A 57,671-nucleotide genomic window follows, 5' to 3' on the forward strand; every position below is an offset into this window, starting at 1 on the left:
ACGAGTTAATGGCATGGACCACGCCCGCTCTCAGCGGCAACGTGGAGCCCGGCGGGGCAGCAGCAGGAGCGCAAGCCATGTCGAATACGAACATTGTCACAATCGGTATCGATCTCGGGAAGAACACATTCCATGTCGTTGGCCTCGATGCCACAGGCGCAATCACGCTACGCAAAAAGCGGTCGAGAAATCAGCTTGACCAGTCGCTGGGCAATGTTCCGCGTTGCCTGATCGGAATGGAGGCGTGTGCAGGCGCACATCATCTGGGGCGCAAGCTCGAGAAATTAGGTCACCAAGTACGGCTCTTGCCGGCACAGTACGTCAAACCATACCTCAAGGGTCACAAGAATGATTTTCGGGATGCTGAAGCGATCGCCGAGGCCGCTCAGCGGCCGACAATGCGGTTCGTCCCACTGAAGTCGGCCGAACAACTTGATTTACAGGCACTCCACAGAGTTCGCAGTCGACTGGTGACGCAGAGAACGGCGGTCATCAATCAAATCCGGGGCTTTTTGCTTGAGCGAGGGCTACCAGTGCGGCAGGGAGCGGCAGCACTCCGATTGGCGCTCCCCCAAATCCTCTCGATGCCTTCGGAAAGCCTGTCGCCTCAGGTGGTTCGGCTCATCCAGGACTTGGCCGAGGACTGGCGCTATCTCGACCGTCGCGTCGCGTTAGTCACCAAGGAGATCAACAAGCTCGCGGAGCAAGATGCGCATTGTCGCCGCCTGATGAGTGCGCCAGGCATCGGGCCGATCATCTCAAGCGCGATGATCGCCGCGATCGGAACTGGTGATGCGTTCCAGAAGGGCCGCGACTTTGCGGCATGGCTTGGTCTGGTACCGAAACAAATCTCGACCGGTGATCGAACCATTCTCGGTCGCATATCAAGACGCGGCAACCGTTATCTACGAACATTGTTCATTCAGGGAGCCAGAGCCGTACTGCTGAGGCGCCAAACCTGGGCCAGGCACGGCTTCGGAGCCTGGCTGGAGGCAGCATCGAAGCGGCTCCACTCGAATGTACTGGTTGTCGCCCTGGCCGCAAAACTCGCGCGCATGGCCTGGAGCATGCTCGCAAAAGGCCGTGACTACGAAGCGAGTTTCCTGGGCCACACTGCATAGGACGCCCGACCCGGGAAGGAAGACTCACGATCCAATCGGAATAGCACACCATCCCGCCGAGGTTTGCGAGACGGAAAGGACGAATGGAGAAACGGTTCCACCGACACTTCTGAAGCCTGGTTCGACGCCATGGCCCTTCTTGAGGCCGGCGAGTTATTGAGGACAGAAGTGCGCGGATATCCATAATGGCTCGGGGCGACAGCCTCAAATCGAAGCCGGATAGATTGGCGCAAACCGCTTATCCTTTGTCGATTCCTCTTGCAACGCGGGCGTGGTCCATAGATCGGGGTCAAGGTCTCCGTTGCCACGACGCTATCGCACGCCAAAGGTGGCCAGTTCGTCACCCACGTAAAAGCGCTGCCCGGCAACCCCTATGACGGCCATACGCTCAAAACTGTGATTCCGGACATGGAGGCGCTCGTCGGCAACGTCATCGAGCGCATGCTGCTCGACAAAGGCTACCGCGGTCACAATGCCCCGCCCGAGTACAAGTTCAGGGTCTTCATCTCAGGCCAGAAGCGGCGGGTGACCCCCAAGATCAAACGCGAGTTGCGCCGGCGCTCGGCCGTCGAGCCCGTCATCGGCCACCTCAAATCCGAACATCGCATGGGCCGGAACTATCTCTGGCACCGCGAAGGCGACGCCGCCAATGCCGTCCTCGCCGCCGCCGGCTACAACTTCCGCCGCCTGATCCGGTGGCTCGCTCTCTTGCTGTCCCAAATCCTCGCCCCGCTCACGGTTCGACTTCAGCTCGTCACCGGCTGAAATCGGCGTTCTTCACGGACGACTCGTCCTCTGCTCGCATAGCGCCCCACCCGGGTGATGGCTCGCGCGACACGCGAGCCTATCCCTCCGTCGATATACATCGCCGCCTCGCGGCTGCCCTGTAAGGGCAAGCTGAGGCCGTCACACCGCGCGGTTCCATGGCATAAGCGCGTCGATTTCATTGCTCGGCCAACCGTTGGCGATACGCTGAAGTGTTAGGGCGAGCCAGGCGAACGGATCGAGGTTGTTCATTTTCGCTGTCTGCAGCAGTGTTGCGACGGTCGCCCAGGTTTGTCCGCCGCCGTCCGAGCCGGGGCCATAGTGCCGGGTTTCTGACATTCGAAGCCGTGATCACCTATCCGTTCCACCCGCTGGCTGGTCAGACGGTCCTGGTGACGGGTGACCATGAGCACGACGGTCTTCTTTACTTCCTGATTCGGCAACCGCATGGCGGCTCCTTCAAGGTGCCAGGCTGGATGTTTGATCCAGCGGCGAGTTCGATAGAGATCGTAACGGTTCCGTGCCTTCCCGTCAGCCAACTCCTTCAACTGCGTAGTCTGGTTGATCATCTCGTAGCCTGTCGTCCGGTGGAAGAAAGCCCCGGAGGATTCGACGATGAGAAGGCAGTGTCGTGCGCAAATGGATCTGTTCCTTTCCTTAACTCGGCCCGGCGATATGAGTGTGGCCGAACGCCAGAAGGCGGTGGCGCTTCTGCGAGCATTGCTGACGGAAGCGGCGGCGAAGCCGGCCAACGAGCCTCAGGCCAACGGCCAAAAGGGAGCGAGCAATGAGTAAGATCACGCCTGCGCACCTGGCCCGTGCCGCCTTCGTGTATATCCGCCAATCGACAGCGTATCAGGTCGTCAACAATCTCGAGAGCCAACGACGCCAGTATGGCTTGGTCGAGCGTGCGCGGCAGCTTGGCTGGGAAGACGTCCAGCTTGTCGATGATGATCTCGGCCGCTCCGGTGGCGGAACGGTCCGACCGGGCTTCGAGAAGCTACTGTCCGCAATTTGCGAAGAACGGGTTGGCGTCGTGGTATCGCTCGAGGCATCACGCCTTGCCCGGAACGGTCGAGATTGGCACACTTTGCTAGAGTTCTGCGGCCTAGTCGGCACGCTGATTGTTGACGAGGAAGCCATCTATGATCCACGCTCACCCAATGACCGGCTGTTGCTTGGCATGAAGGGCACCATGAGTGAGATGGAGTTGTCGCTCTTCCGGCAGCGGTCCGCCGAGGCCATGCGCCAAAAGGCACGGCGGGGTGAACTTCATTTGACCGTTGCCGTCGGCTACGTGAAGACGGATGACAGCCGTATCGAGAAGGATCCTGATCGGCGCGTCCAGGACGGCATCTTGCTCGTCTTCCGCAAATTCGCCGAGCTCCAGTCAGTCCGGCAGGTGCTGCTTTGGTTCAGGCAGGAGAACGTTCTCGTTCCAGCGATTGTGCAAGGTCGCGGTAAACGCCCAGTCGAATGGAAGGCACCCGTCTATCACACGCTACACCACATGCTGACGAATCCGGTGTACGCTGGCTCTTACGCCTATGGTCGGCGGGGGACACGGGTGACGATCAAGGACGGGCGCAAGCGGATCATGCGCGACACACTCCGGCGCAATTGGAGCGACTGGGAGGTTTTGATCCACGACCATCATGAAGGCTACATTGCCTGGACTGAGTTCGAGAGGAATCAGCACCTGATCGCCGACAACGCCAATGGGAAGAGCTATATGGGTCGCGGCTCGATAAGGCGCGGCGAGGCCTTGCTGCCGGGGTTGTTCCGTTGCGCGCGCTGTGGCCGACGCCTGCATATCCAGTACACTGGAAAGGGCGGGAATACACAGCGATATGCCTGCCGCGGCGCGTTCGGCACCAAAGCGGCCGACAACTGTATCGGCTTCGGCGGCATGCGGGTCGATCGCGCTGTCGCCCAAGAGGTGCTCGATCGACTACAGCCTCTTGGGGTTGAAGCGGCGCTAGCCGCAATGGAGGCCAAGAGCGTGCATCATTGCGACAAGCGTAAGCACATCGAGAATGCGATCCAGCAGGCTCAATACGAAGCCGTCCGGGCACGCCGGCAGTATGATGCCGTCGATCCCGATAACCGGCTGGTCGCCAGTGAGTTGGAACGGCGCTGGAACGAGAAGTTGGTTCAACTCCGCGACCTGGAGGTCCAGCTCGAGACCCTCAAACAGACGCAGCACACCCCAGCGCTTTCCGCCGCGGATCACGCGAGGCTGATGACTCTCGGCAAGGATTTGACCAAGGCGTGGAACAGTCCCGGCGCATCCGTCGAGACACGCAAGAAGATCATCAGGCTGCTTGTCAAAGAGATCATCGTCGATGTCGTTGACGATACATTGGCGCTCATCATTCACTGGCAAGGCGGCGACCACACCCAGTTGACGGTCAAAAAGAACAAGATCGGACAAACCCGCTGGACGGTCGAAGCCGATGTCCTCGATCTCGTTCGCGTATTGGCGAGGCAATTATCGGACACGGCAATCGCTGCGATCCTCAATCGGTCCGGCAAGCTAACTGCACATGGTGCGAGTTGGACACGATCCCACGTCTGCAGTCTCCGGAACATCAACGGCATTCCCGTCTACCGCGAAGGTGAACGAGCAGAGCGCGCTGAAGTGACGTTGGATGAAGCCGCCGACATTCTGAAGGTGAGCCGCACGACGGCCTATCGGATGGTCAGCTGTGGCACCCTTCCGGCCCGGCAGCTGTGCGGCGGAGCGCCCTGGATTATCCAGCTTGCCGACCTGCAGCGAGACGCTGTGTGCCGCGAAGCCGATGCCAGTTGATCACGTCGCCCGATATCTCGAGATCCGCAGCAAAATCTCCTTCCTTTATAAGGGCATCACCAGATGAGCAGTATGACGCGCCAACGTCGCTGCCCGCGAAGAGGCTATTCTTTCTCGTAATTGTTTGTGGCCTGATGGCGCGTTCGACGATGTTGGAGTCGAGCTCGATGCGACCATCGGTCAGGAAGCGATCGAAGATGGCACGGCGCGAGACGGCATAGCGGATCGCCTCGGCCAGTTTTGATTTTCCGGAGATCCGTCGCAAGGTCTGCTGCCAGAGGTCGAAGAGATCTGCGACGATCGCCGCGGAGGCTTTCTGGCGCGCAGCAACGCGCGCGTCGGGGCTTTGACCCCGCACGGTTTTTTCGACCTGCCAGAGCCTTGCCATCTGCTCGACCGTCGTCGTTGCCACTCTCGAGCTGCCTGCAACATGCAGCTCGTGGAACTTGCGTCTGCTGTGTGACCAGCAGCCAGCCAATGTGATGCCATCATTGCCGCGGTCGGATCGCGCGAGCTTGTTATAGGCGGCATAGCCATCCACTTGCAGGATGCGCGATAACCATTGAGATGCCGGACCGCGCATTCGCCGGAGCGGCTGTCTTCGAAGCGATAAGCCACCATCGGGGGACCGCTGCGGCCAAATGTTCGGTCATCCCTGGCATAGGCCCATAAGTAGGCCGTCTTCGTTGATCCGGAGCCGGGAGCAAGCGTCGGCAGGGTGGTTTCGTCGGCAAAGACCCGTTCGGCCTTTTTGACCTCGCTGAAGACGTAGTCGGCCACGATCTCGAGCTCGAAGCCGAGCTTGCCCATCCATTGCGCCATCAACTGGCGGTCGAGTTCAACCTTGTCGCGGGCGTAGATCGCCTCCTGCCGGTAGAGCGGCTGGCCATCGGCATATTTGGCGACGGCGATCTGGGCCAGAAGCGCTTCCCTCGGAATGCCTCCTTCAATGATATGGGCCGGTGCCGGCGCCTGGATGACGCCGTCCGCGTTCTTGAAGGCATACTTGGGACGGCGCGTGACGATCACCCGGAACTTCGCCGGCACCACATCCAGACGCTCCGACACGTCCTCGCCGATCAGCACCTTCTGCTTACCGGCATGCTCAGCCAGCTCTTCCGGCTCAATGACAGTTTCGATCCGTTCCAGATGGGGCGCAAAGCCCTTGCGCCGACGCGGTGCACGCTTGCCGTCCGCTTGCTCACGGCCCTTGCTGACCTGGGCTTTGATCGCAGCGATGCCGGTCTCGATTTCCTCGAAGACCAAGGCCTGCTGTTCATCGTCGCCGTTCGCAGAGCCGAGCTTTTCCGATCGTCGGCCGAACCGGGCGCGGTCGAAGGCCTTCAGGATCTGCGTCAGCCGCTCGATGCGCGCATCGGCATCGGCGTTGCGCGCCTTGAGATCGGCGACCTCGCTCTCCAGAGCATCGGCGCGGGCCGCCTTCTCGGCCATGGCAAGCACCATGGCCTTCAGCGTCTCTACGTCATTCGGGAGGCTGAGATCGGGCGGCGTCATTGACCCGACTAGAGCACATTTTGCTCCGCGTCTCTTGCCCTTTCAGGCCGCTGATTCACTTCGCCGCAGTGCTTTTACCCAACAATCTCCGGCGGCTTGACCGCCACGGTCCGGACCCGCTTCCAGTCCATCCCATCCACCAGCGCCATCAACTGCGTAGGATTCATCTGCACCCGATGATGCCCGATCCGCGGCCAGCAATAGAGGCACACCCCGGAGCCATCCCACCATACGATCTTTATTCTGTCGGCTCTTTTGGCCCGGAACACGTAGAGCGCACCGTCGAACGGATCTGAGCCGGCATCGCGCACAAGCGCAACAAGGCCATCGATACCCTTGCGGTTATGCGGTGCACCGCATAACCGGAATTGGACGAAGCCGCTCCGCGGCAGAACACTCGGCAAGAGTGGTCCATCGTCGGATGAAGGAATGCGGCTGAAGCAACTGTAACTGCTTTGGCGTGCCATGGTGAGACGTAATTTGCAGCGTTCATAGGCTTGGCTTCGAGCAAGATGGCGTTGCTGCCCTCGGGCAGTTTTCGTTTTTTTGCCAAGGAGGCTTCAATGACCCCGCTTCGGTTACGCATGATAAACGACATGCAGATCCGCAACTTGTCAAAGCATACGCAGGATACCTATCTGCTGCAGGTTTCGCAGTTCGCCCGCCATTTTGCGAAGTCGCCGGCTTTGCTTGGGCCGGAAGATGTCCGCGCCTACCAAGTCTATCTGACGAACGAGAAGAAGTTGGCGCCGAAGTCGATCCACGTGACCGTCTCAGCGCTCCGTTTCTTGTACCGCGTCACGCTCGGCTTCGAATGGGATTTCGACCTCATCATTCCGTGTCCAAAGGCGCCCAAGACACTCGCCGTCATCCTCAGCCCCGAAGAGGTGCTGCACTTCCTCGGCTGCGTGGAGAGCCTCAAGCATCAAGTGATCCTGACAACATGCTACGCCGCCGGTCTGCGCATTTCCGAAGCGGTACGCCTAAAGCCGGGGGCCATCGACCGGCAGCGGATGGTGCTACGCGTCGATCAAGGCAAGGGGAAGAAGGACCGTTACGTCATGCTCTCGGCACGGTTGCTGGAGACACTGACCGACTATTGGCGCGCCGTCCGGCCGAGGACGTGGATGTTTCCCGGCGGTATCCCCAACGAGCCGATATCGACCAACGCGGTGCAGGACGCCTGCAGCAAGGCGCATCGGTTAGCCGGCCTTGCCAAGCCCGTGACGCCGCATTCGCTGCGGCATGCCTTCGCCGTTCATCTACTCGAGGCAGGCACTGATCTTCGCACCATCCAGCTCTTGCTTGGCCATCGCAGCCTGTCCACAACCGCGCAATATCTCCGGATAGCCACGAACAAAGTCTGCGCGGCGACCAGCCCGCTGGAGCTGCTGCCGCGCCCAATCCCTAAGGCACCACCACCACCGCCGCCCGAACATTTCTGACGGCGGCCCCATGGGACGCTCAGGTCCGGAAGTGGCGGATATCTTCCGCCGCTATGGTGCTGCCTGGCGCGAGCAGCACTGGAGGTCTCTATCGACCGAACGGCGTGCAGCAATGACGGCGATCGAGCGCTGCCGAACGGCCGCGCTCGGTGGCCATGTCGAGGAGTGCGATCACTGCGGAGAGCGGCGGATCTCCTACAATAGCTGCCGCTCGCGCAACTACCCCAAGTGCCAATCGCTCGCGCGGGCAGAATGGATCGAGGCCCGACAAGCGGAGCTTCTCGATACGCAGTATTTTCACGTTGTTTTCACCATACCCGACCAAATCGCAGCGATCGCATTCCAGAATTCCGGCACCGTGTACGATATTATGTTCCGCACAGCTGCAGAGACTTTGCGGACTATCGCTGCCGACCCCAAGCACCTCGGTGCGGAGATCGGGTTCTTTTCTGTCCTTCATACTTGGGGCCAGAACCTCCTTCACCATCCCCACCTCCATTGCGACGTTCCTGGAGGAGGACTGTCCCCGGATGGCAGCCGCTGGATCGCGTGCCGGCCCGGCTTCTTTCTTCCCGTCGCCGTGCTTTCCCGTCTGTTCCGGCGCCTATTTCTCAGCACCTTGCAAAAGTCGTTCGATACCGGCGAGCTACAATTCTTCTCGTCGCTGGAACCGTTGCGTGATCCGGCTGCGTTTCAGCGTTATCTGAACGATGTCCGCAGAATCAATTGGGTTATCTACGCCAAGCCGCCATTTGGCAGCGCCGAACAGGTTGTGCACTATGTCGGCCGCTATACGCATCGGGTAGCGATCAGCAACAGCCGTGTCATCGATATCGAAGACGGCAAAGTACGCTTTCGATGGAAGGATTACCGCCACGGAAGCCAGCAGAAAGTAATGACGCTGGACGCCGGGGAGTTCATTCGGCGTTTCCTCATCCATGTCCTGCCCGAAGGCTTCAAACGTATTCGCTACTATGGTTTTCTGGGTAACCGCTACCGCAAGCAAAAGCTCGCTCGCTGCCGTGAACTGCTCGGAATGATATCCGCCGATGCTCATTCGGAGCCGGAAGAGCCATCCGATTGCCCCGAGAAGGCTGAGCACTGCAATGCCGCTTCCCTGCGTCAATGTCCATCCTGTCATCAAGGCCACATGGTGTGCGTCGAGGTCTTGCAGCCAGGTTCGTTCAGTGCCGCTCGCTCACCGGACACTTCTTGATGCGAGACCTCGATCAACCAAGAACCGCCACCTTCCATTTCGCAATTCTTCCGGCCGCCGTGGCAGCCGATAGATGCCCTGTTGTCGTTCTTCCGACGTCAAACCTCCGGCGCTTCGCATTTTTCGGCTACTTCGCTTCCCAGATGTCGCTTCCACCCAGTACTTTCGTGATAATGTCCGCTTTGGACTTGTCTCCAGTCCAGATCACGACGTTTCGCAAATAACGGCGCAGTGATTCAACACCCATAGCTGCAGCGGTGTGCCCGCGGCTTCGTCCAACACGTTTTTAGATTACCGGCGCCCCTCGCGAGTGCTCGTGTTGGGTACCGAACCACGCGCCGCCAATCTAAAAACGCTCTCTATTATGCGGAGTGAGACCAACAAAATGTCCGCGGCCGGCACCCTCTTGTCGCCGCGGACTCGGCATAACCGTGCGCTCCGCATAATTGCGGAAGTCGACTGGATGGCTGGCCAAGAACACCTTCACACCAGAGGGGATCATGCCGAACGGACCGCCCGGATCACTCGCTGCAAGTGCGCCTCGTCGACATCTATGCCGGCGCGCATGACGACCTCGCCAATGGCAATCTCGATCACTGCGCCTGCCGCAGACGCCACCACACCCTCGCAACTCGAGTGCCGCGAGCGATAACGCCGCTCGGCCCGAGCGTCACGGCGCCAGGCGAACAGCTGCGACGGGTGAATGCCGATACGGCGGGCGATCGCCGATACGCTCGCGCCAGGCTCCAGCACCTCCGTCACAACTTGCGCCTTGAACTCCTCAGACCAGCGTCGACGAAGCTGCCGCGGCGCTCCCTCAAGACGGTCGGCGACCGCTTCGATCATATGGAAGGTTCTAGTTCCAGAACTAGGCGCAGACATAGAAGCTCACATCGGCTCACAAACTCAGCAGCCGATAGCCGATCGCTCACCCACTCCGCCAGACGGGGTCTCTTTGCCGCTTACGCTGCCTGCGCGGAAGTAGTGGGGGGCGGGGTGGTTTTCCCGCTCAGCCGGAGCGTGGAACATCAAGCCGAGAAGAAAGCTCGGCGCGTTCTGCTGGCGAAGCCGGGCCCGACGATCAGGCTGCCAGAGGCTGGCAAGCGATTCCACCGCACGGGCAATCAGTGTCCGACCTGGGTACCAGACAACGAAAGCGGCGCATCGACGATGTTGCCGCGCAGAGCGTCCACAGCTCAGGCTCCGAGCAGCCTTTTAAAGGTTATCGTCGACTAAGTCGGCAGGAAAGCTCGTTGCGTTCCGGTCGAGAACCCTGGCGCGGCCCCCCTCTAACACTGTATCTGATCCGCCGTGATGACGCGCCTCGCGTAAGCATGCCAACTCCGTAACGCATTCGGCCTTTCGTGCCTATGTGTTGCCGCGCCCAATGGGAATTGTCGACACAGCGAACACCAATATGGTTGTCGCGCAAGCCACGTGCGTTGGTGCGATCGCGTTAGTCCGGCCGTCGTTTAGAAGCGGGTCGTAAACAGCTGAACTCTGTAGCGCTCGATCTGTAGCGCTCAATCTGTCCACAGCCGCGGCCGGGGGATCGGCTGGGGCACTTCGCCGATGAGTTGGATCGGGCTCTCGTCGAAGCAGACCACCGGCCGCTTTGGATTGGACACTCCGGCCGGTGGCGACGGGCCCGGAAGGCCGCCAAAAATGGCGAGCGTCTATCCAACGCCCGCAGCCAAGTCACGCCAGGTTCAACGAGACAAAACCTCTGTATCGAGGCACTAGTTGATCCGAGGGCCTAAATTGAGCCGATTGAAATACCAAGAAGGATCGTCCCCGGACGAATCTGACCCGATATATTCTTCGCACGAACCTTCGTCGGTACCTTCAATCGGATCCTCGCTCTCCGCTTGGAGATACAGTCGAGGCTTGTCTGCCCGCTGCCATTCATCCTGGTCGTTTTTCGTCCACTTATCCGGATGCCGTCTAGGGTCAAGCACGAACTGGTTTTCACCTACGTCAACAAAGCCCATCTGCTGCAGACGGGGCTTCGCTTCATCGTTAGAAGGACGCGACATCAGCAAAGGCCGCTCGCCGTCGAGCCGAAGCTGATGTTCGAGCAGAATATCGCCCGCGTTCTCAACCAGCGGATGAGTAACTCGGAGAGCCACGACAGATGAGATGTTTTTTCGGTCCGGAAAGTGTTCCTGCTGCCACTCTTCGCCTTTGATGCGGAATCCTGGATCCGTCCTCAGAAGCCCGACACTCCTATCGCCCAACTGGTAGCTGAAGTACTGCGAACCCGACTTGTCATTTTCCGTCGCGCCGACTCTAGCGACCATTGCGGTGCTGTCGGCTTTTGAGGACACGAAATCCGAGTACTCTTGTGGATTATCGGCTATGTGCTTGACATCGACACCATAGAAGTTCCTCAGCTCTTGCCTGAACGTATCGCTGTCAATCTCGTAGATAGGAGGCTCGGAGGTGAGGGAATACGGCCGCCTCGCCGACGATGAACCCGACGCGGCGCCTGCAAGCGATTCCCTGAACATCTGGGTATCTGGTGCCTGCCCTGATTCTTCGGCTTGGCCCCCGCTTGTAGATGGGCTGAACGATCCAGTGATTCTGCTATACACGCGCTTTTCTCTCCTATCGTCAAAGTTTGCGTCTGGTTCATTTCGGTAGACTCAACGCTTGCCGGTAATTAGGTGAGAGAGCTGACAACCAGCTGACGCACAGAATGGTTCGTGGCTGCAAGCGCTGGCACGTATTCGCGCTCGTCAAGTGGACCGGACCATGTCGGGACCCACTTGTTTTGCCCAGGTCTACGCTTGTTCGGATTGCGACTGAGCTGCCGCCTGAAGAAGGAAGTAGATGTTGGGTCGGGCTGACAACGTCGTGGTAGAGCACTTGCTTCACATTATTATTCACTCGCTGAAGAGTCGTATCGCACCGACTGAGGAACAGCTCGTGCAGCATTTTGAGTATAGCGGCCATGATTCTCCCGGATTCGCAGACGAATTCGTCGAGACTGGCTCAGTGGTCTCCGATCGACGGCCATCTTGCTTCATCCGCACCGCTCATCACGCTTCTCTTTGGCCTCGGAGCCTGAAAAGCGATGCTCTTCCTCCGCCCAGCTTGTCGGATGGCCCGAGCATGACGATGACCTTCCTTTTCTTAAGCTAGGTAACAGCTGCCCGTCAGCTCTTCGTCAGCTTGTCTGACTATGATTCGCAACCGGACCTAAGCAGCTCGAACTCTCGGCGAAGAGATGCGCCGAAGGAAGATGCGAATCGCCATGTATAATCGAATCAGTGACTCATCCGCACGCGTTAGCCAGGCTCACGAACCGAGTCAGTCCGTGGACAGCGGCAGCTTTACGGAAACACTTGCGGCTCTCGCGCTACAGACGAGCCCACCACCAGGTGAACTGCCCGACAAAATGGGGTGCTGCGTCAGCACGCCACAGGCCTACGATCCAAACAACCCCAGTACATCCTCTCCAGCGCGGCCGAGTACCTCCCTTTTCGAATACAGGACGGCCGAATTGACTGAGGCGAACGTAGGCGGAATCTGCGTTGGGCTAACTGCCGAGTGGCTCGGAAATCTCACGAGCAGTCCCTCAACCCGAATGAATGCGCTAACACCTGGATCGGACATGCACGACTCAGCGGCTGTGCGGCAGCAGCGGTATCAGAGCCTCAAACGTCAGTTGCTAAGCGAGGGAGTAGAAGCATCTCAGGCCGATTTCGAGGCACAAAACACCGTATTGCGCGAAGCAGGTTTGGCGCCAACCGGAAAAGAGAAGGCATACAGCTTCGGTGAGCCTTCGAGCATGTCGCGCATGCTGAAGAAAATAACCGACGACGGATCGAAGTATTTGCTCAGTTTGTATTTCGCCGAACGTACCTCACACACAATTGCAACGTCGGCGTTGGATGGAAGGACCACGCTCTTCGAGCCCAACTATGGAGAATTTACTGTTCGATCAGAGCAGATGTCCGGCTTGTTTGAAAGCCTCTCCAATCGTTATAGGAACCCCAACGGGCAGCATTTGTCGAGAATCACCACTCAAAAGATGCAGTGAGTCGGCACTGCAGTCGCCGTGATTAGCGCCTTTTGCGAAGGCGAGGATGCGTCCTCGCCACGACACTATTATCAAGCAAGAGGCAAGCATGTTCTCCAAAATACCAGACTTCAATCATTTCTCCTGGGAGTCGGACTGCGAGGCTCCGCCCGAGGCGGCTAAAGCGGCAAAGTCGTACCGGAATCGAATTCTGAAATCCTCACTACGACGCGCCCACAAATATTCGGCTCTCAGCGTTCGATCACTAACTGACCAATCTCTCTCATCTCACCAACGCAATATCCATCTCGCTGATCTGAGGCGGGCAAATTGGACCATTTTTGGCTAGAGTTTTTCGCATCGATTCCCCGGCTGGGAGGAGCGAAGAACGATGAAAGCCTCAAGATTTTCGGACGCCCAGAAGGCGTTCATTCTGAAGCAGGGCCAGGACGGGATTTCGGTGGCCGACATCTGCCGCAAGGCCGGAATCAGCCAGGCGACTTATTTCAACTGGAAGAAGAAGTATGACGGGCTGCTGCCGACCGAGATGCGACGGCTGAAGCAACTCGAGGACGAGAACGCCAAGCTGAAGAAGCTGGTCGCCGATCTCAGCCTCGACAAAGAGATGCTGCAGGACGTGATCCGCCGAAAGCTATGAAGCCTGGCCGGAAGCGCAAGCTGGTCGACGAGGTTTGCGGTGAGTGGCAGGTGTCGATTCGCAAGGCTTGTCAAGCCCTCGAGTTCGATCGATCGACCTACCACTACAAATCGCGTCGCTCCGGCCAGGCTGCCCTCGAACACCGGATCAAGGAGATCTGCCATGTCCGTGTCCGCTACGGCTATCGTCGTGTTCACGTCCTGCTGCGTCGTGAAGGTTGGCGCCATGGTCAGAACAGAACGCGCCGCATCTATCGCGAGTTGGGCCTACAATTGCGCAGCAAAACGCCGAAGCGCCGGGTCAAGGCCAAGCTGCGCGATGATCGCAGGCCTGCCACGCGGTCGAACGAGACCTGGGCGATGGACTTCATCCACGATCAGTTGGCGACGGGACATAAGCTGCGTGTGCTCACGATCGTCGATATCTTCTCCCGCTTCTCGCCGGCGCTGCAGCCACGGTTCACCTTCCGCGGCAGCGACGTCGTGGCGATACTGGAAAGGGCCTGCAGGGAAGTGGGATTCCCGGCGACGATCCGCGTCGATCAGGGCAGCGAGTTTGTGTCGCGCGATCTTGATCTGTGGGCCTACCAGCGCGGCGTCACGCTGGACTTCTCGCGGCCCGGCAAGCCGACTGATAATGCGTTCGTCGAGGCATTCAACGGTCGCTTCCGGGCCGAATGCCTCAACACCCACTGGTTCCTCAGCCTCGCGGACGCCCAGGAAAAAGTGGAGAATTGGCGTAGATACTACAATGAAGAACGCCCCCATGGAGCAATCGGCAACAGACCGCCGATTTTGCTGCAGAACCGCGCTGGTGCCACCAGCCCGCCAACGTGTTTAGAGACGTAAAACTCTAGTTTCGAGTGGTCCAAAGTTCGGTCTCGCTGCATCGCCCCCCGAGACTCTAACCGCCGCTGGATGAAAACTCAGTGGCAGGTCAAGGGCATCAATTCTCTTGCGGTAGATTCTCGATGGCTCGACGGAGCATGATTTCGATGCACCGAGCGCAGATGAGTTCGACGTTTCCAGCTGGTGGCGCAAGAACGCTCAGGTTGCGTTTCGTTGGCATCGATATGGCCTAATGTTCTCTTCAGCCGATCAACGATCGATTTTCAGCCTCAACTTGCTCGTCGTACATAGCTTGGCAGCAGGAGGGCATCTGATGGTTGAGCCCTGGATAACCACCTAGCTGTCGATGGAGTGTGCCTGAATTCAATTCGATTGAGGGCGCTCCCCGCAGTTCGGCCTCGCGCAAGAGCCTCTGGAGTTCCTTGCGAAACTGAAACTGCTCTTTCGTTGCCAAGGCGACTCTCCTAACGCAGCAGATCGTATCGAAGGTTGGAGTCTCCATCATTTCTCGTCTGCTGCTCACTATGCGACTGGGAGGCTGGTTAGATCGTCCTACCAATCTGAGCTACGTGATAGCTGTCAAATTCAAACAGCCTAGAATCCTGCAAAGCATGCCGAGCCAAGGGGCCCGTTGCGGTGTCGCCCTTACGCAACTGCTTGGATTTCGCAGAACTTTTCAGTCGGAGTGATTTGAATTTCTACCAAGAAGAACGGAAATTCGACCAGATTGCCTAGACGCGCGCAAAGTAGCTCTAAGCCTCGCCGATAGTAGTCGAGCGTTGCCGAGGTGGAACCGATTGACGGTGTGAACTTGAAATGGGCGAGTTGAGGACGCTTTCCGCAGGTGCGCGCGGCCTCGTGGGCCGACGCAGCCCGATGCAGCATTTGATACTCGCAATCGACAACATTCTCGGGAGCGATTGTGCCATTGGCGTCAGTAGTCCGATCCAGCCAGACAGTACCTTCCCTCGATTGCTTTCCTCAGCTGATTGTTTTTTAGGAGTGGACCTCTTGAGCCAGGCAGCAACGGTCTCGTAGGATGGCTCGGTCCATTTTGCTTCGACCGCAAGGCAATGTGAGGCAGAGAAGACCATGATGTCGGTGTGAGAAGGCTTGCCTCTACCGATCGGAGGTCTGACGGTAAATTCAAAATGCCAATTCGTCGGGCTCGCGACATGGCACTCCTCCAAGATGTCGCGAAGGGTTTCCTGCCCATGCTTCACGAGCAAGAGCAAGGGAATGGTTGACCGGCTGGGCGAGTTGAACTCTTTGGAAACGGTCTCCCAGGCGGCGATTTCGCGGCGCAGTCGCTTGGGGTCGTCGATCCTGCGATCGAGGCACTGTCCCTGTAAGACGCCGATCTCGATCTCGACCATGTTGAGCCAGCTTGCGTGCTTGGGGGTGTAGTGGAACTCAAGCCGGCGCAGAATCCGTCTGGCTTCGGCAGGCGGGAACGCCTGATACAGGGCGCCGGCGGAGTGGGTCGATAGATTGTCTTGGACAACCCGGATGGTCTCGGCGTCGGGATAATGGACGTCGACGAGTTCGCGCATGCATTGGGCGTAGTCTTCTGCCGCACGCCGCTCCGTGACTTTGACCTTGCGCCAGGGGCGATGCACGTCGAGCAGGACGAAGAGGTTGACGGTGCCATTGCGACGATACTCGTAATCGTAGCGTTCGAGCCGACCGGGCTCGGCGGGGATCGGCTGACGCGCCTCGCCGATGAGCTGCACCGGGCTTTCATCGAAGTACACCACCGGGTGCTCGGGGTCGGGCGCCTCGGCGTAAAGGTCGAGCACGTCTTCCATGCGGGCGACGTATTCGCCGTCGACCAGCGGAATACACCACATGTCTTTGCGCCAGGGTTTGAGACCATTTTCGGCCAGACGCCGCCGAACCGTCTCGCGAGACAGGCTCTTGTGCTCGGTTAGCTTGACCATCGCACCTGCCAGCAGCTTGAGCGTCCAGCGGGCGCGGCCCTTGGGCGGACCGGCACAGGCGGTCGCCACCAGTAGAGCTTCTTCCTTGCCCGTGAGTTTGCGCTCCGCTCCGGTGCGCGGCTCTTCGCTCAGCGCCCGCTCCAGATTGCCCTCCATGAAGCGTCGCTTGGTCCGGTACACCGTCGAGCCGCCCACACCAACGCTCCTGGCGAACTCCTCGTCGCTGGCCCCGGCATCGGCAGCCAGCAAAACCTGGGCCCGCTTGAGCTTGCGGGACGCATGCTTGCCGCCGCCCAGCAGCGTCTTGAGCTCGGTGCGCTCGACTTGGCTCAGTTCGACCCGATAGCGTACATTCATGCCGGCCTCCTTGATCGAGGCGAGCACGAACAACTGAATCGGATGGCCGGCGTGAATCCTTCGGCAAAAACCTTCACGCCCAAACAGGGGCAGTACCTTGCCTTCATCCACCTCTATACGCGGCTGCACCGCAGGCCCCCGGCGGAAACCGACATGCAGGAATATTTTCGCGTCAGCCCGCCCTCGGTTCACCAAATGGTGCTGACGCTGGAACGCGCCGGCCTCATCAGAAGACAGCCAAGGACGCCTCGCAGCATTGAGGTTCTCGTCGATCCCATAAACCTGCCGGAGCTAGTCTGACCGCCCCAGATCCAACCGGTCAAAATCACTGTGCAGAGCCACTAGATGGCCCGAATATGTCGCGTGGCTTGCTGATCGAGTTGCAAAATTCAAGAAAGCATTTGAGCCACAAATTAGAAAGCTGAACTTTCCGGTGGGCCAAGCCCCCGAACTGCAAGCCTAACAGCGGCGCATGCTTTATCCCGCCTCGATAGGCGCAGCGAGAGCCCGAAGTGTCATGCCTGTTGTTCAGGGCGTCAGTACTCTCTCGCCAAGCGCCAACGCGGCATATTTCCGCGCCGTCCAATCGCGCTCTTCTCGCCACTGCTCGAAATCGGCTTCCGCTCGCTTAGACAAGAACACCGTCCATTCCGCCAAGAGCGCGACACGCGCGCTCTCGAATGTCGCGGCTGTGCCGGAGGTGATTCGGCCCGGGATAGAAGCCGCATCGCCATTGCCATGGATCGCTCTCGGCCGGATTGCCCGCTGCGCAGGCCGATGCTCCCGACGTGGACATCGCCGTAGTAGATCATCGTCCGACTCACCGAATTGATGGTCGTGATGCTGGCGCAGCCCGATGCCGCCGGCGCAGATCTCAGAAAGCCCGTAACCGCCAGCGGCTGGCCGCTCACGCCCGCCGGCTGAGGCGGTGAATAAAGAAACGGGGGCTTCGGCCCCCGTTCACTTGTTGCGCCAGTCGCTCGTCCTTCTGGTGCTTTCAAGAAGTTTGGCTCGCTCGGCTGCTATGGTCCATTCAATCGGCTGGGCTCGCTCTCGCGTTATGGTGCTCTCAGGCTCGATGGCTGGCCTACATGTATTAGGCGCAATGCCAATTTCAATGACGGAGGGCGCGGGCTTCGGTCCCTCACCCTAGGCCGCCGCTTCACGCTGGCGGGCCTTGTAACTCGTAAAGCGATCCCGTCTGTTCCATGTATGACTTTGGTGCCCATTAAGATAATGGGCTCAAAAAGCACACTGGCGCGCGCCTACTCTTGAGAGTCCTCGGGGTCCACGATCTTGATGGCGATCCCCGGCCGATCCGGCGGAGCTTTGTTGTCAAGCTCCTTCAGCTTCCACTTGGCCAGTTTCATCTTGTTCTGAAACTCTCGACGCTGCGGCGATCCCTCCTCATGCGCGTGAACCGCGTCACTCCTGACGGCGCTCGATGCCATCGCTGGCAAGGTCATTAACAATGCCGTCAACGTCTCGATCCTCAGGATGATGCCGATCTTGCGGTTCGCGACGTCGAATACGATGAGCTTGACCGCAGTTCCGTCGGTCGCAGTCTCGAAATTGACCAGTCTTCTGAACCTCGATTTCGGTTGTCATATCGCGCCTCGTTCCTCCTTCGGCGCGTAGCGCATCGGCGCGGCGTCGGAACTCCGTTTCTTCGCCTCAAATTCCGGACGAGTTCGATTTGAGAGCAGAATTCGGAGTGACCACCGGCGGCGAAGGGTTCGAGCTGCCAATCTTGATCAGCAAGGGAGCCGAGGAGCGATGTCGCTGATTGATCTCAATGTGATTGCAGCCGTGCGTGGGGATGGCCCGGATCCGAAGCTGCGCGAGCTGCTCCAGCGGGCGGCTGTGTCGCCACATTACGAAGTGGTGGTGCGGTCCGATGGAATGCTCCAGGCTGGGCCAAGTCCGGGAACCGGGGAAGTGGAGATAGCGTCGGCGGTTGAGGTCGAGCTTCAGCAGCTCCTGGATGCTCAGGCGAGGTGACGGAGGCGCTGTTGTCGGCGGAAGCGTGCCCTATAAAGGCGCCGGGTCGACAGACGGCCTTCCGGGGTGGTCTCAGCCAGCGCCCGCTTTCTTCCGACGTGGCGGTCGAGCTTTTTACCTTGGCAGTAACCGTGGCTTTTTTGGGTCTCGGAAGGCCGAAATGCTTTATCTTTACGGAAACCGTAGCGTCTGAGCGTGGGGTCAAAGGACGGGTTTCGCGATGTAGAACGTGGCACGCAAAGCCCAACCGCGCGATGTCAAACGCAAAAAGTGACAAAGGCCCTTCATTAGATCGTAACCTGAGCTGAATGTCTGTATCGGTCGTTGCGCCTCCAGGATTTAAGCCTACTGGGAATCATCCAAGTCCGGCGATGATTGCGTGCAAACGGCGGCTTTTGACGAACTACAAAGGATCGCCGTCATGATTTAGGCTGCCCTTCGATAGGAAAACAGGGCTTCGGAAATAGTGGGTCCAGCGATGTAGCGGACCCCCGCTACCAATCGTACGATTTTGCACGCCAATCTACGATTTTGTACGATTTTCCTTCGCTGGATGGTCGCGCTTCGAACTCGATGCGCCCGTTAGCTCGCCTGCAGCATCTTTTCGATCTTGCGGATTTCGGCGCGGAGCAGGCGCGCGATTTTCTCGATGCGCTCCGGCGGAAGCCTGCTCTCGATGGCGGCGATGCTGATCGAACCCGCAAGCCCACCATCGGCATGGCGCACGGCCATGCCGACAGCAGCGATGCCAAGCGCGCGGTGCGGATTGACCGCGTATCCGCGGATGCGCGCGGCTGAAACAAGCTCTGCCAGCTGTGCCGGCGTGATGTCGCCGTAATCCTTCAGTCGCGGCGCGTTGGCGGCGAGGATGCTATCGGCTTCTTCTTCCGGCAAGGCGGCGATCATGGCGACGCCACCGCAGCCGACACCGAGCGGAATGCGGCTGCCGACATCGACGGTAAAAGCCTTGATGGGAAAACTGCCGGCCCTGCGCTCGACGCACAGTGCGTCGTTGCCGCCGCGTACGGCGAGGAAAACCGTATCGCCCGTCTGATCGGCAAGAAAGTCGATCGCCTGGCGCGCGAGTTCGCGCAAATGGAATCGCGGCTCTGCCAGCAAGCCAAGCTCGTAGATGAACGGGCCAAGATGATAGCGGCGCGTGGTCTCCTGCTGGCTCGCCATGCCTTCCGCGATCAGGCCTTGGAGGATGCGATGTGCGGTCGGACGCTCGAGTCCGGTCTCGCGCGCAATGTCGGCCATGCGGGCGCCGGATTGGCTGCGTCGCGCCAGCGCGCGAAGCACGGCGGCGGCGCGCCCAATGCTTTGAGTGCCGCTGGGTTTGCTGGTATCTGCCGTCGTCATCAGATTGAGTCCACTATATGGATCTAATAAGTGCGGTGGCCGCGCAAAATGAGGCCATTGACAAGCCGTATAGAGTGCTTCACAAGCCGCGCCTACAATCAGAATTGAAATATAGTCCATAATGTGGACATGTCAAGTCGCGGAGGAAGCTCGTGATGAGCAGGAATTGGTTGGGGGCGTTGGTCGCTTCGTTCGTGGTGTGGGGCATGTCGAGCCCGGCCGCTCAGGCGGACAGCTACCCGTCGAAGCCGATTCATCTCGTGGTCGGCTATGCGGCCGGCGGCTCGACTGACCTTGTTGCGCGCGTGGTGGGGCAGCGGTTGGCGGAGGCGCTGGGTCAGCCGGTGGTGATCGACAACCGGCCGGGTGCAGGCGGGACGATTGCATCAGACCAGGTGGCGCGGTCCGCCCCCGACGGCCACACCATCTTCATGAGCACCATAGCCAACACCATCAACACCAGCCTCTATCCGAAACTGCCGTTCGACTTCGCCGCCGACTTCGCGCCGATCAGCCTTGTCGCGACGGTACCCAATGTTCTCGTGGTCAATCCCGATCTGCCGGCGACCAATCTGAAGGAATTTATCGCGCTGGCGAAGAGCAAGCCGGGTCAACTCAATTTCGCCTCATCGGGCACCGGTTCATCGATTCATCTGAGCGGCGAATTGTTCAACATGGTGGCGCAGGTGCAGCTTGTGCACGTGCCCTACAAGGGCAGTGCGCCGGCGGTGGTCGATCTGATTAGCGGCCAGGTCCAGTCGATGTTCGACAATCTGTCCTCATCGCTGCCTTACATCAAGGCTGGCAAGTTGCGGGCGCTCGCGGTGACGAGTGCGCAACGTTCGGCGGCGGCGCCGGATATCCCGACGATGGCGGAGGCCGGTTTGCCGGGCTGCGAAGTGACCTCCTGGTTTGCGCTGGTGGCGCCGGCGAAAACGCCGAAGGCGATCATCGTACGCCTCAACGAGGAGGTGCGCAGGATCCTCGGAGAGCCCGCCGTCAAGACGCGTCTCTCCGAACTCGGCGCCGACGTCGCGCCAAGCACACCTGAAGAGCTTGCCGCGCTGATCGCGTCGGAGACGGCAAAGTGGGCCAGCGTCATCAAGGCCTCCGGCGCCAGCATTGAATGACATCCGGCGATCGCGCGCCGCGACACGTTTCCTGATTTTCCAATGGAGTGATTGAGACCATGAACCAGCATGTTGACATCAAGGCCGAGTCCGACGTCGGCCTCCTGGAGATCTCTGGCGGCGAGGCGATCGCCCGCATGATCCAGGCCTTCGATGGTGGCGCGATGTTCGGCATGGGCGGATTTCAGCTTTTGCCGTTCTACGATGCGGCGCGCCGCTTCGGAATGCGCCATTATCTTGTCAATGACGAGCGTACCGGGATCTTCGCCGCCGATGCCTATGCCAAGGTGTCGGGGCAAGTCGGTCTCGCCGACGCGACCCTTGGACCGGGCGCAACGAACCTCGTGACCGGACTGATGGAGGCTTTCAATTCGGGCACGCCGCTCGTGGTCCTAGTCGGCAACACCCACCGGGATCACTCCTGGAAGAACATGACCCAGGAATGCCGGCAGACCGACGTGCTGCGTCCGGTGTGCAAGGACGTGATCCGTATCGAGCAGGTCGCTCGCATCCCCGAGTTGATGCGCCGCGCGTTCGCCGTGGCGACGTCGGGTCGGCCGGGGCCGGTGGTGGTGGACATTCCCGAGGACGTCTCGCATGCCGTTCATCCGTTCAACGCAGCTGATTTTTATGGCGACGCGATCTATCGCGGCGCGCCGGCATTGCGCGCCCGTCCGGACGGAGCGAGTGTTGCCCGTGCTGCCGAGCTGATCGCCGCCGCCAAGGCGCCGATCATTCTCGCCGGCGGTGGCGTTCATCTGTCCGGCGCCAACGAGCAACTCACCGAGTTCGCCCGCGCCTACAATTTGCCGGTGGCGCACACGCTGACGGGCAAGGGCGCGATTGCCTGTAGCGATCCGCTCAACGCCGGCCTGTTCGGCCGCTATGACCGCTTCGCCAATCAGCTCATCGAGGAGGCCGATCTCCTGCTGGTGGTCGGCTGCAAGCTCGGCGAGATTGCGACGAAGCGCTACACGGTGCCCGCGCCGGGGAAGCGGCTGATCCATCTCGACTGTGTCGCCGAGGAATTCGATCGCACCATGCCGGCGAGCCTGCGGCTGTGGGGCGATGTGCGGCTCGGCCTTGCCGATCTCGCGGCGGCGCTCGCGCCGGAACAGCAGCGGCTGCGCGCGCTCTGGGCGGGCCGGCCGGCGGACACTGCCGAGCGGATGGCCAACTGGCGCCGCAAGGTCGGCGCGCGTCTCAACTCCGAGGAATGCCCGGTCGACATTGCCCGCCTGATGACGGAAATCAACGCGGCGCTGCCCGCCGACGGTTATCTCGTTGCCGATGGCGGCTTTGCCGCGCATTGGGGTGGGCTGTTGTTGGACACCAAGCAGCCTGGCCGCGCCTTCGTTCCGGATCGCGGATCGGCCTCGATCGGCTACGGCCTGCCGGGCGCGATCGGCGCGGCGCTGGCGGCGGCCGGGCGTCCCGTCTTCGCGCTCACCGGCGACGGCGGCTTCAACATGATGATCGGCGAATTGGAGACGGCGCGCCGCCTCGCGCTCGATTTCACGATCATCGTCGTCAACAATGCTGCTTCGGGCTACATCAAGGCGTTGCAGCACCTGATGTACGGCGCCGGCGCCTATCACGCCTCGGACCTGAGCGAGACCAACTACGCCGACGTCGCTACGGCGATGGGCTGTCATGGTATCCGCGTCGAGCGCCCCGATCAGCTCGCGCCCGCCTTCAAGGAAGCGCTGTCGCATCGCGGCAGTCCCACGGTGATCGACGTGGTGGTGACGCGCGATCCCGCCAAGATGCTTCCCGGGGTCGACAGCCGGACCGTGAAGATCAAGAAGGGCGACCGGATTGCGTAAGACGGCCGAAATCATGACCGATCACATCACGGGGCATCATCGCTCGACGTCCCTGATCCGTCGCCTCGGCAAGGATCGGATCGGCGCCCTGCTGCTGATCCTGATCGGGGCGGGCATCGCCCTTACGGGGATGACCTATCGCATGGGCACGGCGACCCGCATGGGACCGGGTTACATGCCGTTCTTCTACGGCGTGCTGATGGTGCTCGTCGGCGTCGCGATCGCCGTCACGGCGAGACCGGTCGACGAACAGCGGGGTGATGTCGTGCCGGTCAACTGGCGGGCCTGGCTGTGCATCCTCGGCGGTCTTGTCGCGTTTGCGGTCATTGCCGTCTATGGCGGTCTGGTGCCGGCGACCTTCGTCGCCGTCTTCGTCGCGGCGATGGGGAGCAAAGCCAATTCGATACGCGACGCGGCGCTGCTCGCGGCCGGACTCGCCGTCGCCGCGGTGTTGGTCTTCAGCTACGGACTGAAGCTACAGCTTGCGCTGTTCGCTTGGGGTTGAGTGGGGGAATGGTGATGGAACAGGCGCTGGCCGATCTCTGGTACGGTTTTGGAGTGGCGCTGCAGCCGGCGAACCTGATGTGGGTCGTGATCGGCGTGGTGCTGGGTAATCTCATCGGCGTGCTGCCCGGCATGGGCGCGATGACCACCATCTCGATGCTGTTGCCGCTGACCTATGTGATTCCGGCGGTGCCCGCGATCCTCATGCTCGCGGGGATATTCTACGGGTCGATGTATGGCGGGGCCATCTGCGCCATCCTGCTCAATCTGCCGAGCCATCCGCCGCACGCTGTGACCTGCATCGACGGCTATCCGATGACGCTGAACGGGCGCGGCGGCGCCGCGCTCGGCATCACCATGATGGCGTCGTTCTTCGCCGCGTCGGTCGGGATTGTGCTGATGGTCTTTGTCTCGCCGCTGCTGGAGGCCGTTGCGTTCAAGTTCGGCCCGACCGAGATCAGCGCGGTCATGCTGCTCGGACTGCTGGCCGGAGCGACAATGGCGCGCGGCCTGCCACTCAAGGGCATCGCCATGACGTTGTTCGGGCTCTTCGTCGGAGCGATCGGCACCGACGTCAGCAGCGGCGTCCAACGCTACACTTTCGGCCTGCGGGAGCTCGCCGACGGCGTGGATCTTGCGGCGCTCTCGCTCGGACTGTTCGGCATCTCGGACTTTCTGCTCACGGTCAACCGGCGGGAGGTCGCGACTACAACGACACGCCTCACGATGAGGCAGATGATGCCGACTCGCAATGAACTGAAGGCCGCGATCCTGCCGATGCTGCGCGGCACCGGAATCGGCGCCATCTTCGGCGCCATGCCCGGTACCGGGCCGACCATCACCACCTTCGTGGCCTATGCGCTTGAACGGAAGATCGCGAAATCGCCGGAGCGTTTCGGCAAGGGAGCTATCGAGGGCGTGACGGCGCCCGAGGCGGCGGCTCACTCGAAGACGCAGATCGATTTCATCCCGACGATGTCGCTCGGCATTCCCGGCGATCCGGTGATGGCGCTGCTGCTCGGCGCACTCATCATCAAGGGCATCAACACCGGGCCGCAATTGATCACCGAGCACCCCGACGTCTTCTGGGGGCTGGTCGCGAGCTTCTGGATCGGCAATTTGTTGCTGATGGTCTTGAACGTTCCGCTGATCGGGATTTGGGTACGGCTCTTGCGAATGCCCTACCGCCTTCTGTTTCCCTCAGCGCTGTTCTTCATCGCGGTGGGCGTCTACAGCACGCACAACAGCGTGTTCGATATCCTCCTCGTTGCCGCCTTTGGCTGCGTCGGTGCGATCTTTCTGTTGCTTGAGTTTCCTGTGGCACCCATCGTGCTGGGTTTTGTTCTGGGCCCCATGCTGGAAGAGAACTTTCGCCGGGCGATGGTGCTGTCGCATGGCGATCTCATGATCTATCTGCAACGGCCCATCAGTGCCGGCTTCATCATCGCCTGTATGGTTCTGATCCTGCTGCAGCTCCACAGCTATCTGCGCGCTCCAGCGTCGGCGAGGCCGGCCTACGCTCCACATTGACCGACTATACGTCCATGCCGCCATTGCGGCAGCATGGCATGATACTCGTGAGACCCGGACCTATCTGTTCCAGTCCCTTACGCCGTGCATCATGTGGCGGATTGAAGAAGGTAGTGCAAGTTGGTCAGGTGTGGGGAAAGGCGGTAGCGCTCCCCCGCTACCAGATTCCATAGAAGCATCAGTCCGTTAGTTCGGCTCGAAGATCGTCCCCGCTGACCCACACTGCCCCGTAGCACATCGGTAGCGCGGTGTGCTCAGTCAGACGACAAACGAATCCCTGCCGAGGCAAGATGTCATTCGAAATCCCATAGGGCGTGCTGATGCAGCTCATCAAGGATTCCGCGCCTCGCCCTACGAAGGGAGGACGCTAGGATTCGTGGGGCAAATGCTGAATTGTGGAGCAGGCCCTGCAACGGCGTACAAGTCTCGCCCGTGCGCCTGCTCGTCCGCGCCTGTCTAAGGGATATGTCTTAGACTAGTGGTTCGATGCCGAGCGTACGTTGAGTTCGAATCCTTCTCGCTCCGCCACCCAGCCAAAGTCATTTCGTACTTCTATGTGTGGAGACAGGCCGAAAATCCGGCCGCTTTCCTGCTTTCTCCCGCCAGAGAAACCCCGTCGCCAATCAAGCTAGGCATTCGGTAGGCCCGGAGAACCGAATTTTCTCCGAATCTTAGTACCCAGCGAATCGGTCCAGTACGGCATTTTCGCGCAGACCAAGCGCTCATTGGGGAAGCGGTTTGGATCTCTCTCGCTCAACCGATGAGAACGAAGGACTCCCGATTCTATGCCAATCGATTTCGGAATTTGCGGGTTCGATCGGCCTTTGCATTCCGACGGGGGCGGTGCGCTTAGGGGCACTCAACCGGCCTGGGTAAAACAGCATCTCGCGCTTGGGGGGACTCTGGTGAAATTAGAAGCGTCCCATTGAAACTTGGCGTTGGTGAAAGGACCCGAGCCGCAATGAGCTACGTGAGATCGGACGGCGTGCATTGGGCACCCAGGAACGGAAGTCTGTCTTCGAGACCACGCGCTGTCCGGACGAGGTCGGGTATCGTGGCTCGCCCTGCTTCGTGCCACCGCTCACGATGATCTATAATACGCTTGATGGATACGATCGTTTCGTGGATTGCCGCCTAGGGCGTAAGAGCTGAGTGACTACGGTGTCATGAATTGCCTCATGCGAACGATTGGATGAGAGATATCGTGGGTTTGGCTGGTGTGGGGAAAGGCGGTAGCACCTGCGGCTGCTCTAGAGAGGACAGTTTCTGCTGAGCTAGTGCTGACCCCGACCTAGATTAAGTCGGAATATCAGGAACAGCCACTTGTCGAACCGCAATCGCACTTCACGCAACGCCGTTCCCTTCGTGCTCTGTCTTCCATTTCCTGCTGGACACCACGGGCGCCGCGTAGGGGATCCACTTTGCCCCGATCAGGGGACGTACTTGTGGGGGACGTACTTTGCCCGCCGCTGCACCGGGCCTGAACAAAATGGACACGGAAATAGGCTGGATGGACAGGTGCGGCACCGGGCATAACGTGTCCCTTGTCGCATCTCTAAGTCGTTGCAATCGCACATACTGAATGTGGGGCTCATTGATCGCATCGACGTGCGTGCGTCGGCCGATGAATGTCACGTGAAGGCGGCGCGAGTCATCGGATGGATTTTGCCGACCGGCAGGCCCGGCCTGAAATTTTTGAGGCTCACTACGCAGGAACAGGCGCCAAAGATTCCTGTTGGTTTGTGAGGGTAACGAATGGAACGGTTGCAGGCGCTGCCAAAGATGAAAAGGCACCTCTTGTTGTTGTGCGGTGCACTTGCTGGGATAACAATCCTACATGTCACCGCATTTGCGGTGGCTGCCGCGTCAAACTCTACCAGCGCCGCCCCTGCTGCGAATTCTGCACCACACAAAACAAACGGACAAAGCGCGAGGACTATTGAGGAGGCGTGCGAAGACGAATGGAGAGCCGATAAGGAAGCGATGATGAAACGCGGTATGACTGGGGATCGTTATGTCGAACAGTGTAGTGTGAAAGATGACGTACCGACCATTGCTGTTCCGTCACCTGCACCCAATGGGTCCCCTGATCGCTAGAGAACGGTAGCCGTTCCCGCCGTGGCCATTACACCTGCTGGTCTTGATTGACTCTCGGGGGAACTCTTGCGCCACGTCAGCCGACGCTTTGCGCGCGCCATTTGGAACCAGGGATCAACTCTGAGCGAGCCCTGCTTCGAGCCGCCATTTACGGCACCCTTCGCGTTATTAATACACGCGATGCAGTGAACGAAAGCTGGAAAGCGCGACAGGATTTCATCCTGAATACCGCCACTGGTATGCCCATGGTCGAGCATGTCCCGATTGATCTCCGACGCCGCGCGCTATTGGGCGCTGCAGGAGCGCTGATTGTCCAAGGGGTCCTTCTGCCGACGACCGCATCGGGTCAGACGACCTTCGCTCCCAAGATAAAAATCGGAGTTATCGGCGCAGGCCACATCGGCGGCACGATCGGTGGCCTCTGGACCAAGGCCGGCCATGCCGTCTTTTTTTCATCGCGCCATCCGGAGGAATTGCAGGACCTCGTTGCACACCTTGGCCCCCTTGCACAGGCTGGCACCGTCGATCAGGCGATTGCGTTTGGTGACGTTGTCTTCATCGCCGTGCCTTACGGCGCAGTGCCGCAGATCGGCAGAGACTATAGCAAATCGTTGGCTGGGAAGATTGTGCTCGACGCCAATAATGCCGTGGCCAGTCGCGACGGCGCCATCGCCGAGGAGGTCGAGCGCAATGGCATCGGAGTGACTTCGCAGAAGTATCTGCCCGGCGCGCGGCTGGTGCGCGTCTTCAACACGCTCTCCTACATGATCTTCGAACGCGAAGCGAACCGTCCTGCCCCGAGGCTTGCGGTCCCGATTGCCGGCGATGATCACCAAGCAGTCGCGGTCGCGGCGCGACTGGTGCGTGATGCCGGCTTTGATCCCGTGGAGGTCGGAAAACTGACCGATGCGAGCCGCTTTCAGCGCGGCGCCCCGGGATACGGCCAGAACGTGAGCGCGGCGGAGCTCAGGCAGAAGTTGTCACTGGCACCATGATGGCTCCCGCGGCAGCTCTTGGGGGCTGGTTGCAGCGCACGGTGCCCGGTACCGCGCAGGAACGGGGGGCAGCGCTCTGGTCGTTCGCGTACTTCTTCACCCTGCTCGCCGGTTATTATGTGCTGCGTCCGTTGCGCGATCAGATGGGTATTGCGGGCGGCACCAAAAGCCTGCCCTGGCTGTTCACGGCTACGTTTGCCAGCCTCCTCGTCGCTCAGCCGATCTACGGCGCGCTGGTCGCGAGGCTGCCGCGGGTCAGGTTTATTCCCATTGTCTACCACTTCTTCGTCGCCAACTTGGTTCTGTTTTGGCTGTTGCTGTTTTTTGACATCGAAAGAGTTATCGTGGCGCGCGTGTTTTTCGTCTGGGTCAGCGTCTTCAACTTGTTCGCAGTCGCGGTGTTCTGGTCGTTCATGGCCGATCTGTTTACGTCAGAGCAGGGCAAGCGGCTGTTCGGGTTCATAGGCGCCGGAGGAACGGCTGGCGCGCTTCTTGGTCCCGTCATCACAATCTGGTTGTCGGGGCCGCTCGGTCCGGTCAACCTGCTGATCGCGGCCGCTGTCTTCCTCGAATTAGCTGTGTTCTGCGTGCATCGAATTGAACAGGTGGCGGATCCGCCGACGAAAGCAGGGTCTCGAGCTCAGCGCATTGGTGGCAGCGCGTTTGCGGGATTGTCCGAATTGATGCGCTCGCCTTATCTGCTGGGCGTGGCCGGCTGGGTCAGCCTGCTCTCGTTCGGCGCGACGATTGCTTATTTCGCGCAGGCCAACATCGTTTCGGCGACGTTCCATAGCGCGACAGCGCAAACGCGTTTGTTCGCAGGTATCGATCTCGCGGTGGGCCTGCTGAGCCTGGCGACACAGGTGTTTGCCACCGCCACATTCCTCAAGCGCTTCGGCACCGGCATCGCGGCCGCAGCCTTGCCCGCTGTTTATGTCGTGGGCTTCGCGGCACTGGCGATCGCACCGAGCCTGTTCTTTGTGGTGACGCTCCAGGTCGCGCAACGCTGGATGAACTTCGCAATCGCCAATCCGGCACGCCAGGTGTTCTTCACGGTGGTTGGGCGCGGGGAAAAATATAAGACCAAAAACCTGATCGATGTGGTGATCTATCGCGGTTCGGACGCGTTGTATGGCTGGGTCTACGACAGCCTGCAGGCGCTGGGGTTGAAGCTTGGCGCCATCGCGCTGTGCGCGCTGCCGGTCGCGGCGGCCTGGCTCTTTCTCTCAACCGCGCTGGGGCGCACGCAGGAGGGTCTTGCGAAAAAAAGTGATGATCAAGGAGGGCCGGAATGGCAATCCGAATGACTCGGCCAATAACTCGCCGTGACTTTGCCGCACTCGCCGGCGGCTTTCTGCTATCGGCCAAAGCGGTTGCCAAAACCGAGACTCCGCTTCTCACCCGTCCGATTCCCGGCAGTGGCGAGCGCATTCCCGCTGTTGGCCTTGGCACCGCCTATGTTTTCGATGAGAATAGCGAAGCGACGCGGAGCAAGGCCGATGCGGTCGTACAGGCTCTGGTCAACAACGGCGGACGGCTAATCGACACCGCATCAACCTACGGCGATGCCGAAAGCGTGCTCGGCGAGGTCACCGCAACTGCGGGGTTGCGCGAAAAGCTCTTCATCGCAACCAAACTCGAGTCGCCCGACTCCCTGGAACTCAAGCGGTCACTGACCCGACTGAAAACTGCAAGCGTCGATCTGCTGCAGCTCCACAACGTCAGAAGCAAGCAGCAATCTCTTCAACGCTTCAGGGACTGGAAGAAGCAAGGCGTGTGCCGCTATGTCGGCATCACCTCGACATTCCACCGCGACTATCCCGTGGTTGAGGCGGTGCTGGAACGAGAGAAGCCTGATTTCGTCCAGATCGACTATTCACTCGATAACCGCGCGGCTGAGAAAATCATCCTGCCACTGGCATCCGAAATCAGAGCCGGCGTGCTGACCGCGTTGCCTTACGGCAATGGCAGATTATTTCGGGCAGTCCACGGCAAGGAATTGCCAGACTGGGCACGCGTTTTCGCGAACTCCTGGGGACAGTTTTTCCTGAAATATTTGCTTGGCGACCCGCGTGTGACCGCGGTGATCCCGGGAACCGGCGATCCGGGCCACATGGCGGATAATGCCGGCGCGATGCGCGGCCCATTGCCTGATCCTGATCAACGCCGTCGAATGGTCGAGTTCGTGGAAGCGCTTTGATGCGATCGCATAGTCGCCCAGATCCGGTATTCGTTCGGGATTTGGTGCCGCACTAGTCACCGTGCGCCGTCGTCGAACTTCCGATAGCCGACGCGGCCATGGCTGCCCGCTCCTCTGCTCTACAAGCAGATACTATCTCCGTAGCGGTAATTAAGGGCACTACGCGACAATGGGGTTGCCCCAAATCGGGCGTCGCAAGCATGGATTCGTTCGATAGTTGGGATAAGGTAGTTTCGGTAATTGCAGAAGGATAAGAAGAGAGGACGGCGCTGCGAGCTCGTCGGAACAATCTTCGCGCCTCGATCACCACTTTGGAACGCCAGCCGGCCTAAGGGCGTGGGGGACCGGCGCCTGCGCGGGCTGCTGCCGTCCCTGGGGAGCGTGCCGCTTATGCTAAGTCCCACGACCTAACGGACCGGCTTAACCAAGCCGACAATTGAAGGGCCCGGCTGGAGTTCGCATTAGACCCATCCGACAGGCGAATACACAAGGAAGCGAGACGGAAAAAGACCGCCCGAAGGCGGTCTTTTCAGTTCAATGCACCGGGCCACAATAGATCGGGATCAAACGCACTCGGCCCGGAGTAACTACAAGCTAACCATCATCCAACGAGCGCTGCCTCACAAATATAATTGCAGTTTTGAAATGGAAGAGAGTGCGCTTGCCTTGCATACCTTGAAGCGCCGACCCGCCAGCATGCACGCAGATCAACCTGCTCGGGTGAGCAGGTTACTATTTTGGAGAGAAAAAAACGGCTCCAGTCATCGGACTGGAGCCGTCACCTTACCAAAGCGTCCTCCGACGTCGGGGGGCTTGTGGGGGGCGGAAGAGCGCGTCATTCTGCGCTGCGTTTGTCGATCCGGTCGACGTTTTGAACCGATGCTCTCAAGAGCGAAAAAGTCAGACGATTGCGCTGTCATCAATTGACGAGTCAAACACCGGACTATCACTCGTCATTTTAATCTGCGAGACTTTAACTCCGACACTTCACCAAACAATAGGCTTGCGAAAAACAGGCCCGAAAGGGAGGTTCGCAGTGGAGAAGGTACGACGCTTGCGCGCGATGGGTTCGCTGTGCCGTCAACAGGCCGCGTACAACAGCATGAATAAATGGAAGCTCCTGGCGGAAGCCGAATACTGGGAGCACCTAGCTCAGCTTGAGCTGTCGGCCTACTTCCAAGAATGCAACGCCACTAGCTCAAACGAGATAGCACCTCCTCGAGCACTCACAGACACGAATGATGTTCTACGGGAGATTGCGGCCGAAAGAACTGCGACCACGAATGACGCGCAGTGTAGCGCATGAGTCGGGCCGCAAGCAGGATCGCTTCGAGGGTGGTCCCGACGAGCCTGGTCAGACGCGGGCGTGGTTCGGCTTTGGATGTTTCCTAGAGGCCGCAAGCGCCCGCGATAGGCGAGCACCGCTAGCCCAACGATCTATGGTTGGTGCCATAAACAGCGTCTGAGTGAGCGTCGAAAGAAGCGGATGTCACAAAGTTCGCGACGCAGAGAGGCGCTTTGCCGAGGCAGCTTCGTTGGAACGGGGATATTTCGCCTTTCACCTAGTCGTGAATTGGGTCCGCTCGCTGCGCGGGTCTACATCAAGACCGGGTTGATCGAGATGGTCTCTCGCACCACGAGCGCCACGGGAGCAGAGCCGACAGTGCCAGTGCCCGACGGGGCCAGCGCCGACAGTGCCAGCGTCCCAACGGCCAGAGAAAGCGAGCATCAACCTCCGCGCCCCACGCGGCGCAAGCGCTTGCGCCCGCGAGTGGGCGCGGTTGGTGTCAAAAGTTCATTCATCGGACCGACACTTCTCGTCGCGTTCCCACGCGGCGTACTTCCGCGCCGTCCAGTCGCGCTCTTCTCGCCACTCCTCCAAGTCGGCTTCCGTCCGCTTGGACGAGAATAACACCCACTCAGCCAAGAGCGCGGTACGCACGCGCTCGAATGTCGCCGCGGTACCGCAGGCGCATTCGCCGGGACTGATCCAGATAGAAGCCGCAGCACTTCCCTCGCTGGCCGGGCATTAGCGGGCTTCTGATTGGATAGCGATCAGCCTGAAGGCGAGGACGGGTTCTTTGCAGAGCCTAACAACCATCGCATTCGCTAGTTTGGACACCGCGCCCGTTTTCGTTGAGCTACAGTGCAGCGTGGCGAAGTGACCATTTTCGGTGATGGGAAAAACCAAAGATGTTTTCCTTCTACACCGCCGTTGACCGAGATCGCCTTGTTTGCGGCCTTTCCCTAGGTGGTTTTCGTCGCTCACCGTCATATTGCATCCTGTATCCTGCTGTCGTTGTGATCGAAGTCTTCGTGAGCTAGATGGCTAGGGCTAAAGATCGATGGCACCATGCCCTGCCCGGAACCAGCGGGTTTGACGGTGCGTTATAGCGTTGGCGTATAAGGGGCTTGTCATGGACAGGCAGGGGACAGCGTTGGCTTTATTTGCCGTTGCTCTTGCCGTCGCGATTGTGGTCGCGGCCGTCACGACGCTGGAGCGCGTCAACACGCGCCAGGCCGCGAACGACGCGCCGCCCGGCACGACCGGCCTCGCTCGGCCGCACCCGCCGCTTGATCGTGCACCGGGCGAGCCGATCCAGAAAGAGCGTTAACCCATCGCGTGGATGAATCGTAGAGCGCGCAAGCATTGCGCCTCTCGACGAAAGGTGCGACGTGAATGCCACCGCCACGCGCTCGCCCTGTGGGTTCACATGCCATGAGCGAAAGCATCTCATCGGTATTGTTCGATGCGCACCGCGCAAGAAGGCAATGCCCTAGCATCAGCGTCATCTCGCGCCCAGCGCCGGGGTTTTTTGCGCTGTTGGCATTCTGCCCCTTCATTTCTTTGTCGCCCCGCTTGGGTCAGGCCACCGAGGGGACGCGGGTTAGATGTCGGTACCTTTGTTTAGGTCACCACGCTCTTCTGCGCCCTGCAATTCCCTCTGCGCTTGGTTCCAGAACTCATCTTCGCGTCCTTCGGGTTTGCCCGCCTGCTCCCACAGTTCGAACGCGCGTTTCCGTATCTGCTCTTCTGTCGGGTGAGCCATGATGAATTCTCCCAGAGCGCAGGTCCCGCCTTGGGGAGGACAGAGGGGGCGGGACCGTCGGCCCAATTTTAGTGTTGTGGCCCAAAGAGCCAATTCAGGCTCAAGTGAGTTGTTCCTTGTTTTCAGCTATGCTGCCCGATGCTCATCCGCCCACGCATCATGATCTCTCGCACATCATCCGACAACTGCCGTGGCAGCGCCTTCGCTTCATCCCTTGGCGTGCACATCCCGACATCTCGCGCCTCGTCTGTAACGAGAACCAGACAACATCCTTTTCTTCGTATGCGGGTCGGCTCTGGCGCGTATTCAGCGGACTATTGGTCGGGACCAAGCAGCGGGTGTTCGCTCTTTAGTTCTACCAAGTAGTAGCAACCTCTTTTCTGAGTGTGACCCACTCAGATATTGCGCGCTATCCGCCCGAGGACGACTGGTGGTCCGATTCCAACATTCCCATCGCTTCATGGGTCCTAGAGCTTTAAGCCGTCGCTATACCGGCAAACAGGTTCTTCTTGATGATCGCGTGGATGCCCCAATTGCCATCGACCACCTGCGTGACGCCGAAGTCGACTCCGATGGACATGAGCGAAATCGCCTCGTCCTCGGTCAGTCCCTTGCTGGTCATCAGGAAGCTACGCATTTTGCGAAACGCATCCCTTAGCGCGAGATCGATCGAGGATTTCTTGTAGATGTCCTGTTGCGCCGTAGGGCCGAGCTCCTCGAGATAATTGGGGAAGCTGAATCCGTGCAGAACCCATTCGTCCAGCGTCTCAAGCAGCGGGTAATTCAGCCCGGCGAGCGAGCCGCTCAGTGAATTCTGCTTGTGCAGGATAAGCTGGAAGGTCCCGGTCAGCGACATTTCGATGGCGGTGCCGCACAATTCAGAATCGCCTTGCGCGGCGTGCGAGTCGCCGACTGAGAACAGGCCGCCTGACACTGCGACCGGATAGTACAGGGTCGCGCCCTTGCCAATACGCCAATTATCGATGTTGCCGCCGAAATAGCTCGGCGGAATAGAATCGACAATGTCGGCTTCTTTTGGCGCCAGGCCCATGACTCCGAAATGCGGTCGGATCGGGATGCGGACGTTTTTGAGGATGTTGTGGTTCTCCTGCACGATCGAATGGTCGACTGGCACGCCGGGATAGTCGATGATCTTGTGCACGACACCATACGGATCGGTCTGAGGCACCCAGCGGAAGTTATAGACCGCGCGCGCCCAGTTTTGCTGCCCGCTGGTGTCGATTTCGTAGATCGTGCACACCTCGCGCGGCCTCGGTTCAGTGAGCAGATCATTGTAATGGAAGCCCCACCAAGCCGCCGCGTTGCTGCCGAATGACTTGCCCGGGTACGCCGGATTGGCGCAAGGCCGGGGCTTTACATCCATGATGCGGACTTCAATGATATCGCCCGGCTCGGCGCCGCGAACAAAAACTGGACCGGTCAAGATGTGCACGCCGAAGCCTTCGCCTGCGCCGCGTCCGAGCTGCTTACCGTCGATCGGGCCGGCGCCACGGCGATTGACGCCTTTCTTATCCTTGGTCCAAAGATAAATGCTCTCAATACCCGGATCGCCTTTGACCATACGTTCGACGTCGTCGCCGGCGTGGTGCGTCACGGCCTCGATGGTGATGTAATCGCCCGAATCCAGTTCGAGCTGAGGCTTTAGTAGCTTGCTGAAATAGCCCCAATGCACCGTGTCCGAGTTGGCCGGCAAGTAGTGGTAGGTCGGCTGGCCGGGCTTAGTTTGCGCCGATGCTGGAGCGGCCAGCGTGCCGCTCGCAGCCCACGCGGCCGCGCCACCGCCCGCGACGAATGCGCTCTTAACGAATGCGCGCCGCTCTTGGTCGAGGTCCTCAAGGAGTTTCTGTCGATGCAACTCAAATTGCGGGCACGCTTGGTCATCGCCTGCGCACATGATAGTAACTCCACTCTGACGAATGAGCCGGGCAGGAGGTGGCTCGATAACCCGCAGGGAATTACGCCAGCGTCACAAGCCAAATTAGCCTCACTTGGCCCACTTGCGGAATCCAACGCTCAAACTTGCTTCACCGCAAGCAATGTAATCCGGCAGTCACACTGTCCAAACGCCGCATGGACTGCGGTCCACGGGGGCGATCGTCACGTGGCGCGCTTAATGGCAGCGGCTGGCGCTCGGCTGCGTTTGCCACCCAGTCGAGGCGATGCGCCGCCTTCGCAACGGTCATTCGCGTCGAAAGGATCGAGGTTCCTGAAACCGCACAAGCGGATATCGGCAATATCAACTTGCAGCGGCAGGAGTCCTGAGGGGTGAAATCACGAGACAAGATCGCTTCCTCTTCTCCTGGGCTCTCTGCTGCGCTAATTCAGTTTTCCCTTTTTGGCATCGGGCGATCGATGCGTGGCCTTTGCCGAGTTGCGCGCCTCCATCCGGTCAGCCAGCATCCGAAGCTCATCCGCAAGAACGGTCCCTTTCGGAACCGGATAATCATGGGAAATGCGATCATTCATATAGACGCGGAAAACCATTTCTTCCGCAGTCTCAACGATCTGCACTCGTTCAATGCCGGGAAGGGCCATGCTGTCTGCGGCCGGACTTCCAATCGCCTCCTCTAACGAGGTCCTCAACGCACCGATAAGGTCTGCCGTCTCTATTGCGCTTAGAGCGATTTCGTGTTCACCGCGCTCATCGGTGAACCCAATAATTACCCTTCCATCCCGTGAATCCGTATAGGTTAGTTTCATAGTCTTGGCGCTCATTAGGGCCACAACCTTACTACGATACATGCTTCTGCCAATAACGCGCGAAGTCCGCGGGCTTCCCGCTCTTCAGTCCGTCCGCGATCGAGTCGGCGCTACCGGTTGTCTTCCGATGCCGCCGCGGCTGTCCACACGTCGGCTTTCGGACACCAAGCGCAAATATTATGCTCAATCTGCGACTTGCTGGTTTTGGACCCGCATATATCGTACCGCTGGACGGGTCCGCTGCGGCGCTGACGGCGGCCGCTGCGGAATTGTCCGCCGCCGCGGGTGTCGGCGCCGCAGCCACCGGCGACGGTTAAAGGCAGGATGCACCGATCTGTGGCTCAGCCGGATTTGGTCCGCGCGCTAATTTCTTTGACCCTCGTCAACGTTCTTTCGAATTCCGATCGGAGATGCTGCTCGTGCGCAGCGTGTGTTGGTTCCGTCAGAAATGCGACCTTCACGAGAAAGCGGTTCAATAGTGACGAAATTTGAAGATTGTCCGAGTATCGCGAACGCAGTGCTGTGAGTTGCCGACGCATCTCGATGAGATCGAGAGTTTCGTGGTCCGGCTGCTCTTTCAAATGAAGCTCGCGCAGTGGCCTACAATCAAACGAAGCCGCCACGTCGAATATGATGGCGCGACGGCTTCGCCTTGGGACGGACCGGACGAGGGCAATGTCCGGTGTGCGGAGCCTAGCTCTCCGGGGCACTGTCGCAATCGAGTTCTGTAATTAAGCTTGATGTGGCCACCGCAGGTTAATTCTGGAACCGTGATTTTCGGTCACTCGTCTAGGCTGGTCGTGGCCGCGGGCCATCGTACGGTTGCTCCGGCGAGCCAAGGCCAGAACCCGGAGCGACGATCGGAAGTCCGTTGGACGAATGCCCCGCGCCTGCGTTCCTTTGAGCTTGTTGGGCTGTGGGTGATCCGGCGGGTTCGCTGGAGGCATTGCCCATCGTAGCCGCGTTTGGGGTTGGTCGCGTTGCGCCTCGTCAGGCTTATGACCTGAAGGTCATAGGTTCAAATCCTATCCCCGCAACCATCGATACCGACGCTCCCGTAGCGGCCGCTGCGGGAGTTTCGTCTCAGACAACAGCGGCGCGAGGTTGGCTTTCCCGTTGAGTTGCACAGCAATGTGGTTCGGATCTCTATCTTCGCATGTGGTCATCGTACCTAGATCATCGGCTGCCAGCTTCACTCTAAGGCCAGCGGTACGAAACTCTTTGTCACGAATGCGCTCCGCTAGATCAGCGATGATTTTTTCGCACAGTGAATTGGCGCCCGCAACCGTCAATCCCTTTTGATCTATGGACAGCGAAACGGGACCTAGTGGCTCTAGCCCAAGCAGTGTGAATAGCGGCCTAGCAGTGACGAGCAGTCTCGGTCCAGATTGGACAGTCGGATCGCCCTCAAGCGAGACATTGAACGGATAGGGGAACATCAGCGCGACGGACTTGGCAACAGCATCTCTTTGGAGTTCTGCCGGCTCAGCCGGCGGAGCAGGGACCGTAAGTCGACCGTCGTGAATCGTGCCGTTTACCCTGACGCCAAATGATATTGGTACGATGGTTTTGGATTGAGAATTGAGACCGAGCCGCCTTAACAGCAACGAGTATTCACCCGTTGTCTCACAAGGGCGAAGGCTTGCAGCACATGGAGAAAAGGCGAACCGGACACCGACCACACCGGGAGACTGCTGATCCGCGAAACAGAAATCGATGCTTCCTGCCGCCGCGTCAAGTTTTTCGGAGGGCGAGAAGCTTGAGAAGTCTGTAGCTTTCAAAAGTAGTCCGGCGGATATCGCTTGCATAAACTCCTTTAAGCTACCGGCCAGCGCGAAGTTGTTTTCTATGATCAGCGATTGATCTGCCGCGACCAACTTTTCACTAAGCGAGCGCCACGATTGGGCTGTTGCCTGGAGTTTGGCAAAAGAAGCAGCTGGCAGAAGCCCCTTCAGCCGTTCCTTGTTGGCTTCATAGGAGAGAAGCGCTGCGTCGACCTGCGCGTGAATTCGATCCGAAACATCTTTCCGCGCGTCCTCGACTGCCGCGTCGACGTTTTTGAGTTCCTTCTCGAATAATTCCTGATGTGCAATCAGTTTGGCTAACAGATCAGGGCGAGCTACGAAGTTTATTGCGGCCGGATTGATTGCGGCTGGGTCGGTTGCGGTCGGGGCCTTCGACTGTAGAAGAGGCGCAACATCACTTTGCCATTCTCGAAGAAACTCGTCGGCACCTCGAACATGTCGGCGCAAGTCAGCCGACGCCTTTTCCATGAAAAAGGCGAATGCGCGTTGCTTTTCCAGCTGCACCCCAATGAGATCAATCGCAGCCAACAAGGCAGCTCCACAGTCGGGATACCTTGCTCCCCTCTTGCAGGCCTCGCGCAGATTGCTTTGTTGGCTCAGCAGCCATGAGATGGTAGGGCGAAACGTGTCCGAAGCGATCGCAACGGAAACAGCATCTAAGTCCACGCGCAGTGTGCATTCGCTTTGCTCGCACGATTTGGGGTCAGGTTTGGATGAAAATGCGTATCTTAGAAGAGCGGCGTCTGCTGGAAGGCCCTGGCAATTTTCGGCGCTGGGATCGTCGATGCGTTTTGGTCTCAGGCAGGCAGCAGTCAGATCAACCGGCTTGCTCTGACTGACCACACGCCCAAGCCGTGTTTCGGCATCTTTGCAAAGCAATTCTGCTTCGTGCGGTACAGCAATCCGGAGTTCACGATCGACAGCGACAGTGTCAGCTAGCTCAACGCCCTTCACCAAAGAGCTAGCGACTCCACGGATTGCGCGTCGCGCACCATTCGTCAGCACAGATGCAGATTCAATCGACGTCAACGCATTACATAACTGTGACAATTCAAATATCGTAGGATCGAGATCGGAGACAAACTCATCCGCATCTCTAGGGTCACCTGGCAGCGGTGAAGTCGCTCCGAAAGTGGCCGGGCGGCGGCGGGATCGAGATATGCTGTAATAGATAGAAGTGCCAATAATCCAACGACTATTCGAACCATGTTCGACGCTCGGGTTTGTCGACCTAATAATGATATTTTGCGATAGCAATCGATAAAATGCAATCAGGGGTTCAGGTCACGTAGATCTGTGCGAGAGAATTTCAGCGATCGCTTCGATCAGCCTTCGTTCGAGAACGTTGCCAATGCGAATCGACGCAGGAGCTGGCTTCGATGTCACTCCGCGGCTAGTCCCGCCGAAAAAGTTGAACCTGAAGGCTCGAGTTGCAAAGCTTGATGAGAGCCTTGGTGCCTATCCGAAGTGTAAACCTAGGACTAGGACCCGAGCAGGCCTTGGCCCAACTGTGGCTGGCATCACTGCTGGACTAGCTGTCGAGGGAGAGCACTTATAAATTGGCGCCCTGGTCGATGATTGCGGAGGCAGCGTCCGGCCGACAGGAGCCAGCGCCGTGCGGTCTCGTCGCTCTACACTACTCCGGCACATCAACGCTGACGATTTCCGGCCTGTTATGGCTTAGCCAGTCACCGCACGCGGCCAAGCGAACGAACAGAGGCGTCGAAGGGTCAACCAGTGCGAGGAATTCGCCATAGCAGTCCCTGATTGGAGGCCTCATGGTTTCCAGCGGACCGCTGGCGAGGGATATCCGTCAATCTCACTTCGGGACGCGGGGCGGGCGCATCCTTGTGCCGCCCCCGGATCAGGCCGCCGATTAACGGGGGCCTCCTTCCGTATCCGGCCGTAGCTCAAATGGTGGGTTTTGGTCTACGAAGGTCAAAAATGCTTTATCTTTCAAAGGAGGTTGACTGACACTCTCTCCGCCGCTGCACCATTCTCCATTATATCCGATCGTTCGAACCGACAGCAAATCGATGAGTAGCGCGGCGACGGCTGTTGCGTCTGGTTCTGTGATGGGTCACTACGCAAACCGTAGGTTCTAAGCGTGGGTCGGAAGATGGGTGGCGCGTTGATTTGCCTCAAGCCAAACTCGGCGGCACTGGGCATAGTTGCTATCTCACACCAACGCCGGAGAAGCATCCATGCGACGCCGAACATTTGCTGCCGCGCTACTGTTTGCCACCTCGAGCTATCCCGCGTTCGCTCAATCGCCAGCTGATCACGAGGCCCATCATCCAGGACAGGACCAAGTGCCGCGGCGGCATCCCGGCCCTCGAATCTGACCAGGCCCCTGTGGCCGTGCTGGATAATGTGCCGCTGGACCTTGACGAGTCCGACCTGCAGCTCGTGTAGCGCGGCTCGATAAGTCTTACCGCTTTCGCGATGTGCGGTTCGCTTTTTGGACGATTTCGATATTTGCTGACATCTGATGGCGCATGCTTGGAAGATAGCTCGCGCGGGACCTCGTGTCAGTCGGGCCGATATCCCCAGATGACGTACGCCGATCAGCCAGGCCGTCGCACGATGACGACGCTGAAGCTTATTGCTGCTTGTCGCCCATGTGGTGAGGTTCAGCCTTCGGTCCACCCGAGTAGTGATGACCTCCCGACTTGCCCTTAGTCGAAACCCCAACCGTCTCCTTCTTGCCCATATGGTGAGGGACCTCGGTCTTCGGTCCACCGGAGTAGTGATGGCCGTTCTTTTCGGTGTCGGAGCTGGTCTGCGCAAGTGCGGGCAACGCGATGAGCGACAGCGCGGCAGCAGCGGCAAGAATTTTGCGGGTTGTCATATTGCTTCTCCGTTGTGACACGTGAGCGGGTTGCGACCTTGCGTCGATTTGATCTGGATCAGGCACGTACCCCGACAGAGTCCGTTCTCGCTGTGAAAAATTCCACATCCTGAAGGTGCCGGAGACCATAGGAATAGCAATTTAGTCGGCTTCGTTTCTTCTAGGATTGACTTGCATCAATCGATGGGCGGCGGAAATCGGCACTCATAGCAACCAATCAATTGATCAGCGGGAGAAGGCCATGAAACCTCTGACATTGGCTGCTGCATTGCTGCTTGCAACGGTGAGCACATCGTCCTGGGCGCAATCGCAGGGCGATCACGAAGCTCACCATCCCGATCAGAAGGGTGCGCCCGCCGCCGCGCAACCTCAGTCGCCTCCCGGCCGGCCCGGGATGTCGGGGCAGGGCATGATGGGAGGCCCCCAAGGCATGATGGGTGGCACGGGCATGATGGGCGGCAACATGCCCATGGCGAAAATGATGCAGATGATGGGAATGATGGGGCAGTCAAGCGCTGACGCGGGCTGTGCCGGTATGAGCGAGATGGCGACCATCGATCGGGTCGAGGGCCGGATCGCCTTCTTGCGCACCGAACTGAAGATCACAGATGCACAAAAGGTTGCTTGGAACGCCTTTGCCGATGCGCTGCGGGCCAACGCAAAGAGCCTGGGCGAGGTGCGCGCCTCGATGATGTCGCAGTCGGGGGCAGGGCAGCAGGGCTTGGTCGATCGTCTTGCACTGCAGGAGAAATGGCTGACTGCACGGCTTGAAGGCACTCGAACGATCAAGTCCGCGCTGACAAGCCTCGTCGGTACTCTCTCCGATGACCAGAAGAAGACGGCCGACGAACTCCTCGCGCCGCACATGGGTATGATGGCAATGATGGCCGGCATGCAGCCGGGACAGATGGGTTCCGGTCATATGCAGCCGGGAATGATGACGCAGGGACAAGGGCGGTAGGGCGCCCAAGTTCCCTGTACAGCAAGGTCAGCCATGACCAACACGCTTCTGCTTCAGCCCATCCGTGAACGCTGGCCGCAGGCCGGTCCCGGGGCCGCGCCACCGGCTGAGTCTGGCAAACTGGCCGCCGGCGCTGCTCCGGCAGCCGCAATCGGAGTGTGGCCCGGGGGCTGGTTATCCAGCTCATTGGCTCTGGATGACATCCTGGCCTATCAGCGCGACTTTTGGGAGCGCGCGATCCTGTTCTGGGACACGCTGCGGCAGCGCGCCGACAACATGATCGCGCACGAGCGGGCCGGAAAGCCCCCGCTGCTCGACTTCGACTACGAGCTCATCGTCGACGCTCGCCGGTTCCAGCGGCCGGTCAACTACGCGCTGGTGCGCATCACGCGCTATGGCGACAAGTGCCTGGAGGATTGTCTCGATCCCGCCAAGCACCCGGTCATGATCGTCGATCCGCGCGCAGGGCACGGGCCCGGCATCGGCGGATTCAAGCGCGAGTCCGAAGTCGGGATCGCGATGCACGAGGGTTATCCGGTCTATTTCGTGGTGTTCTATCCCGAGCCGTCGCCGCGCCAGACCATGGCCGACGTACTCCACACGCTGCGCCGGTTCGTGGAAGAAGTCTCCAGGCGCCACGAGGGCCAGCCGCCGGTTCTCTACGGCAATTGCCAGGCCGGCTGGGCGATAGCGATTCTTGCCGCTGATTGCCATGGTCTTGTAGGGCCGGCCGTTCTCAACGGTTCGCCGCTGTCATATTGGGCTGGAGAGTCCGGGGTCAATCCGGCGCGGGTGTCCGGCGGTCTCTTGGGCGGAGCCTGGCTTACGCATCTGGCCTCCGACCTCGGCAACGGCCGGTTCGACGGCGCCTGGCTGGTTCAGAACTTCGAGCACCTGAAACCGGAAGGCGTCTGGGAGAAATACGCCCACCTGTTTTCGCACCCCGACAAGGAGCGGGAGCGGTTTCTCGAATTCGAGCGCTGGTGGAACGGCTTCTATTTCCTCAGCCGCGAAGAGATGCTGGCGATCGTCGAAAACCTGTTCATTGGAAATAGCCTCGAGCAAGGCAAGCTGAGGATCTGCCCACACTGCTTTGTCGATCTGCGTCGCATTCACAACCCGCTCGTGATCTTCGCGTCTTATGGCGACAACATCACGCCGCCGCATCAGGCGTTAGGCTGGATCCCGACCGTCTACGCCAGCACAGATGACCTGAAGCGGGCGGGCCAGCGTATCGTCTATCTCATCAATCCGCACGTCGGGCATCTCGGTATCTTTGTCTCCGCTAGTGTCGCGCGTCTGGAGCATCGCGCGATCCTTGACAGCTTGAATAAGATCGAAACGCTTCCGCCGGGTCTCTATGAAATGAAAATCGACAATCCGACCGGCGATCCGGATTGTAAACACGATGCCTATTCGGTGCGGTTCGAGGAGCGGCGCGTCGAAGACCTCAAGTTTCCGGAGAACCGTGCTGCGTTCCGGCGTGTCGCCGAAGTCTCGACCCAGCTCGATGCCCTGTACTCGGCCACACTCGGAAAATGGATTGAGGCCACCGCTACGCCGCTAACCGCCCAATGGCTGGAATGGCTGCACCCGATGCGGGTCAGCCGCTATGCGCTCGCTCGCGAGTTCAATCCCTGGCTGCGCGCGTGGGCTCCAATTGCGGCCTCGGTCGCCCGAGATCGTCATGCGCTCTCTGACGCTAATCTGATCAAGGTCCGCGAGGTCGAAACTTTCGACGCTGTGCGCGATCTCATCACGCAGGCCCGTGAGCTGCGCGATCGGGGTTACGAATTCTGGTTCGAAGCCCTGTACGGACGAGCTGTTACCGCCGAGCCCGCACCGATCAATCCGCCAACTCCGACGATTTCTGAACCCGCATGTGGGAGGACAGCATGAGCGCAGTGGTTACGGAGATTCGCGCACGCCGCCCGGATGCCACGACACAGCAGCCCGTCCAAAGGGAGCACATCGAGCTCCGCATCGGCGGTATGACCTGTGCACATTGTCCGCCGGCAATCGAGAAAGCTGCTGCAGTGGTTCCCGGTGTGATCTCGGCAAGTGTCAATCCGAGCACCAAGGTTGCGAGGATCGACTACGATTCTGCATGGACGAAGATTACAGACATTCTGCACGCCATTCGATCCGTCGGCTATACGGTCGGAACCGCCACAATGCGCGTGCCGATCAAGAACATGCATTGCGGCTCCTGCCTGACGCGGATCGAGCTTGGGCTGCAGATGGTGCCGGGTGTTATCTCCGCCCGTGCAAGTCTCGAAACCAACGCCGCGGATGTCGAGTATCAGCCCGAAAAGGTTGATTTCCCGGCCGTCCGGAAAGCGATCGAATCCGCCGGTTACCATGTAGCCGAGCCAAAGATCGAACCCAACGCAGAGGTGCTCGATCCTGCCGAAGCCGCCAACGAGCAGGAATATCGCACATTGATGCGCAAATTCTGGTTCGCAGCCGCAGTCTCAATACCGGTCATGGCATTGAGCTACCCGGATCTGGTGCCAGGCTTGCGCGACTGGATGCCGATGGGAAGCGAGACGCGTCGGATGGTCTGGAGCCTGTTGGGTGTCATCAGCTTGCCGGTGATGGTTTGGGCGGGGTCGCAATTCTTCACCGGCATGTGGGATGCCCTGAAGCATCGCGCGGCCAACATGCACACGCTGATCGCGATCGGCATCAGCGCCGCCTTTGCCTATTCGGTTGTCACCGTGGCGTGGCCTCAATTCTTCCCGCGCATGGCGCTCGCCGAAGTGTTCTGGGATGTGACTGACGTTGTTGTCGCGTTGGTGGTCCTCGGCCTGGCGCTTGAGATCAAGGCAAAGGGGCGAACCTCCCAGGCAATCAAGAAGCTGATCGGTTTGCAGGCCAAGACGGCGCGGGTCCTTCGTGACGGCACGGAGCGTGATATTCCGGTGGAAGAGGTGCTGGTCGACGATACCGTCGTGGTCCGGCCCGGCGAGAAGATTGCGGTTGATGGCGAGGTGACAGCCGGAGCGAGTGCGGTTGATGAATCGATGATCACCGGTGAATCGATCCCCGTCGAAAAGCAGGTCGGCGATGAGGTCATTGGCGGCACGCTGAACAAGACCGGCAGCTTCAAATTCAAGGCAACCAAGGTCGGCAAGGACACCGCGCTCGCGACCATCATCCGCATGGTCAAGGATGCCCAAGGGTCAAAGGCGCCGATCCAGCGTGTGGTCGACACGGTCTCCGCCTACTTTGTGCCGGCAGTCATGATCCTCGCGATCCTGGCGTTTATAGCCTGGTACAATTTCGGTCCGGAGCCGCGCCTGGTCTATGCGACCATCGTGCTTGTGACCACTCTGATCATAGCCTGCCCGTGCGCGCTCGGCTTGGCGACGCCGACGTCGCTCACGGTCGGCATCGGAAAGGGCGCCGAAAACGGAATCTTGATCCGTTCGGGCGATGCCTTGCAAGCATCGGAGAAGCTCAACGCTGTCATTCTGGACAAGACCGGAACGATCACCAAGGGCGAGCCTGCGCTGACCGATGTCGTTGTAACCCAGGGCAACACCGAGGCAGACGTTCTGCGTCTCACTGCTTCGCTTGAACGAGGGTCCGAACATCCGCTCGGAGAGGCTATCGTCAAGGGCGCGGACGCGCGCGGCTTGAAACTGTCCGACGCGGAGGGGTTTGCGGCCATTCCCGGTCATGGCGTTGGCGGTCGGATCGATGGGCGCGAGGTGCTATTCGGCAACGCCAAACTGATGCGCGACCGCGGGATTGCGATCGATATGCTGCAGAAAGATTGGGAACGCCTTGCCGAGGAAGGCAAGACGCCGATGTACGTGGGTATCGATGGCAAGGCTGCCGGCCTGGTTGCGGTCGCCGACACGGTCAAGCCGGATTCGAAAGCAGCCATCGATGCCCTGAAGGCACTCGGCATCGAGGTCGTCATGCTGACCGGTGACAATGAACGCACGGGGCGGGCGATTGCTCGTCAGGTTGGCATCGAGCGGGTGCTCGCCGAGGTACTGCCCAACGACAAGGCTCACGAGGTTCAGAAACTCCAGCTCGAGGGCAAAGCCGTAGGAATGGTGGGTGACGGAGTGAACGACGCGCCGGCGCTCGCTCAGGCTGACGTTGGCTTTGCGATCGGCACGGGTACCGATGTTGCCATCGAGGCCAGCGATGTTACGCTGATCAAGGGCAGCCTCGTCGGAGTTGTGACGGCGATCGAGATCAGCCGCGCCACCATGCGCAACGTGCGCCAAAACCTCGTCGGCGCCTTTGGCTACAATTCGCTCGGCATTCCTGTCGCCATGGGCGTGCTCTACCCCTTCATCGGCCTGTTGCTGTCGCCCTTGATCGCTGCGGCCGCCATGGCGTTCAGCTCGGTAACGGTCGTCACCAATGCCAACAGGCTTCGCCTGTTTCAGCCCCGGAGGACTGCGTCATGACTCCTGACCGTTGGATCGTCACCGTCACGGGGCTCGCGCTGATAGGGTTCATCGCTTGGTTCTTCTGGCTCAAGCGCTCGACCGGATTTCGGGCTAGCGATATCAGCGGCGGCTATCAGGAGGCGATGATCCTGGTGAAGGGCGGCTACACGCCCGATACCATCATCGTCCAAAGCGGACGGCCCGTCCGGCTGAATTTCCGGCGGGAAGAGACCGCCACCTGTTCGGACAAGGTGATCTTCGCGGACTTTCAGAAGAGCGCCGACCTGCCAACGGGGCAAACGGTCTCGGTTGAGTTGCTGCCGAAGTCGCCCGGCGAGTTCGGCTTCGGCTGCCCGATGGGGATGTTCCGCGGCAAGCTCGTCGTGGAATAGCTCCAGCAAAAGTGCCCCGGCCGTTGATTTGCGTCAAAAATCTGGTCGACTAATCGTCCTATTGTTTATCATAAGCGAGTAAGCCGATGTCGGTTCAGGATCACTCTCACCACCAGGGACAAGCGCAAGAGGGCATGTCGACCAAGTCGAAGGCGATCATTGTGCTGATCGGCTTTCTGCTCATCGCCGGCGCGCTGCTATTCACCGAACACCGCGCACATGTGCTTGGGCTGTTCATCTGGCTGCCGCTCCTTGCCTGTCCGCTGATGCATCTGTTAATGCATGGCGGGCACGGTCATCACGGCGGCGGCGATCAGCAGAGTACCCCGGGGAGATCATCATGAACGACACCGCGCCCTCCTATGGCTTATGGAGCCTCGTGGTCGTCAATTCCGCGATCTTCATCTTCTTTGCCTACACCTTCTTCAAGCCGCAGACGGCGAGGGACTGGCGCTCGTTCAGCGCCTTCAGCGCGTTCCTGGTGGCCTTGTTCGCTGAGATGTACGGCTTTCCGCTGACCATCTACTTCCTGTCGGGTTGGCTGCAGTCACGATTTCCCGACGTCGACTGGTTCTCCCATGATGCCGGTCACCTCCTGGAGATGATGTTCGGTTGGAAGGCCAATCCGCACGCAGGTCCATTCCACATCTTGAGCTTCGTGTTCATCGGCGGCGGTTTCATCCTGATCTCGGCCGCCTGGAAGGTACTCTTCGACGCACAGCAGACGCGGAGCCTTGCCACCACGGGGCCGTACAGCTATTTGCGGCATCCGCAATATGTCGGCTTCATCCTGGTGATGTTCGGCTTCTTGCTGCAATGGCCGACGATCCTGACACTCGCCATGTTCCCGGTGCTGACGGTGATGTATGTCAGGCTGGCGCGGACCGAGGAGCGGGACGCGAGGGCGGAATTCGGCGACGCCTATGCCAGATATGCGGCTGATGTGCCGGGGTTCATTCCGAAGCTGAGCCGGGTCTTCGGCGCCGCGACCGGTGGTTATCGCCATGGTTAGCCGGCGGGCGATCGCCGCTCTGCTCGGAGGCCTTTGGCTGGCCAGCAACTTGACCGGGGTGGCGACCGCTGCGGAGACCGACCTCTCGAAAACGGCAGGAGGAGTGACGGTCTATCTGGGCATCGTCCCGGCCGAGATCGTCGAGGGCCTCCCGCCGGGCTCCACCACCGAACAACCGATGCATGGGCGCACCCCAAAGGGGCCCCATGAATATCACGTCGTTGCCGCCGTCTTTGATGCCGCAAGCGGCGTGCGTGTTTCTGATGCCGTCGTGACTGCGGAAGTATCGGGATTGGGCTTGTCCGGCGCCAAGAAGAAGCTGGAGCCAATGCAGATCTCAGGCACCACGACCTATGGCGGCTTCTTCGACCTGCCTGGATTTGACCTCTACACCGTGAAGCTCACTGTCGAGCGCAGCGGTGCAAGTCCGGCTGCCCTGCAATTCAAGTACGACCATCGCCGGTAGCCCGGCCCTTGATTGGCTACACCGATGTTTGATCTCGTCCTTTCGCAGCTAGACAAGCGCGATGACGCGGAGGTCGTCGAGCGCAAGGGGGCCGGCCACCCGGACGCCATCTGCGATGCCCTTGCCGAGATGCTGTCCCGCAATCTCTGTCGCGAATACCTGGGCAGATTTGGTCATGTGCTGCATCACAATGTCGACAAGGCGCTCCTGTGCGGCGGCCGGGCGATGCCGGCCTTCGGCGGCGGCAAGGTGACCGACCGTATCAAAATCTTCCTAGCCGGACGCGCTATCACCAACGTCGGAAACGAAGCGATTCCAGTCGAGGACATTGCCGTCGAGGGCTCACGAGCCTGGCTGAAGGCCAATCTCCATGCGCTGGACGTCGATCGCCATGTCCGTGTGGAGACCCTGGTTCATCAGGGCTCGCAGGACCTGCAATCGCTGTTCTCTCGGGGGAGCACACAGCGAATTCCGCGTGCCAACGATACGTCGTTCGGAGTTGGCCACGCACCGCTCACTGCGCTCGAATATCTCGTGCTCGCTATCGAACAGGGGCTGCACGGCCGTGATCGCACGCATGACAGTCCGGCTTGGGGTGAAGACATCAAGATCATGGCTGTCCGAAGCGGGGAGGGCCTCAAGCTTACAATCGCCTGCGCGATGATCGGGCAGTTCCTCAACGACTTGGACAGCTATCTGCAACAAAAGACCGGGCTCGCCGAGTACGCTCGCGAACGTGCAAGCGAGTACGGATTTGGGGATTGCGAGGTGGCCGTCAACGCTGCCGACGATGCGGCGTCCGGCAGCATCTATCTAACCGTGACCGGAACCTCGGCAGAGGCCGGTGACGACGGGCAGGTCGGCCGGGGAAATCGCGTTAGTGGCCTGATCACGCCTTGTCGGCCCATGAGCTTGGAAGCTGCCGCCGGCAAGAACCCCGTCAGCCATGTCGGCAAGATTTACAACATTCTGGCAAAGCGAGCAGCCGAGACATTGGTAACCGCCATTCCGCAGGTTTCCGCAGCGCAGTGCCTCATCGTCAGCCGGATCGGTGCGCCGGTGTCAATGCCAGCTCTCGTTCACCTAAAGCTGGCAACGCACGACGGCTTCCCCCTGGAAGCGCTGAGAGAGCGGACCGCGGAGGTCGTATCTGATCACCTGGGCCGAATCCCGGAACTGGTCGGCGAGCTCGCCGCCGGAGAAGTCCATGTCTTCTGAACGTCGGCGTCGAGAAAACCCTGCGAATTCAGAGAGGTGCCTGATCTAAATCAATCCCGGGGGGCCTCAAAGGCGGAGAGTGGCTACTTAGCGGTTTGAGCGCCAATGACCCAACCCGTCTTCACAGCCACGGCTCTGACCAAGACCTACGTCTCCGGTGAGGTGGAGGAATGAGACGCGCCGCGAGGCGGCGACATTGATCTGGTGAGACGATGTCTGCGCTGGATATCAAACTCTTTCGAGATGTGCGGAGACTCTGGGCGCAGGTGCTTGCGATTGCGCTGGTCATCGGCGGCGGTGTTGCGACGCTGGTGCTTGCGGTTGGCTCGCATCGCGCGCTGGAGGAAACGCGTATCGCCTATTACGAACGTTATGCATTCGCGGACGTCTTTGCGATGGTGAAGCGTGCGCCTAAGGCACTGGCCGGCCAGATCGCGCAAATCCCGGGCGTCGCCGCTGTCGATGTACGCATTGCCAAGCTCGCATTGCTCGACGTCCCGGGCTTCGCCGAACCCGCTACCGGACAATTCGTTTCGCTACCGGACGTCGGCGAACCCTTGCTCAACCGCCTCTACGTTCGAGCCGGGCGCTTGCCCGAACCGGGGCGAGCCGAGGAAGTCGTCGTCAACGAGAGTTTCGCGCAGGCGCACGGGTTCACACCAGGCGAGCGATTCTCCGCAATTCTCAACGGCAAGAAGCGCGAACTCCTCATTGTTGGCACTGCGCTGTCGCCCGAGTTCATCTACACCGTTGGGCCCGGCGACCTGATGCCGGATGACCGCCGCTATGCCATTGTCTGGATGTCGGAGAAGGCTCTCGCGAGCGTCTATGATCTCGACGGAGCGTTCTCGTCCGTTTCCGTGAAGCTGCAACGCAATGCGTCGGAGCGCGGGGTCATCTCGCGGCTTGACGCATTGCTTGACGGCTATGGCGGGCAGGCGGCCCATGGCCGGAAGGATCAGACGTCGCACGCGTGGCTTGACCATGAGCTCGACATGCTCAACAACATGAGCCGCACGCTGCCGCCGATCTTCCTGCTGGTTTCGGCGTTCCTCGTCAATCTTACGCTTAGTCGGCTTGTGGCGCTGGAGCGAGAGCAGATCGGGCTCATGAAGGCCCTTGGCTATCGTGATGGCAGTATCGTGTTGCACTATCTGAAATTCGTCGCCTTTATTGTGCTGATCGGGGTCTTGATCGGAAGCATTGTCGGGACCTGGCTGGGATTTCGCATTACCGCGCTGTTTGGCGATTTCTTCCATTTCCCGTTCCTGGTCTTTGCCAGAGCGCCAGATCTGTATGTAATCGCGGGCGTGCTCAGCGCGGCGGCCGCCTTTATCGGCGCAATCCGAGCTCTGCATGATGTGGTGAGCTTGCCTCCGGCGGTTGCAATGCAGCCGCCGGCACCACCGAGCTTTCGCCGGCTTGTACCCGCGTCAGTCTCCCTCGAGCGATTTGTCTCTCAACCGACGTTGATGATGCTGCGCAACATCTCGCGGCATCCAGTTCGCGCAACATTCACGGCGCTTGGAATGGCGCTCGCGACCGCGATCCTGGTGGTCTCGCTTTTCCTCCGCGACACGATGGAGCAATTGATCGATGTGACGTATTTCCTCGCCGATCGACAGGACGCAACGGTGAGCTTCATCGAGAAGCGGAACGAGAACGTCGTTGTACAGATGGCGCGACTTCCAGGTGTTCTGGCCACCGAGCCGTTTCGCGAGGTTCCGGTCCGGATCCGGCATGGCAACATTGAGCGCCGCATCATGATCAGCGGACGGCCACCTGATGCGGACCTCCGGCGCATCATTGACGTCGATCTGCAGCCAGTCGTGCTTCCTTCAACAGGGCTTGCCATCTCGGGATGGCTGGGAAAAATTCTGGGTGTCCAAGCGGGGGATTGGGTCGAGGTTGACCTGCTGGAAGGGGCACGGCGAACGGTAACCCTCCCGGTTCTAGCACTGGTGGAGGATTATTTTGGCATCAGAGGCATGATGGACCTGGAAGCGCTGACGCGTCTGATGCGCGATGCTCCCGTCGTCAGCAGCGTGAACCTCAGTCTCGACGACAAGCGAAGGGAAGAGTTCTACGCAGCCGTGAAGGCGATGCCGACCGTCAGCGGCGTGGCGCTGCAACGCACTTCGCTTGCGAACTTTCGCGAGGCGGTTGCGCTGATTATTACGACGATGGCCAGCATCTACACGGGGCTTGCTGCCGTCATTGCCTTCGGCGTTGTCTACAACAATGCGCGGATTTCACTTTCGGAACGGGCGCGCGAACTCGCGAGCCTCAGGGTGCTCGGTTTTACACAGGGTGAAGTGCTGCGGATTCTTCTGCTCGAACTTGCGATCCTGACCCTGATCGCTCAGCCGGCTGGCTGGGTCATAGGCTATGGCCTCGGGTGGATCATGAAAACCAATTTGGCCGGCGAAATCATGCGCGTGCGCGGCGTCATCGAGCACTCCACTTACGTTGCGGCCAGCGCGATCGTCATTCTCGCCGCAATCGCTTCCGCCTTCATTGTCCGCGAACGCATCAATCAACTGGACCTTGTTGCCGTCCTCAAGACGCGGGATTGACCTATGTCGGCCACCTGGACAAAGCGGATCATAAGCATTGTGGTCGTCGGCCTAGTTGCCGCCGGGCTAATCTGGTTGGCCTGGCCGCGGCCGCTGCCGGTCGACCTCGCCACCGTCGCAAACGGCCCGATCGAAGTCACGGCGGACGACGACGGCAAGACCCATGTCCGCCATATCTACACCGTTTCGGCGCCCATCGCTGGGAAGGTACTCAGAATTTCGCATCCGCTCGGCGAGCGGGGACCTTTGCTTCACGTCGGCGACGAGGTGGTCGCCAACCAGACCGTCATCGCCCTCATGCAGCCGACGCTGCCGGGCTTCATCGACGTGCGTTCTCGGGACCAGCTTCAAGCCGAGGTCTTGGCTGCGGATGCCGCCATCCAGCAGCAGGAGGCCGAAGTGCAGCGGATCGAGGCCGCGCTGGATTTTTCAAAGACCGAATTCCAGCGAGCCCAGACGCTCTCGCGGACGCAGACCATCTCGGCTCAGGCTTTCGATAAGGCGAAGTTCGACGTGGCTACGAACGAGGCCGCCTTGGCGAGCGCCAAAGCTCAGGTCGACATGCGTCGCGCGGTGCGAACCAGCCTTGCGGCACGGCTGATGGACCCGGCCAACGCCTCGCCGCCATCGGAACCGACGTGCTGCGTCAGGGTCCTCGCGCCAGCGAGCGGACGGGTGCTGAAGATCATCCAGGACAGCGAGGCGACGGTCTTGCCTGGGACGCCCCTCGTCGACATCGGCAACCCTTTTGACCTGGAGGTCGTGGCGGACCTGCTCTCGACCGACGCCGTCCAGATCAAGGTGGGCGCGCCGGTCCGGATCGACGGCTGGGGCGGGGCGCCGATCACAGGTAAGGTGGTCCGTGTGGACCCCGCCGGATTCCTGAAGGTCTCCGCGCTCGGCATCGAGGAGCAGCGGGTCCGGGTGACCATCGATTTCAACGACTCGCCGCAGGCTTGGTCGCAACTAGGTCACGACTATCGTGTCGTCGTCCACGTGACCACTTGGAGCGGTCAGGACGTGCTGACCGTGCCAATAAGCGCCCTATTTCGAAAGGGTGATCAGTGGGCCATTTTTGTCGATGAGAACGGCCGTGCGCGCGCCAAGCCAGTTCAGATCGGTCACCGCAACAATCGGTTCGCCGAGGTGGTGTCTGGACTGACTGCGGGGGATCAGGTCGTCGTACATCCAAGCGACCGAATTGCCGACGGAAGCAGGATTGCGCAGCGAGGCGCACCATGAGTAGAGGTGTCTCAGGCCTTCGAAGCGGCTGCTGGAGCAAAGCGGACGTTCGGAGGAACCGGCACGTCGGCGATGGGCCACCACCGTTGGCGCTGATTGTCGCCCGTACTTGCTCAGCCGTGGATGTCCTGGCCATGCTCACAATGAGCGGGGTCAGTCCTCCTCATAATGCCGCGCCGCCGGCTTCTCCGCCGCTTCATACAAGCGCTCGACATAGTGATAATGGATGTATGTCACATAGGTCTCGACATACTGGCGTCGGGTGCGAAGTTCTTCTTTTCAAGGACTTCGTTGAGGTGCTTGCGAAGCCCCCGCCGGACCTCTTCAGTCGGTAACTGAGCAAGGTCGCGTTCCGCCCCGGTTTCGATCGCCTTGTCGGCGGCCGGGATTGCCGGACCGGGGTCGCGCCCCGCCGGCTTCAATCCAGTGTGGCGAGCGTTCTCGCCTGCGCGGTGAATGCGCACCAAGGTTTCGAACAAGTAATGGTCCGCGAAGGCCTGTGCCTGCGAGCCGAGCTTGCGCATGGCAAGCGTGTCCTGACAGGTTTTCTTGATTTCATCCGCGTCTTGCAGGCGTACCCAAATAGGAGCTCGGTTGGCGTCGCCGCTCTGCCAAGCGTTCTGGGCCGCGGCGACGACCGGGCCGTCGAGACCGTCGCAATGAGCTCGCGCGCTTTGCACTCCGACGAGTAAGCCAGCAGCAATGGCTGCCGCCATCAGCGTCTTGGTTGTGCACATCCGTGTCCTCCTGAACGTGCCCACTAATGCAGTTTCCCGAGCATTGTTGCGAACGGCACCTCAAAGATTTCATCGCCGTCGTTATCGGTAACGTGGAGGACCCAGCCGCGCCAATCTTCCCCGCTTGCCGTCATGATGAGCGACCGCACGACACGATCTGCGTGCTCGCATGCTTCGAGCAAGTCGTCCACGGCGGTACCGCTTCGATCAATCACCATGCCGCGCGCATTGAAGTAATGGAAATAGACGTCCGTCATGCTCCGACTCCGACGTTAGCCAAGGCATCGTCACTGATAGCAGGAGAAGAAACATCAGTAACTTCGGGTCGATACCCTAAGGGGCCATACGGAGGAAGCAGGGGGAGGCTGCTCAATTGCATCCCAGTCTGCGTAAAGCCGCCCGACCCACGTCTATCATTCGTAAATGTCCTTAGGTTACCGACCGGAATTTCGCAAGCAGGTGTCGTGCGATATGAGAAGAGCGTCAAGAGGTTGATCGCGCCTACCGGTAGTGACTTATCCCAGGAGGCCAGCATGATCTCGACGCTTTCAAGTGCCCTCAGCATGCAGAGCAGCTCACAGACTGACGCGGACCGTCCGTCCTCGAAGAAGCGATTTGTCAATTTTGACCTTGATCGATCTCGCGCCTCTCGGCACCGTCATCGGGTTCTTTCAAGCGCTAGAAAGATAGCTGCGTTGTTTCACCACGATATTAAAGATCGCCACAACCTCCGCTAGGAAGCGCCGCGATCCGCCCTCTTAGGCTGGCCGGCGAGGAGGGCCGTGCTCGACCTCTTTCGCGTGTGATGTTCAGCCAACCGGTCCGGCGATCCAATAGTCGCCGGAAAGCGGCCTAACTCTTACGCCATAAATTACCCCAAGCTGCAGGCTTGGATCGAAATGCCGCATCGTCCGCCCATTGAGGTCAATGTTGCGGCCAGGCGTTAGTGGCCCCACGTCATTTATCTTGATGATGACTTTCTTGCCTACTGCCTCAACGAGGGCATACTTCGCCCTCGCGCCATTTTGTCTGGACCTGCAACAAGGACACAAAAGAACAGGCATACAACGAAGGGAATGTGGTCGCGATTATGCGGATCACGGACCTGAGAGGCTTAAGGCTCGTTTTTTCGCAAGAGACCGATTGCAGGAGCGGATGGCGCATGCGGCGACGCGCCACCCGCGCGGAGCCGATCATCTGGTCCCGTGGATGAACGCTTGCATCTCCTCCAGCGTGAGCTTGCCGTCTTTGTTGGTATCCATTGCCTTGAAAATTCGTTCGTGAGCTGCCTGAAACTCCTGCAGTGAGATGGTCCCATCGCCGTCGGCGTCCATCAGAGCGAACATCATGCGCATCATAAAGGGTGGCCCCATCATACGACCCATCATGTCACCGCCCATCATGCTTCCGCGCCCCATCGAGCCCGCGCCTTCCTGGCCCATGGGATGCGATTGCATTTGTTGCTGATCTGGTTGGGGTGCCATTTGGTCCTGTGCAAAGGTACCGACAGTGCCGTAAGCCAGAATGAGAGCAGATGTCGTGAGTCCCAGGATCCGACTTCGCATTTGAAAATCTCCTCAAAAGCGTCACTACCCTCCGATCAATCCCGCCCCGGGCGATTTTGATCCTATCACTTTTCGCCAAGGCAGCCGCCATTGGGATGGTTAGGCTTTGGCCCGTCGGAACCAGGACGGAGAACCCACACGCTAGATCGCCTGCAGGACCGCTCAGGGTCAAAGTGCGACCTCACGGGGAAGGCTGCTTCTGGGCGCAAAGCGGACGGAGTCAGTATGCTTAAGAAGCTGACTTCAGACGACCAGGTCGATCATCGCTCCGGTCTCGTCGATCAGATGAGCGCGTTCGATGCCGGCTCGTGACAACAATGCTTCGATTCGCTTTTGGTCCATCAGGCTGAAGGCCGTCGACAGCGCGTCCGCAGCCGTTGCGGTTTCGGCGATGGTGGTGACGCTCCGATAAAGATGGCCACAGCCTCCGGTCATTGGGTCGAAGAGGTGATTGAAGCGTCCAGCTGGATCGAACCGGAAGCCGTATGCCCCGGAGGTCGAGACGGCACGATCGACGATGGGAAGCCCAGCTTGGGTTCGCTCGGGGAATTCGGGATCGGCGATGCCGACTTCCCAGGCTTCGCCGTCCGGGCGCGCGCCGATGGCCCGGGTCTCGCCCATGTCGATGAGGGTATGATCGATGCCTCGCGAGTGCAGCAGCTCGACGATTTTGTCGGTGATGTATCCTTGCGCGATTCCGTTGAGCGTGACCGCGGTGCCTTTGGGGACGACGATGCGTTCGCTGCTGACTGACAAGCGGTGATAGCCGACACATGCGAGCGCCGCTTTCATGGAGGCCTTGTCCGGTCCCGACGGATCCGGATCCTCCTGTGCAAAATGGTTAGCGTAGAGCTCCCACAATGGCTGCACAGTCGGGTCGAACATACCGCCGGTAAGCTCCGCGAATCGTAGCGACGCTTTAAGAAGCTCAACGAACTCCGGAGGAGGGCCCACTAGGATTCCGGTGCGGTTCAACCGCATCAGATCGGAGTCTTCAAGATACAGACTGAACAGGCGCTCTAGGCGTCGTGCTTCCGAATATGCCGCCGCGATCAGTCGTTCGGCCTCACCGCGGTCGTGGTGGTAGATCTTCATCGTGGCGACGGCGCCCAACATGATGCCGTGCCAGATCGTCAGATTGGCCTCCGAGGTCGCGGCGCGGACGGGTGCCCCAAGCGCTAGGCCGGCAGCAGCACCGCTGATCTGGATGAAACGTCGTCGGGAGATCGCGCCAACCACCGTGTCCTCCTCAATCGAGCGAAGCGCGCCCTGGCGCGCTTTCATGAGCCGCCGCGGCCTTATCTCCGTCCGAGCCCAGCACGTACTCGCGTGGCACGTCCGCGAACGGGACGATGCGCCCGCCGTTCTCGGCGACGAACTTCTCCGCCGCGGCGCGCTCCGAGAACGGGACGGCCTCGTCGCCCCCCATTCCTGCCTTCGCGCGGCTGCCGATGACGAACAGCGCTTTTCGCGCCTCGAGCCAGTTGTCCGGACCCGGCTTCTCCCAGTTCGGCGCCTTGCCCATGTCGGACACGTAGATCGCCTGAATGTCCTTCGGCTCATCCGGCAGCACGGTGAAGGCGATGGTGTCCCGCGCCGAGGAGAACCAGACCGGCTCGATCAGACTGGCCACGAAGATTTGCCCCTTCGGTCCCGGGTGCTCGAGCACGTTCATGCCGCAGTAATGACCGATCACCTCAGCCGTCATCTTGTGAGGCGGTGGTGCTTGTGCGGCCTGCTTCTCGCCGCAGCCGGCGAGAGCGAGCAGACCCAGGAACGCCAAGGTGAGGCGTCTCATAGTTCCCTCCGCGAAAAAGCGGCCGCAGCAAGTCCCAGCGGCACGAACGTCCACACCAGCAGGGCAGCCAAGAGCACCTTTGCGGTCAGCGTAGTGCTCTGAGCAAGGCCGGCCATGCCCGCGAAGCTGCTGACGTTCGCAAAGCCGGTCAGGTTGAACAACCGGTAGACGTCCGTCGGGTTCAGCAGAAGCATCGCATCGACGGCGGCCGCCGAGATGCTGCGGCCCTGGTCCACGGCGAGGACGCCGAGTAGTGCCATGTCGTAGATCAGGACCAGAAGGAGCCACAGGCCGATACAGACGCCGGCAGCCGTGCCCCGATCGCGCACCAGCGCACTGACGAGATAGCCGATCGCCACGAATACCGCTCCGAGTTGCACGGAGGAGCCGATCATCGCGGCGAAGGCCGCGAGGCTATCGGAATCGATCCGGCTTCCGGTGGCGATCAGGGCCGCAGCGGCTATCCCGTAGCCAAGACAGGTCGCGAACGCGAGCACCGCCAGATGGCCGATGAAC

At 59.9% G+C, this 57,671-nt stretch carries 46 protein-coding genes and 6 pseudogenes (1 of these 52 running past the window's edge); 29 read left to right on the forward strand and 23 right to left on the reverse strand.

All coding sequences use genetic code 11. The annotated features are described in order from the left end of the window. The first annotated feature begins 77 nt into the window (after positions 1-77). A complete protein-coding gene (locus AYJ54_RS40740; RefSeq protein ID WP_063705421.1) occupies positions 78-1,121 on the forward strand; it encodes an IS110 family RNA-guided transposase in 1,044 nt (347 codons plus the stop codon). Between the two features lie 285 nt (positions 1,122-1,406). Beyond that, positions 1,407-1,886: pseudogene (locus AYJ54_RS40745) on the forward strand (IS5/IS1182 family transposase); the annotation flags it as partial. Between the two features lie 141 nt (positions 1,887-2,027). On the opposite strand, the pseudogene AYJ54_RS40750 reads toward AYJ54_RS40745, so the two are convergent. Further along, positions 2,028-2,198: pseudogene (locus tag AYJ54_RS40750) on the reverse strand (transposase domain-containing protein); the annotation flags it as partial. Between the two features lie 35 nt (positions 2,199-2,233). On the opposite strand from AYJ54_RS40750, the pseudogene AYJ54_RS54350 reads away from it, so the two are divergent. The 3 genes and pseudogenes from AYJ54_RS54350 to AYJ54_RS40755 form a co-directional block, all read left to right on the forward strand. After that, positions 2,234-2,446: pseudogene (locus AYJ54_RS54350) on the forward strand (DUF5372 family protein); the annotation flags it as partial. Between the two features lie 79 nt (positions 2,447-2,525). After that, positions 2,526-2,681: a hypothetical protein gene (locus AYJ54_RS50965; protein ID WP_161491941.1), complete on the forward strand. Its 156-nt coding sequence runs from the start codon at positions 2,526-2,528 to the stop codon at positions 2,679-2,681. After that, a complete protein-coding gene (locus AYJ54_RS40755) occupies positions 2,674-4,698 on the forward strand; it encodes a recombinase family protein (protein ID WP_063708134.1) in 2,025 nt (674 codons plus the stop codon). The genes AYJ54_RS50965 and AYJ54_RS40755 overlap by 8 nt, the downstream gene beginning before the upstream one ends. Positions 4,699-4,777: 79 nt before the next feature. On the opposite strand, the pseudogene tnpC reads toward AYJ54_RS40755, so the two are convergent. Further along, positions 4,778-6,213, reverse strand: a pseudogene (tnpC, locus tag AYJ54_RS40760) (IS66 family transposase); the annotation flags it as partial. Positions 6,214-6,287: 74 nt separating this feature from the next. After that, positions 6,288-6,617, reverse strand: coding sequence for an IS66 family insertion sequence element accessory protein TnpB (gene tnpB, locus AYJ54_RS40765; RefSeq protein WP_161491942.1), 330 nt, complete (start codon positions 6,615-6,617; stop codon positions 6,288-6,290). 159 nt (positions 6,618-6,776) lie between these two features. Between tnpB and AYJ54_RS40770 the strand changes: the two genes are divergently transcribed. Both AYJ54_RS40770 and AYJ54_RS40775 read left to right on the forward strand, forming a co-directional pair. Then, positions 6,777-7,658 carry a site-specific integrase gene (locus AYJ54_RS40770; protein ID WP_063708225.1) on the forward strand — a complete coding sequence of 294 codons (882 nt, stop codon included), beginning with the start codon at positions 6,777-6,779 and terminating at the stop codon, positions 7,656-7,658. 10 nt (positions 7,659-7,668) lie between these two features. Then, a complete protein-coding gene (locus AYJ54_RS40775) occupies positions 7,669-8,874 on the forward strand; it encodes an IS91 family transposase (protein ID WP_063708135.1) in 1,206 nt (401 codons plus the stop codon). 498 nt (positions 8,875-9,372) lie between these two features. Here the strand turns inward: AYJ54_RS40775 and AYJ54_RS40780 are convergent, their stop codons facing one another. Next, on the reverse strand, positions 9,373-9,720 hold the full coding sequence (locus AYJ54_RS40780) for a transposase (RefSeq protein ID WP_063708136.1): 348 nt from the start codon (positions 9,718-9,720) through the stop codon (positions 9,373-9,375). Between the two features lie 893 nt (positions 9,721-10,613). Then, entirely contained in the window at positions 10,614-11,384 is a 771-nt protein-coding gene (locus tag AYJ54_RS40785; protein ID WP_063680214.1) for a hypothetical protein, read from the reverse strand. 890 nt (positions 11,385-12,274) lie between these two features. Between AYJ54_RS40785 and AYJ54_RS40795 the strand changes: the two genes are divergently transcribed. After that, positions 12,275-12,919, forward strand: coding sequence for a YopT-type cysteine protease domain-containing protein (locus tag AYJ54_RS40795; protein WP_245315736.1), 645 nt, complete (start codon positions 12,275-12,277; stop codon positions 12,917-12,919). Between the two features lie 370 nt (positions 12,920-13,289). After that, positions 13,290-14,404 (forward strand): IS3 family transposase gene (locus tag AYJ54_RS40805; RefSeq protein WP_136624281.1). Its coding sequence is split into 2 segments (ribosomal slippage): positions 13,290-13,551 and positions 13,551-14,404, totalling 1,116 coding nucleotides; the frame shifts between segments, so codons are not numbered across the junction. 241 nt (positions 14,405-14,645) lie between these two features. Here the strand turns inward: AYJ54_RS40805 and AYJ54_RS50235 are convergent. The 3 genes and pseudogenes from AYJ54_RS50235 to AYJ54_RS40810 all read right to left on the reverse strand — a co-directional run. Beyond that, on the reverse strand, positions 14,646-14,858 hold the full coding sequence (locus tag AYJ54_RS50235) for a hypothetical protein (protein WP_136624282.1): 213 nt from the start codon (positions 14,856-14,858) through the stop codon (positions 14,646-14,648). A 298-nt stretch (positions 14,859-15,156) separates the two neighbouring features. Further along, positions 15,157-15,711 carry a DUF6946 family protein gene (locus AYJ54_RS54355; protein WP_488226337.1) on the reverse strand — a complete coding sequence of 185 codons (555 nt, stop codon included), beginning with the start codon at positions 15,709-15,711 and terminating at the stop codon, positions 15,157-15,159. Next, positions 15,685-16,701: pseudogene (locus tag AYJ54_RS40810) on the reverse strand (IS630 family transposase); the annotation flags it as partial. The pseudogene AYJ54_RS40810 and the gene AYJ54_RS54355, both read right to left, overlap by 27 nt. Here AYJ54_RS40810 and AYJ54_RS40815 point away from each other — a divergent pair. Continuing rightward, positions 16,669-17,001 carry a LexA family protein gene (locus AYJ54_RS40815; RefSeq protein ID WP_347336760.1) on the forward strand — a complete coding sequence of 111 codons (333 nt, stop codon included), beginning with the start codon at positions 16,669-16,671 and terminating at the stop codon, positions 16,999-17,001. The pseudogene AYJ54_RS40810 and the gene AYJ54_RS40815 sit on opposite strands and share 33 nt — an antisense overlap. 965 nt (positions 17,002-17,966) lie before the next feature. Here AYJ54_RS40815 and AYJ54_RS40820 read toward each other — a convergent pair. Then, a complete protein-coding gene (locus AYJ54_RS40820) occupies positions 17,967-18,182 on the reverse strand; it encodes a hypothetical protein (protein ID WP_136624283.1) in 216 nt (71 codons plus the stop codon). Positions 18,183-18,477: 295 nt separating this feature from the next. Here AYJ54_RS40820 and AYJ54_RS40825 point away from each other — a divergent pair, with 295 nt between their 5' ends. Next, positions 18,478-18,702, forward strand: coding sequence for a hypothetical protein (locus AYJ54_RS40825; RefSeq protein ID WP_063681260.1), 225 nt, complete (start codon positions 18,478-18,480; stop codon positions 18,700-18,702). 582 nt (positions 18,703-19,284) lie between these two features. Here the strand turns inward: AYJ54_RS40825 and AYJ54_RS40830 are convergent. Then, positions 19,285-19,797, reverse strand: a complete 513-nt coding sequence (locus AYJ54_RS40830) for an IclR family transcriptional regulator (protein WP_245329261.1) — start codon at positions 19,795-19,797, stop codon at positions 19,285-19,287. A 129-nt stretch (positions 19,798-19,926) separates the two neighbouring features. Further along, positions 19,927-20,184, reverse strand: a pseudogene (locus tag AYJ54_RS54185) (hypothetical protein); the annotation flags it as partial. A 35-nt stretch (positions 20,185-20,219) separates the two neighbouring features. Between AYJ54_RS54185 and AYJ54_RS40835 the strand changes: the two are divergent. The 8 genes from AYJ54_RS40835 (at position 20,220) to AYJ54_RS50240 (ending at position 32,961) form a co-directional block, all read left to right on the forward strand. Next, positions 20,220-21,194, forward strand: coding sequence for a Bug family tripartite tricarboxylate transporter substrate binding protein (locus tag AYJ54_RS40835; protein ID WP_063708140.1), 975 nt, complete (start codon positions 20,220-20,222; stop codon positions 21,192-21,194). A gap of 59 nt (positions 21,195-21,253) precedes the next feature. Then, complete coding sequence (locus AYJ54_RS40840) at positions 21,254-23,020, forward strand: thiamine pyrophosphate-binding protein (protein ID WP_063708141.1); 1,767 nt, start codon at positions 21,254-21,256, stop codon at positions 23,018-23,020. Between the two features lie 13 nt (positions 23,021-23,033). Next, a complete protein-coding gene (locus AYJ54_RS40845) occupies positions 23,034-23,525 on the forward strand; it encodes a tripartite tricarboxylate transporter TctB family protein (protein WP_063708142.1) in 492 nt (163 codons plus the stop codon). Between the two features lie 14 nt (positions 23,526-23,539). Further along, the gene (locus AYJ54_RS40850) at positions 23,540-25,054 is read left to right on the forward strand and encodes a tripartite tricarboxylate transporter permease (RefSeq protein WP_245329263.1); all 1,515 of its coding nucleotides are present in this window, start codon (positions 23,540-23,542) and stop codon (positions 25,052-25,054) included. A 2,342-nt stretch (positions 25,055-27,396) separates the two neighbouring features. Then, entirely contained in the window at positions 27,397-28,146 is a 750-nt protein-coding gene (locus AYJ54_RS40855; protein ID WP_063708228.1) for an NADPH-dependent F420 reductase, read from the forward strand. A 29-nt stretch (positions 28,147-28,175) separates the two neighbouring features. Continuing rightward, the gene (locus AYJ54_RS40860; RefSeq protein WP_136624285.1) at positions 28,176-29,453 is read left to right on the forward strand and encodes an NTP/NDP exchange transporter; all 1,278 of its coding nucleotides are present in this window, start codon (positions 28,176-28,178) and stop codon (positions 29,451-29,453) included. Next, positions 29,438-30,346 (forward strand): aldo/keto reductase, encoded by a 909-nt coding sequence (locus tag AYJ54_RS40865; protein WP_082906068.1) that lies wholly within the window; start codon positions 29,438-29,440, stop codon positions 30,344-30,346. The genes AYJ54_RS40860 and AYJ54_RS40865 overlap by 16 nt, the downstream gene beginning before the upstream one ends. A gap of 2,417 nt (positions 30,347-32,763) precedes the next feature. Beyond that, positions 32,764-32,961 (forward strand): hypothetical protein, encoded by a 198-nt coding sequence (locus AYJ54_RS50240; RefSeq protein ID WP_136624286.1) that lies wholly within the window; start codon positions 32,764-32,766, stop codon positions 32,959-32,961. A gap of 273 nt (positions 32,962-33,234) precedes the next feature. Here AYJ54_RS50240 and AYJ54_RS48400 read toward each other — a convergent pair whose 3' ends face one another. From AYJ54_RS48400 to AYJ54_RS40890, 5 genes are all read right to left on the reverse strand, one after another. Further along, a complete protein-coding gene (locus AYJ54_RS48400; RefSeq protein ID WP_082906070.1) occupies positions 33,235-33,396 on the reverse strand; it encodes a DUF2934 domain-containing protein in 162 nt (53 codons plus the stop codon). 475 nt (positions 33,397-33,871) lie between these two features. Further along, on the reverse strand, positions 33,872-35,311 hold the full coding sequence (locus tag AYJ54_RS40870) for an acetamidase/formamidase family protein (protein ID WP_063708146.1): 1,440 nt from the start codon (positions 35,309-35,311) through the stop codon (positions 33,872-33,874). A 422-nt stretch (positions 35,312-35,733) separates the two neighbouring features. Further along, positions 35,734-36,132 (reverse strand): hypothetical protein, encoded by a 399-nt coding sequence (locus tag AYJ54_RS51615; RefSeq protein WP_201724316.1) that lies wholly within the window; start codon positions 36,130-36,132, stop codon positions 35,734-35,736. A 1,010-nt stretch (positions 36,133-37,142) separates the two neighbouring features. After that, positions 37,143-38,879 carry a hypothetical protein gene (locus AYJ54_RS40885; protein ID WP_136624287.1) on the reverse strand — a complete coding sequence of 579 codons (1,737 nt, stop codon included), beginning with the start codon at positions 38,877-38,879 and terminating at the stop codon, positions 37,143-37,145. Positions 38,880-40,524: 1,645 nt separating this feature from the next. Further along, positions 40,525-40,773 (reverse strand): hypothetical protein, encoded by a 249-nt coding sequence (locus AYJ54_RS40890; RefSeq protein ID WP_063708229.1) that lies wholly within the window; start codon positions 40,771-40,773, stop codon positions 40,525-40,527. Between the two features lie 166 nt (positions 40,774-40,939). Here AYJ54_RS40890 and AYJ54_RS40895 point away from each other — a divergent pair, with 166 nt between their 5' ends. The 10 genes from AYJ54_RS40895 (at position 40,940) to AYJ54_RS40940 (ending at position 53,055) form a co-directional block, all read left to right on the forward strand. Next, positions 40,940-41,734: a Spy/CpxP family protein refolding chaperone gene (locus AYJ54_RS40895; RefSeq protein ID WP_245329266.1), complete on the forward strand. Its 795-nt coding sequence runs from the start codon at positions 40,940-40,942 to the stop codon at positions 41,732-41,734. Positions 41,735-41,767: 33 nt separating this feature from the next. Continuing rightward, entirely contained in the window at positions 41,768-43,633 is a 1,866-nt protein-coding gene (locus tag AYJ54_RS40900; protein ID WP_082906072.1) for a DUF3141 domain-containing protein, read from the forward strand. Beyond that, complete coding sequence (locus tag AYJ54_RS40905; RefSeq protein ID WP_082906083.1) at positions 43,630-46,167, forward strand: heavy metal translocating P-type ATPase; 2,538 nt, start codon at positions 43,630-43,632, stop codon at positions 46,165-46,167. Before AYJ54_RS40900 ends, AYJ54_RS40905 begins: the two co-directional genes overlap by 4 nt. Beyond that, positions 46,164-46,541 (forward strand): cupredoxin domain-containing protein, encoded by a 378-nt coding sequence (locus AYJ54_RS40910; protein WP_063708150.1) that lies wholly within the window; start codon positions 46,164-46,166, stop codon positions 46,539-46,541. The genes AYJ54_RS40905 and AYJ54_RS40910 overlap by 4 nt, the downstream gene beginning before the upstream one ends. Before the next feature lie 86 nt (positions 46,542-46,627). Further along, positions 46,628-46,885, forward strand: a complete 258-nt coding sequence (locus AYJ54_RS40915; RefSeq protein WP_063708151.1) for a DUF2933 domain-containing protein — start codon at positions 46,628-46,630, stop codon at positions 46,883-46,885. After that, complete coding sequence (locus AYJ54_RS40920; RefSeq protein ID WP_063708152.1) at positions 46,882-47,553, forward strand: methyltransferase family protein; 672 nt, start codon at positions 46,882-46,884, stop codon at positions 47,551-47,553. Before AYJ54_RS40915 ends, AYJ54_RS40920 begins: the two co-directional genes overlap by 4 nt. Then, complete coding sequence (locus AYJ54_RS40925) at positions 47,534-48,019, forward strand: hypothetical protein (RefSeq protein WP_245329267.1); 486 nt, start codon at positions 47,534-47,536, stop codon at positions 48,017-48,019. The genes AYJ54_RS40920 and AYJ54_RS40925 overlap by 20 nt, the downstream gene beginning before the upstream one ends. 24 nt (positions 48,020-48,043) lie before the next feature. After that, the gene (locus AYJ54_RS40930; RefSeq protein ID WP_063708154.1) at positions 48,044-49,237 is read left to right on the forward strand and encodes a methionine adenosyltransferase; all 1,194 of its coding nucleotides are present in this window, start codon (positions 48,044-48,046) and stop codon (positions 49,235-49,237) included. Positions 49,238-49,449: 212 nt separating this feature from the next. Then, positions 49,450-51,813 (forward strand): ABC transporter permease, encoded by a 2,364-nt coding sequence (locus AYJ54_RS40935; protein WP_063708155.1) that lies wholly within the window; start codon positions 49,450-49,452, stop codon positions 51,811-51,813. Between the two features lie 3 nt (positions 51,814-51,816). Continuing rightward, positions 51,817-53,055 (forward strand): efflux RND transporter periplasmic adaptor subunit, encoded by a 1,239-nt coding sequence (locus AYJ54_RS40940; protein WP_063708156.1) that lies wholly within the window; start codon positions 51,817-51,819, stop codon positions 53,053-53,055. Between the two features lie 233 nt (positions 53,056-53,288). On the opposite strand, the gene AYJ54_RS40945 is transcribed toward AYJ54_RS40940, so the two are convergent. The 7 genes from AYJ54_RS40945 to AYJ54_RS40970 form a co-directional block, all read right to left on the reverse strand. Beyond that, the gene (locus AYJ54_RS40945) at positions 53,289-53,792 is read right to left on the reverse strand and encodes a DUF6448 family protein (protein WP_136624289.1); all 504 of its coding nucleotides are present in this window, start codon (positions 53,790-53,792) and stop codon (positions 53,289-53,291) included. Between the two features lie 23 nt (positions 53,793-53,815). Beyond that, entirely contained in the window at positions 53,816-54,049 is a 234-nt protein-coding gene (locus tag AYJ54_RS40950; protein ID WP_063708158.1) for a DUF6894 family protein, read from the reverse strand. 552 nt (positions 54,050-54,601) lie between these two features. Further along, the gene (locus AYJ54_RS48415; protein ID WP_082906073.1) at positions 54,602-54,856 is read right to left on the reverse strand and encodes an RlpA-like double-psi beta-barrel domain-containing protein; all 255 of its coding nucleotides are present in this window, start codon (positions 54,854-54,856) and stop codon (positions 54,602-54,604) included. A gap of 129 nt (positions 54,857-54,985) precedes the next feature. Beyond that, a complete protein-coding gene (locus tag AYJ54_RS40955; RefSeq protein WP_063708159.1) occupies positions 54,986-55,357 on the reverse strand; it encodes an EF-hand domain-containing protein in 372 nt (123 codons plus the stop codon). 243 nt (positions 55,358-55,600) lie between these two features. Then, on the reverse strand, positions 55,601-56,641 hold the full coding sequence (locus tag AYJ54_RS40960; protein ID WP_063708160.1) for an FAD:protein FMN transferase: 1,041 nt from the start codon (positions 56,639-56,641) through the stop codon (positions 55,601-55,603). Further along, entirely contained in the window at positions 56,607-57,155 is a 549-nt protein-coding gene (locus tag AYJ54_RS40965) for a nitrous oxide reductase accessory protein NosL (RefSeq protein WP_063708161.1), read from the reverse strand. Before AYJ54_RS40965 ends, AYJ54_RS40960 begins: the two co-directional genes overlap by 35 nt. Next, positions 57,152-57,671, reverse strand: the 3' portion of a protein-coding gene (locus AYJ54_RS40970) for an ABC transporter permease (protein WP_063708162.1). It continues 308 nt past the right edge of the window; the window shows 520 of its 828 coding nt (coding positions 309-828); its start codon lies beyond the right edge, outside the window; its stop codon occupies positions 57,152-57,154. The genes AYJ54_RS40965 and AYJ54_RS40970 overlap by 4 nt, the downstream gene beginning before the upstream one ends.

The organism is Bradyrhizobium centrolobii, from assembly GCF_001641635.1.
In the GTDB taxonomy this organism is placed as follows: Bacteria; Pseudomonadota; Alphaproteobacteria; order Rhizobiales; family Xanthobacteraceae; genus Bradyrhizobium; species Bradyrhizobium centrolobii.

Excerpts from the sequence above, each read along its gene's own strand:
- AYJ54_RS40740 (WP_063705421.1), top strand. The coding sequence starts at position 78 with ATGTCGAATACGAACATTGTCACAATCGGTATCGATCTCGGGAAGAAC.
- AYJ54_RS50965 (WP_161491941.1), top strand. The coding sequence starts at position 2,526 with ATGGATCTGTTCCTTTCCTTAACTCGGCCCGGCGATATGAGTGTGGCC.
- AYJ54_RS40755 (WP_063708134.1), top strand. The coding sequence starts at position 2,674 with ATGAGTAAGATCACGCCTGCGCACCTGGCCCGTGCCGCCTTCGTGTAT.
- AYJ54_RS40770 (WP_063708225.1), top strand. The coding sequence starts at position 6,777 with ATGACCCCGCTTCGGTTACGCATGATAAACGACATGCAGATCCGCAAC.
- AYJ54_RS40775 (WP_063708135.1), top strand. The coding sequence starts at position 7,669 with ATGGGACGCTCAGGTCCGGAAGTGGCGGATATCTTCCGCCGCTATGGT.
- AYJ54_RS40780 (WP_063708136.1), bottom strand. The coding sequence starts at position 9,720 with ATGATCGAAGCGGTCGCCGACCGTCTTGAGGGAGCGCCGCGGCAGCTT.
- AYJ54_RS40785 (WP_063680214.1), bottom strand. The coding sequence starts at position 11,384 with ATGTTCAGGGAATCGCTTGCAGGCGCCGCGTCGGGTTCATCGTCGGCG.
- AYJ54_RS40795 (WP_245315736.1), top strand. The coding sequence starts at position 12,275 with ATGGGGTGCTGCGTCAGCACGCCACAGGCCTACGATCCAAACAACCCC.
- AYJ54_RS40825 (WP_063681260.1), top strand. The coding sequence starts at position 18,478 with ATGTCGCTGATTGATCTCAATGTGATTGCAGCCGTGCGTGGGGATGGC.
- AYJ54_RS40835 (WP_063708140.1), top strand. The coding sequence starts at position 20,220 with ATGAGCAGGAATTGGTTGGGGGCGTTGGTCGCTTCGTTCGTGGTGTGG.
- AYJ54_RS40840 (WP_063708141.1), top strand. The coding sequence starts at position 21,254 with ATGAACCAGCATGTTGACATCAAGGCCGAGTCCGACGTCGGCCTCCTG.
- AYJ54_RS40845 (WP_063708142.1), top strand. The coding sequence starts at position 23,034 with ATGACCGATCACATCACGGGGCATCATCGCTCGACGTCCCTGATCCGT.
- AYJ54_RS40850 (WP_245329263.1), top strand. The coding sequence starts at position 23,540 with ATGGAACAGGCGCTGGCCGATCTCTGGTACGGTTTTGGAGTGGCGCTG.
- AYJ54_RS40855 (WP_063708228.1), top strand. The coding sequence starts at position 27,397 with ATGGTCGAGCATGTCCCGATTGATCTCCGACGCCGCGCGCTATTGGGC.
- AYJ54_RS40865 (WP_082906068.1), top strand. The coding sequence starts at position 29,438 with ATGGCAATCCGAATGACTCGGCCAATAACTCGCCGTGACTTTGCCGCA.
- AYJ54_RS50240 (WP_136624286.1), top strand. The coding sequence starts at position 32,764 with ATGGACAGGCAGGGGACAGCGTTGGCTTTATTTGCCGTTGCTCTTGCC.
- AYJ54_RS48400 (WP_082906070.1), bottom strand. The coding sequence starts at position 33,396 with ATGGCTCACCCGACAGAAGAGCAGATACGGAAACGCGCGTTCGAACTG.
- AYJ54_RS40870 (WP_063708146.1), bottom strand. The coding sequence starts at position 35,311 with ATGTGCGCAGGCGATGACCAAGCGTGCCCGCAATTTGAGTTGCATCGA.
- AYJ54_RS51615 (WP_201724316.1), bottom strand. The coding sequence starts at position 36,132 with ATGAGCGCCAAGACTATGAAACTAACCTATACGGATTCACGGGATGGA.
- AYJ54_RS40890 (WP_063708229.1), bottom strand. The coding sequence starts at position 40,773 with ATGACAACCCGCAAAATTCTTGCCGCTGCTGCCGCGCTGTCGCTCATC.
- AYJ54_RS40900 (WP_082906072.1), top strand. The coding sequence starts at position 41,768 with ATGACCAACACGCTTCTGCTTCAGCCCATCCGTGAACGCTGGCCGCAG.
- AYJ54_RS40905 (WP_082906083.1), top strand. The coding sequence starts at position 43,630 with ATGAGCGCAGTGGTTACGGAGATTCGCGCACGCCGCCCGGATGCCACG.
- AYJ54_RS40910 (WP_063708150.1), top strand. The coding sequence starts at position 46,164 with ATGACTCCTGACCGTTGGATCGTCACCGTCACGGGGCTCGCGCTGATA.
- AYJ54_RS40915 (WP_063708151.1), top strand. The coding sequence starts at position 46,628 with ATGTCGGTTCAGGATCACTCTCACCACCAGGGACAAGCGCAAGAGGGC.
- AYJ54_RS40920 (WP_063708152.1), top strand. The coding sequence starts at position 46,882 with ATGAACGACACCGCGCCCTCCTATGGCTTATGGAGCCTCGTGGTCGTC.
- AYJ54_RS40930 (WP_063708154.1), top strand. The coding sequence starts at position 48,044 with ATGTTTGATCTCGTCCTTTCGCAGCTAGACAAGCGCGATGACGCGGAG.
- AYJ54_RS40935 (WP_063708155.1), top strand. The coding sequence starts at position 49,450 with ATGTCTGCGCTGGATATCAAACTCTTTCGAGATGTGCGGAGACTCTGG.
- AYJ54_RS40940 (WP_063708156.1), top strand. The coding sequence starts at position 51,817 with ATGTCGGCCACCTGGACAAAGCGGATCATAAGCATTGTGGTCGTCGGC.
- AYJ54_RS40945 (WP_136624289.1), bottom strand. The coding sequence starts at position 53,792 with ATGTGCACAACCAAGACGCTGATGGCGGCAGCCATTGCTGCTGGCTTA.
- AYJ54_RS40950 (WP_063708158.1), bottom strand. The coding sequence starts at position 54,049 with ATGACGGACGTCTATTTCCATTACTTCAATGCGCGCGGCATGGTGATT.
- AYJ54_RS48415 (WP_082906073.1), bottom strand. The coding sequence starts at position 54,856 with ATGCCTGTTCTTTTGTGTCCTTGTTGCAGGTCCAGACAAAATGGCGCG.
- AYJ54_RS40955 (WP_063708159.1), bottom strand. The coding sequence starts at position 55,357 with ATGCGAAGTCGGATCCTGGGACTCACGACATCTGCTCTCATTCTGGCT.
- AYJ54_RS40960 (WP_063708160.1), bottom strand. The coding sequence starts at position 56,641 with ATGAAAGCGCGCCAGGGCGCGCTTCGCTCGATTGAGGAGGACACGGTG.
- AYJ54_RS40965 (WP_063708161.1), bottom strand. The coding sequence starts at position 57,155 with ATGAGACGCCTCACCTTGGCGTTCCTGGGTCTGCTCGCTCTCGCCGGC.